Here is a 52,598-nt window from a genome sequence, read left to right on the forward strand (position 1 = left end):
GGCATGGGCATGGAGGGGCCGACGGCTGATCCCTTATAGTTTCACGGAGAGACCATGAATATCGAAGGTTTGGCAGCGATCGTTGCGGGCGGTGCATCGGGCCTCGGCGGAGCGACCGCCGAGCGGCTGGCCGCGCGCGGCGCGAAGGTCACGATCCTCGACCTCAACAGCGATGAGGGCGAGGCGCAGGCGGCAAGGCTGAACGGCCTGTTCGTTCGCGCCGACGTCACCAGCGAAGAACAGGTCGAAGCCGCGCTGGATCGGGCAGAGGCGGCGCATGGCACAGCCCGCATCCTCGTGAACTGCGCAGGGATAGCGCCGCCCGCCAAGGTCATCGGCGGCGGCGGCAAGGCCTTGCCCCTGGGGGATTTCACCAAGATCATCAGCATCAACCTGATCGGCACCTTCAACATGCTGTCCAAATTCGCCGGCCGGTTGCATCAGGCGGAACCGGTGGGCGAGGAACGCGGCGTCATCATCAACACCGCGAGCGTCGCCGCGTTCGAAGGGCAGATCGGGCAAGCCGCCTATGCGGCGTCCAAGGCCGGCATTGCGGGCATGGCGCTGCCGGTCGCGCGCGAATTCGCCCGATATGGCATCCGCGTCATGACCATTGCGCCCGGCATCTTCTGGACCCCCATGCTCGCGGGACTGCCGCAGGAGGTGCAGGTCTCGCTCGGGCAACAGGTTCCGTTCCCCAACCGCCTCGGCAAGCCGGAGGAATATGCCGCGCTGGTCGAAAGCATCGTCACCAACCCCATGCTGAACGGCGAACTCATCCGTCTGGATGGCGCCATCCGCATGGCGCCGAAATGAGCAGGGCGGCGCGGCGGGTCACGGACGGCTGGTGCGTTCGGGCTGCCCGGCGGAAGCGACCGATGCCTGCGCCACGGCGGGGATGAGATCCTGCCACCCGCCGCCCAGCGCGCGATAGGAGGCGACGGCGGCACGGGCCGCTTCCGATTGCGCCTGGGCGCGGGCATCGCGCGTGTCCAGCAGCCTCCTGTCGGCATCAAGAACTTCGATGAGGCTGACCACCCCGCCCTTATAGGCCGCGAGCGAGGCCTCTTGCGCGCGGGCAAGCGCCTTTTCGCCCCCGGCCAGCGTCCTGGCCTGCGCCTCCCGCTCGACCAGCGCGGACAGGGCATTTTCGACATCTTCGGACGCGCGCAGCACGGCGAGGCGATAGGCCGCCAGCGCCTCTGCATTGGCGCCCCTGGCAGTAGCGATTTCCGCCTCCACCCGGCCGAAATCGAACAGCCGCCAGCGCAGGCCCAATATCCCCTGGCCCTGGCTGGCGCTGCCCGAGAAGAGCGACCCGCCGGCGGTCGTCGCAGTGCCGATCAGGCCGCTGAGCGAGAATTTCGGGAAATATTCGGAGACGGCGACGCCGATGCGGGCATGGCTTGCGGCCAGCCTGCGCTCGGCGACGATGAGGTCGGGACGGCGGCGCAGCAGGTCGGCCGGTGTCCCCATGTCGGACAAAGCGGGCACTGCGGGGATCGGTGCGGGCACGGACAGGGCGGCGCGGTGGGTACCAGGCTGGGTACCGACCAGCACGTCGAGCGCGTTCATCCCGGCGTCCAGGCCGCTCCGCAGCACGGGGATGCTGGCCTGCACCTGCGCCAGAGCGCCCTCCGCCTGGCGAAGCTGGAGTTCGGCCGCGACACCCTTCTCATATTGGAGGCGGACGATGTCGACCAGGCGTTGCTGCGTGCGGCTCTGATCCTGCGCCACCGCGAGCCGGGTCTGAAGGGTTCGAATGAGGATATAGCTGTCGGCGACCTGCGCGGCGACGGAAAGGCGCGCGGCGGCGACCCCGGCCTGAGAAGCCTGATATTCGGCACGGGCAGCCTCCTGACCCCGGCGCAGTCCGCCGAACAGATCGATTTCCCAGGCAGCAGCCAGGCCGACGTCATAGAGCTCGCCGTCGCGGTCGAAACCCGGCGCTGCGCTCGCGAGACGGCCCAGCGGAGTGTCGAGCGACTGGTGCGCCGCTGCCGCCGATCCCGAGACCGAGGCGGACGGAAGCAAGGCAGCGTCGGCAGAGCGCAGGGAGCCGCGGGCCTGCGACACACGAGCGGCGGCTTGTGCGATGTCGAGGTTGCCGGCCAGCGCCTCCTGCACCAGACCGGTCAGCAGCGGATCGCCAAAGCGCGACCACCAGAAGCCCGAATCGCCGCTTTCGGGAACCGTCCGGGCGGCAATGGCTGGTGCGCCGATGAAGGCTGGGGGCGAGGCGATGTCGGGACGGCGATAGTCAGGACCGACGGCGCATCCGGCCAGCGCGGTCGCGACCAGCAGCGTGGCGGGACGAAGCGCCATGGCGGCGGCGGATATTCGGTTCCTGAGCATGGCGGCTGTCCCGATCCGGAAAGCATGTATGAGAGCTGTGAGTAACCAATATACGTTTTGGTCACTGGTTGTCAATCGTCGCGAGGATTGATATGGTGGGAGCATGAACGAGACAAGCAAAGTCGCATCCGGCCAGCGCGGCCCGGCGGAGACGGACAAGCGCCACGCCATCGTCGCCGCCGCCAAGGACCATTTCAGCCTCTATGGCTATGCCAAGACGACAGTCGCCGACCTCGCCAAGGCGATCGGTTATTCCAAAGGCTATATCTATAAATTTTTCGAATCGAAGCAGGCGATCGGCGAGGCGATCTGCACCGGCTGCCTGAGCGCCATCCTGGCAGCAGTGGACGAGGCGCTGGTCGGCGATCTGAGCGCAACGGAAAAGTTCAGGCGCCTTTTCAAGACGATAATAGAGCAGAGCAGCGCGCTCTTCTTCGATGACCGCAAATTATACGATATAGCGGCTGCGTCGACGCTGGAACGGTGGGGATCCTCGGAGCGCTATGTGGCGCGGGTCGGAGACCTGCTCCAGGCGATTATTCTTCAAGGCCGCGAATCGGGCGAGTTCGAGCGCAAGACGCCGCTGGACGAAACCTGCCGCGCCATCATGCAGGTCATGCAGCCGTTCATGAATCCCATCATGCTCGAACATAATCTGGACGTGCTTCCCGACGCGGCGAACGAGGTGACAAGCCTGGTCCTGCGAAGTCTCGCGCCTTGAGAAGATGATGATTGTGACCAGTTGACATATTGGTCACTCGATGCGATCTAGACATGATCCTCGTCGGAGAGTGTCCATGAACCGCACGTCATCTCTTCTCCCGCTTCTGATTGCAGGCATCCTGCCGCTCACCCTCGCCGCCTGCAGCAAGGCGGAGGCGGACCCGCGCACGGAACCGCAACGCGTGCGTGTCGCCACAGCGGAGGTCGCGGGCGAAATCGGCCGCAGCTTCAACGGGATCGTTTCCGCCCGCGTGCAGAGCGACCTCGGCTTCCGGGTCGGGGGCAAGATCGTGGCACGGCTGGTCGACACGGGGCAGGCCGTGCGCCGGGGTCAGCCGCTGATGCGGATCGACCGCACCGATCTGGCCCTGGCGACCATGTCCCAGGCGGGACTGGTCGCAGCGGCACAGGCTCGGGCGGTCCAGACGGCGGCCGACGAGCGCCGCTTGCGCGACCTCGTGTCAGCGGGCGCGGTTTCCGCGTCCGCCTATGACCAGGCGAAGGCAGCCGCCGACGCCGCCCGTGCGCAACTGTCGGCGGCGCAGGCGCAGGCGGGCGTCGCGCGCAACGAGGCGGGCTATTCCGTGCTGGTCGCCGACGCCGACGGAATCGTCGTGGAAACGCTGGCCGAACCGGGACAGGTCGTGACCGCCGGACAGACGGTGGTGCGGCTGGCCCGGTCGGGGGCGCGGGAGGCCGTGATCGCCCTGCCTGAAACGATCCGCCCTGCGATCGGTTCGACGGCCCGCGCGACCAGCTTCAGCGGCAACGCGACCGGTATCGCCCGCCTGCGCCAATTGTCCAACGCCGCCGACCCGCAGACCCGCACCTTCGAAGCGCGCTACGTGCTCGAAGGCGCGGCGGCGGACGCGCCGCTGGGCTCCACGGTCACGGTCGCGCTGACCCAGGCACGCGGCGCAACCGCACGGCAGATCCCGCTCGCCGCGATCCATGACGGTGGCAAAGGTCCAGGCGTCTGGGTGATCGGCGGCACGCCCCGCCAGGTTCATTGGCGGCCGGTACAAGTGGCCGCGCTGGGTGAGGAGACGGCCACCATCACCGGCGGCCTGCGGCCGGGCGAACGGTTCGTGGCCCTGGGCGCCCATCTCCTTCATGAAGGTCAAACCGTGCGCGAGCAGGCGTCCGTCGTAGCGGAGCGCGGCCGATGAGCGGCGGCTTCAACCTGTCGGCGCTTGCCGTGCGCGAACGGTCCGTGACCTTGTTCCTGATCATCGCCATGTCGGTGGCCGGCCTGTTCGCATTCCTCAATCTGGGCCGCGCCGAAGACCCCAGCTTCACGATCAAGTCGATGACGGTCGTCACCACCTGGCCGGGCGCCACGGCACGGCAGATGCAGGATCAGGTCGCCGAGCCGCTGGAAAAGCGGATGCAGGAACTGAAATGGTACGACCGTACCGAAACCTTCACCCGGCCCGGACTGGCGTTCACCACGGTCACGCTCAAGGACTCGACGCCCCCCGCCGCCGTGCCGGAAGAATTTTATCAGGCTCGCAAGAAGCTGAACGACGAGGCCGCCAATCTGCCGCGCGGCGTCCAGGGACCGTTCGTCAACGACGAATATGGCGACGTCACCTTCGCGCTCTACGCCCTGAAGGCGAAGGGCGAACCCCAACGGCTGCTGGTGCGGGAGGCGGAGCAGATAAGGCAGCGAATGCTGCACGTTCCGGGCGTCAAGAAGGTCAACATCATCGGCGAGCGGCCCGAGCGCATCTTCGTCGATTTTTCCCACGAACGCCTGGCGACTCTGGGCGTGTCGGCGCGCGACATATTCGCCGCGCTCAACGGCCAGAATGCCCTGACCCCCGCCGGTTCCATCGAGACCAGCGGTCCGCAGGTGCAGGTTCGCCTGGACGGAGCGCTCGACGACCTCGACAAGATCAGGAACACGCCCGTTGTCGCGGCGGGACGTACGCTGAAACTGGCCGACATCGCGGAGGTGCGGCGCGGCTATGAGGATCCCGCCACCTTCCTGATCCGTCACCAGGGCGAACCGGCGCTGATCCTGGGCGTGGTCATGAAGGAACGGTATAATGGCCTTCGGCTGGGCGAGGATCTGGCGAAGGAGGCTGCCGCCATTTCCGCTGAGATGCCGCTTGGCCTCTCCTTCACCAAAGTGACCGATCAGGCGGTCAACATCACCGAAGCCTATAACGAGTTCATGCTGAAATTCTTCGTCGCGCTGGTCGTGGTGATCGCCGTCAGCCTGATCTCGCTCGGCTGGCGCGTGGGCATCGTGGTCGCGCTGGCCGTACCGCTCACGCTGGCCGGTGTGTTCGTCATCATGCTGGCGACCGGGCGGGATTTCGACCGCATCACGCTGGGCGCATTGATCCTGTCGCTGGGCCTGCTGGTCGACGACGCGATCATCATCATCGAAACCATCGTCGTGAAGATGGAGGAAGGCCGCGACCGCATCTTTGCCGCCAGCTATGCCTGGGCCACACCGCCGCGCCGATGCTGGCAGGCACGCTGGTGACGGTGATCGGCCTGATGCCGGTCGGTTTCGCCAAGTCGGGCGCCGGCGAATATGCGGGCAACATCTTCTGGGTGGTGGGTTTCGCGCTGCTGACCAGCTGGGTGGTGGCGGTTGTCTTCACCCCCTATCTGGGCGTCAGGCTGCTACCCGACATCCAGCCGGTCGAAGGCGGTCATGCCGCCATCTACGACACGCCGCGCTATCGCCGGTTGCGATCGATCATAGGCTGGGCGGTGGCGCGCAAGAAGATGGTGATGCTGGGCACGGGGGCAGCCCTTGTCGTCGCGATCTTCTCCATGGGCCTAGTGAAGCAGCAATTCTTTCCGATTTCCGACCGGCCGGAAGTGTTCGTCGAGGTGCAGATGCCCGAAGGCACCGGCATAGAGGCGACCAGCGCCGCGACGGCGAAGGTCGAGGCGTGGCTGCGCAGGCAGCCCGAGGCGAAGATCGTCACCAGCTATATCGGACAGGGCGCGCCGCGCTTCTACCTTGCCATCTCGCCCGAACTGCCCGACCCCAGCTTTGCCAAGATCGTCGTGCTGACGCCGGACGAAAAGGCACGCGAGGCGCTCAAACGGCGGGTGCGGCAGGCGGCCGCCGATGGGCTGGCGCCGGAGGCGCGCATCCGCGCGACTCAGATCGTCTTCGGCCCTTATTCCCCCTTTCCCGTCGCCTTCCGCGTCATGGGGCCGGAACAAGCCAAGGTGCGCGCCATCGCAGAGCAGGTGCGGGCGGCGATGCTGAAGAACGGCGGCATGCGGCAGGTCAACACCGACTGGGGCGAACGGGTGCCGGCGGTCCATTTCGTGCTGGACCAGGACCGGCTGCGGGCAATCGGCCTGTCGTCGCAGGACGCCTCGCAACAATTGCAGTTCCTGTTGACCGGGGTGCCGGTGACGCAGGTGCGTGAGGATATACGGTCGGTCGAGGTGGTCGCGCGCAGCGCTGGGACGGACCGCTTCGATCCCGCGAAACTCAGCAACTTCACCCTGACCGGCGCGTCCGGGCAGCGCGTGCCGCTCGACCAGATCGGCCGGGCGGAAGTGACGATGGAAGATCCGATCCTGCGCCGCCGCGACCGCTACACGACCATCACGGTGCGGGGCGACATCGGCGAAGGGCTTCAGCCGCCCGACGTCGCCCTTGCGGTCATCAAGGAGATTGACTCCATCGTGAAGGCGCTGCCCCCCGGCTACAAGATCGAGACGGCGGCCGCCCTTGAGGAAGCGGGCAAGGCCAATGTCGCGCTGGCGGCGGTCTTTCCCATCATGATCGTGCTGATGATGGTGGTCATCATCTTTCAGGTCCGCTCCCTTTCGGCCATGGCCATGGTGCTGCTGACGGCGCCGCTGGCGCTGGTGGGCGTCGTCCCGACGCTGATCCTCTTCCACCAGCCCTTCGGGTTCAACGCGATATTGGGCCTTATCGGGCTGGCGGGGATCATCATGCGCAACACGCTGATCCTGGTCGGGCAGATCCACCAGAACGAGAAGGACGGGCTGGCACCCTATCATGCCGTGGTGGAGGCGACGGTACAGCGGTCCCGGCCGGTCATATTGACCGCGCTGGCAGCAGTGCTGGCCTTCATCCCCCTGACCTTCTCGGTCTTCTGGGGATCGCTCGCCTTCACCCTGATCGGCGGGACGATCGGTGGGACGGCTCTGACCCTGATCTTCCTGCCGGCCCTCTATGCGATCTGGTTCAGGATCAGACCCGACGACCGCGCGCCGACCGCGCCCCATCCCCAAAGCCGCGTCCCCACCGGCACGGCCGTCGCATGAACGGACGGACATGGCGCGGGGAAGCGCACTCTTCGCCGGAGTATCGAGCGGTATCGGCGTCCTTTATGCCGACGGCTCCCCTGGCGCGGCCACACCAACCCGCTCTTACCAGTTGATCGATATGCGCCCGTACAAATACCGCCCGTTGAAGCCGAAGGGCGAATAATAGGGGAAAGCCACCACCCCACTGCTGTTGTTCGCCGCGAGCAACGCATCGGGATAGATGTCGAACAGATTGTTCGCGCCGATCGCGATACCGACGGCTTTCACAGGGCGATAGCGTGCTTCCAGGTCGATGATCGTCTTCCTGCCGCTATGGCTATCCCCTGCCGCAGTCGAACCGGGCTGGGTCACATCCCCATAATAGGTCGCGCGCGCGGTGGCGCCGAACTGTTCCAGCGTCCAATCGATCGAGCCCACGACCTTGGTACGCGGCGTGCCCTTTTCTATGCTGACGATGCGCTGGCGTGAGAACAGCACCGGCGTTGGATCAAGCGCAACCGCCGTAGACACCGGCACGCTGTCGACCTTGATATCGTTGAAATTGGCTGCCGCCGTCAGATCGAGCTGACCGATAGCGCTGTTCAGGCGATAATGGGCAACCGCATCGACACCCTTTGTCGTGGTACGCACGCCATTGACGAAGAAACGGGCGGCCGACACGCCATAGGGCGCAAGCAACGCCCTAACTTGAGGGCTGAAGCTGGACTGGATATTTTCCGACAGACCCAGTCCGTTGCGGACCCGGATCCAGTAACCATCGACCGTCAGATCGAACCCGCCACTCCGTATCACCGTGCCCGCCGACAGGTTGGTCGACTTTTCAGGCTTTAGCGGCAGGCCGCCCAATGCCGTGCCGATATCGCTGACGGACGGGAAGGTACCGGTTTCGACAATGTTGGGCGCGACGAAGACCGATGCAGTGGAGGTGAAATATTGCTGCTGGAGCGACGGCGCACGGAATCCGGTCGATGCCGTGCCACGCAGCGCGATCCACGGCGCGAGGTCGAAACGCGCCGACACCTTGCCGGTCGCGACATTGCCGAAGTCGGAATAATGTTCGCCACGGCCGGCCAGGCCCAGCGTCAGTGCGTCGGCCGGATGCGCCTCCAGGTCGATATAGGCCGCGACATTCTCACGATGCACGTTGACGACGTTCGATGGCTGGAACCCGCCAAAACCCTGCGCGCCGCTACCCAGCGCCGAATTGCTGCCGAGCGGGCCGCGATCATAGGAGGCGGGTTCCCCGGCCAGGATCTTATAGCTTTCCCGGCGGAATTCCCAACCCCATGCGATGTTGAGGTCGCCGCTGCCCAGCGGCACCTTGCGGTTCATATCGATACCGCCCAACGCCTGGTCGTAGATCAGCGCGCCATCATAGAAGGAGGTCGGGGAATTCGCGCCATAGGTGGAATTGAGCGAATTTTCAGTACGGAAATCGAGGCGATTGCGGCCATAGGACAGCTTGATCGTCGCATTCCAGTCACCAATTCCGCCCCGGGCGCCGGTAGTAACGGTCAGGTCCTTGGACCGGACATTGATCAGTGGCAGGAAACCATCCGGATAGAGCGATGCAATATTGTTGACGTTGCTGGGCACGCGCGGGAAGGCAGCGCTGGTACTGTCGCGATATTGATAGCCACCGAACGCATAGAGTTCCCAGCCCTCGCCAAGCGGATGAGCGGCATTGAAATAGAAGGTGCCCTGCCCGACATCGGGATCACCGAAGCGGGAGCGGACCACGGCGGGCGTGGCGCGGGGATCAACGTCGCCACGGCTGGTGGGATTGCGGTTCAGATACTCACCGCTGATCGTCAGGAAACCTTCCGCGCCCAAAGCGAAGCCCTGCCAGCCGGACACGGTAACCGTCTCCCCATCCGAAGCATGGCGAGATGAACGGGCTGCGTCGATATCCGTATCATATTGACCGTAGGATAGCGTGGCGCCGCCGCCGCTCCGTGCTTCGCGCAGGCGCAGATTGACAACCCCGGCGATCGCGTCGGAACCATATTGTGCCGATGCACCGTCACGCAGCACCTCGATCCGCTCCAGCGCGACGCCCGGAATGGTGTTGAGGTCGACTGCCGCTGCGCCTCGACCCACCGAGCCATTGGTGTTGAGCAGAGCAGAGGGATGCGCGCGCACTCCGTTGATCAGCACCAGCGTCTGGTCGGGCGACATGCCGCGCAGCGTCGCGGGACGAATGGAGTCGGTTCCATCCACCGCCGCATTGCGCGGAAAATCGATGGACGGAGCGATCGCCGCCAGCGCCGCACCCAGTTCGGTCGTACCCTGCTGGCGCAGATTTTCCCCGGAAAGGACATCCACCGGAGCCACCGAATCAAGCCTGGTGCGTCCCTGTACGCGGGTGCCGGTGACGATGATGTCAGCGCCATCTTCCGAAGCCGGTGCCGCCTGTGCCGCGGCCTGGACAGGTAAGGCTGCCGCGATCAGGCCGCTGGTGAGAAGTGCGTGGCGGAGGGACATATTTTTCTCTCTTTTAAACTGACGGGTTCGGCGCCTCCTAAAATCTATCTATTCGATAGACAACGCGTCCTGTTGCTTTTTCAAACACCCTGTTGCCGTGAGGCAACGCTGTTGTTTGGACCGGCAAGCCGATCCGGAGAAGGTCGAGTGGCGTTATGCCGAACGTTCCATCGCACGCTTGTAGGCGTCGCGACCCGTCGTGCGGGCGAGATAGTCTTGCTCGACGTCGCCCAGGGTGATGCCGCAGTTCCTCAGGCCCAGGTTGAGGGCAAAGGTCACCGAGATGTCGGCGGCGGTGAAGGCGTCGCCCGCGAGGTAGGGCGAAGAGGCAAGCCGTTGGCTGACCAGCTTCAGCCGCTTACGGACCGCCTGCAGACACCAGCCCGCCCCCCAATTCTCCCGATCGGACTCGGGTGCAAGGAAGCGGCTGACGACGACGGGCATCATCAGGGTGGCCAGACCGGCTTCGCCCAGGTGCAGAAACTGCTGGTAGGCGGCGAAGTTGGAATCGTGCGGCGCGGGCGCCAGCGGCGTCGGGCCATAGCGGGCTATCAGATACTCCATGATCGCGATCGATTCGACCATGACGACGTCGCCATCCTGGATCGCCGGAATATAGTCGGCGGGGTTGATCGCCAGGAACTCCGGATCCCGCTCGGCCGCCAGCATGTCCACCTGTCGAACATGGTAGGGAAGGCCCATCTCCTCCAGCACCCAGGCAACCCGGATCGATCGCGAGGTCTGTCCGCCCCATAGGGTAATCATGCGCTGGCCCCTCCCTGATGCAGTGAACCCTATAGCATTAGCGTCCAAGTACATGAGAAGCTTGACTTCTGCGATGTCCATTTTGGGAAAGTGGCTTGAACATCCTGGCAGCCTCCCCTCCATGTGGATCCGTTCCGGACGTTCATGCTGTTATCGGCTCGCCCCAAGCCGCACAGCGCGCCATCACGCTCAACGGGATGTAGCTATGCAAGATGCCTCCCTTCATCCCTCGCCCGCCGCCTGCCTGATTACCGCCGCCGTTTATGCCGGGTTGATGAGGTAGCGTGTTCCTGGGCCGCCGCGAAGCGCGCCGCCGCAGTGATCGATCCATCCCGCTTGATGGCCTTCATGCAGATGGTCGTGGAAAATCTCTTGACGCCGGGGAGCCGGCTGAGGTCGCGGCGCAGCAGGCTGTCGAGCCTCGAGACATCCGACGATATCACCTGCAGCAGATAATCGGCCTCGCCTGCCACCGCGTGGCAATCGACAACGGCCGGATGCGCCACTATCGCCTGTTCGAAGGCCTCATAATATTCGAAATCGACGGAAACCTGCAGGAAAGCACGTTGGCCAAGGCCGAGCGCCAAGGGATCGACCGCCGTGCGATATCCCTCGATCACACCGGCATTTTCCATCGCCTGAACCCTGTTCCAGCAGGGCGTCTTGGACAGTCCGACACGTTCGGCGAGCTGGTTGAAGGGCTGCCGCGCGTCCCCCTCAATGGCTTCAAGGATCGCGATATCCCCGCTGTCGAGACCAGCGTACATGATGAAATCCCCGGAAAGAATATGGGACCAGTAATGGTCTAAATAAGAGGACATCATCCTAATTCTGGATTATAATCCGGTCAATAAGGACCGACATTCCGCAGCAGCCAGGCTAGACTGGGCATTCCATCCATCAAAGGCCCGCTGCATGCTCCTTCCGATCGAGCACAAGTCCCGATTTCATGTGCCGCCTGGCGGTCCCTATCTGCTGGCGCACAGCGCGGGCTGTCTGCCCACCCAGGCCGCGGCGACGCTGGAACAGGAGTTGCTGGATCCCTGGCGACAGGCGGGGGGCAATGCATGGGGCAGCTGGCTGCGATCCATTGACGGATTCCGCGACCTGCTGTCCCAGTTGTTCGGAGGAAGGCCGAGCGAATGGACCCCTCAATCCAGCGTGTCGGGCGGGATTTTCCGCTACCTGTCCGGCCTTCCGGCGCATGAGGGCAAAAGCGTCATTCTTGCCTCGCAGGAGGCGTTCCCATCCGTTCTTTATGCCCTGCAAGGACTGGAGAGGATCGGCCTGCGGCTTGAACTTGTGGAGGGCGATCCGTCGCAGCTTGCATCGTGGAGCCGGGCCGGAGACGCGGATGTGGCGGCGGTCGTCCTGATGCATGTGCATTCGAACAGCGGGCGCCTCAGTCCGATCGAAGCCATTACCGAAATCGCGCACGCCGCCGGGGCGGCTGTGGTCGTCGATATCGCCCAATCTGGGGGAGTCGTGCCGATCGAGGTCGGCCGATGGAATGCGGATGCAGTGGCCGGGACGTCGTTGAAATGGCTCTGCGGCGGTCCGGGCGGCTGCTTCCTCTGGACCAATCCGAAGACCGTGGGACATATCGAGCCGATGGAGCGCGGATGGTTTTCCCACGCCGATCCGTTCGAAATGGATCCGCGAAATTTCCGCTTCGCGCCCGACGCACGCCGCTTCTGGGGTGGCACGCCGGCAATCGCGCCTTACGTCACCGCAATCGCTGGAATGCGTACCATCCAATCGATCGGTATCGATGCGATCGCGCGCCATAACAACGCCTTGAAGCTTCGGCTGCTGGATGCGGTCCCCGGTCTTGCCGCACGGGGGATCGAGAATGGCAGCCAGGGCGGTACGCTGTGCCTCGACCTGGGAACGGGGAGCGAGGCCGCTCTGACGAAGGCCGGTGCGGCGTTGGACCGCCGGGGCAGCGTGTTGCGGCTGTCCCTGGCAGCCTGGAACGATGCGGACGATGTCGATCTGCTGGCCGACGCATTGCGCACCATCATCCCGGACTGAGCATTTCCCAGCAGGCAGGACATCTTTCCATGACCCCCAATACGGCAGCGTTCGATCACTGGATCCGAACATCCTTCGTCGAAATGAATACGGCGTTGGAGGAACTATATATCGCATCGGGCAACGGGCTCGAAGTGGACGGAGTGGGCGACTCCATCAAATATGCCATCCGCGACGAGGGCGCGGCCCTGATCCAGGCCTTGCTGGCCGAAGGCAAGACGAACGACGGTTCGGCCGAGGCCTTTGCGCTGCTGGGCAATGTCGGCATGTATCTGGGATCGATGCGGCGTCACGAGTTGACCAACCCCGATCATGAAGACCGTTCGCCTTTCGAGGAAGCATCAGCCCTGGCGATCCACATCGGCACGTCGATCGGCATGGCACCCCGCTTCGCCACCGCCCATCTGGCCACGCATAACCTGGCCGTCGACGGCGTGCGCAAGAGCTTTACGTCGCTGCCCGACGAATTTCTGTTCATTGACGAGAATACGCGGGCCATATTGAGCTTCCAAAGCGCCGCCGACGCTCTGGTGCGCATATCCGATCTGGGCGTGAGCAGCCCGGTGGCCGATATCCTCTTCGGGCAAGCAGCGGCGGCGCTCCGGATGGTCGCGGTCATCAATGCGCGGCTCTTCCTGAAACTCAACGTGGACCGCTTCTTCTGCAACGTCCGGCCCTATTACAAACCCTATCGCGTCGGGCGGACCATATGGCGGGGCGCCAATGCGGGTGATTTCGCCGGGATCAACGAGATCGACCTCTTGCTCGGCCTGTGCCGGGCGAACGATCCCTATTATGCGCAACTGCTGATCGACAAGCTGCCTTTCATGATGCCGGGCGAACAACAGCGGCTGCGTGCCTGCATGAATAGGCGCAGCCTGCTCGATCAGCTGCTCGATGCCGCGGATCACCAAAGCGACGCACCCTGGTTCAGGGCCAATGCCGCCGCCCTTCTGGAGCTTTGCGATCTTTTCGCTGTCACGGCCCGGCAGCATCATGATCAACTGGTCAACAAGTTCATTCAACTGCCGGCCGGGGCGATCCAGCCCGGCAAGCTGACCGGCATCACGGCGAGCGGACCGCCGCTGGAGGTGATGATCCGGTCGCTGGAAACGCTCCGCAACCTGCGGTGCGCCGTGGCATCAGGCGCGGCCGCATCACGTCATGCCGATCTTGCCCGGTTGGCAGAAGCCTTGAGCACGGTGGACGACACCGGGATGACCACCCGGGAGATGAGCGGTCCGGGGAGCGGCCATGACATCGGGGCGATCTGAGCCATGAAAACCCGGCTCGGATCGCCCATGCTCGTTCAGGCGGCCGCCTGCAGTCCGGACTGATCGTCCAGCGCCGCGCCCCGAATGGCGGCCGGGCGGCTCCGGCAACGCTCGACATAGGAATCGATGGCATCATCCGCCGGGAAGGCGCGACGGCCAAAGGCAAGCGCGCTGCCGATCAACAGGTCGGCCCCCGTGAACTGACTGCCCATCACATAGGGGCCATGTGCCAGTGCCGCCCGCAGCCTGGCGACCACGGCGTCATGACCACGCTGTTTCTGAGGCGAAGCGGACAGTTCGCCCGACAGGCCCGCGAACAGCGCGGGTTCCAGTTCGGTGGCATACCAGGCAACCCAGGTCAGATAATCGCCCCGGCGGGGGTCGCCGGGCGCGGGCGCCAGCCCCGCCTGCGGGAAGGTATCGAGCAAATGGAGGACGATCGCGACCGATTCCGCCAGCAGTACCCCGTCATGCAAGATCGCGGGCACCCGTTTGTCCGGATGCGGATTGGCGGCGTCGCCCTGGCCCTCGCCGGTCATCGGACGGAAAATGGAGACGGGACGGATTTCATAGGGAAGGCTCAATTCCTCGAGCAGCCAAATGATGCGGGACGAACGCGATTGCGGCGCATGGAACAGGGTGATCATTTTTCATCTCCTCGGTGGACGTTCACCCTCGCGACGGATGTCACGGAGCGATTTCCCTTGTAGGACAGTCCTGCTGACAGCATCCTGTCAGCAGGAGACGGGCTATGCGTCGAGCCGACAGGCTGTTTCAGATCATCCAGATATTGCGGCGCTCTTCCGGCCCGGTGACGGCGGCCGACATCGCCGGGGAACTGGAGGTGTCGCCGCGTACAGTCTATCGCGACATCGCCGACCTGATCGCGCAGCGCGTCCCGGTACAGGGCGAGGCGGGTTTCGGTTACATTCTGGACGACGCTTTCGACATGCCGCCGCTGATGCTGACCCCGGACGAAATCGAGGCTGCCGTGCTGGGTGCGCAATGGGTCGCGGGTCGCGGAGATCCGGCGCTGGCGAATGCCGCCCGCGACCTGATCGCCAAGATCACGAGCGTCGTGCCCGCGCGGCTCCGGCCGATCATTGCCAATCCCGCCATCGGAACAAGGCCGATCAAGGCGCCGGCACCCGATCGCATAGATCTGGCGCATACTCGCGAGTGGATCAGGGAGGGTCGCAAGATAAGGATCGACTATCTCGATGAACATGGGGAACGGACTGTCCGGACAGTCTGGCCGGTCATCCTGGGTTTCATCGACGATAAGCGAATGCTCGCCGCCTGGTGCGAGCTGCGCCGGGACTTCCGGCACTTTCGCACCGACCGTATTGCCGCCGCCGTCTTTCTCGATGAACATTATGACGCCCGCCCCGCTACACTACGCCAAGGCTGGAAGCGCGACATGGAGAAAAGACGCAAGGCTTTCGACCGGAGTTGATCCAGCAACCCGGCAGGACATTAAATGCGCACCTTTTCTTGCCGCCGATGGCCTGCCGGGCGCTCTCCGATAACGACCTTCGTCCGTCAGGCCGCTCCGTTCGCCGGTGCAGGAAGGCTTTATGGAGCGGATTGCACGCCAGTGCTTCGTTCCATCCCCGCGAAGGGATGTCCCGTCATATCTTCCGAAATTTCCCACAACCGTGCGGCCACCCGCTCGTCGCGGGCCTGCGGCGGGATGAGCGAAGGGGCCGGGTAGCCGCGCGTTTCGCCCCACGCGTGGGGGCCGTAATAGCCGCCCCCCTTCGCTTCAGGTGCAGTTGCCGCGAACAATGTGGGAAGGGCACCTTGCGCGGCGGGTTGGAAAAGAAACCACAGCAGCGACCGGGTCATGCCGATGACGCTGCGCCGGCCCGGCGCATTGAAGAGCAGCTCGGTGCGCGAAATGCCAGGATGCGCCGCGATGCTTGCCACGCCCCAGCCGCTCGCCACGCTCAGTCGTTCCAGCTCAAAGGCGAACATCAGGCAGGCAAGCTTGGACTGGCAGTAGACCGGCATCGGATCATACCTGCCCTTTGCATGGATATCATCAAAGTGGATCTGGCCTTGCCGTGCAGCAATGCTCGAGAGCGTGACGACCCTTGCCTCCTCGCCGTTCATCAGCAGCGGCAACAACCGGCCGGTAAGCGCATGATGACCCAGATAGTTGGTGCCGAGTTGCAGCTCGAATCCGTCCGTGGTCGCCTGCCACGTCGGCGGGCGCATGATTCCGGCATTGTTGACCAGGATATCGAGGCTGTTTCGCTGGTCCGCAAGCCGCGCGGCGAAATCGGCGACGGACGCAAGGCTGGCGAGATCGAGCCGTTCGAACTTGATCTTCGCCGTCGGTGACGCCGCGATAATCCTGTCGACCGCTTCGGCGCCGCTGGCGGGGTTGCGGCCGGCGACAATCACTTCGGCGCCGGCGCGTGCGAGCGCAAGCGCCGTCTCGAAGCCCAGCCCGCCCGTGCCGGTGACGACGGCACGGCGTCCTTGCTGCGTTGGAATATCGTCGGAAGTCCAGCGGGTCATGCGACGTGCCTCTTCATCAAAGTGGTTGTTCGAGGAGGAGATAGATTGCACGGGCCATCGCCGCATGCCCGAACCCGGGAAAAACCTGCCTTATGCTCCGAATAAGGACGACACCTGAACAAGCGGATGGACGGTGACGGCTCGCGCACCATGCTTGAAGGACGTCCTAAACGATGCCGACCTCGGTCAGCAGGGCTCTACGCTCCTGGGCATCCCGCTTGGGCGCGATGCCAAAGGCCCGGCTATATTCGCGACTGAACTGCGAAGCGCTTTCGTAGCCCACCCGATAGGCAGCCTCGGTCACATTTGCGGCATCGGCGATCATCAACCGCCGAGCCTCGAGCAGCCGTAGCTGTTTTTGGAACTGGATCGGCGTCATCAGGGTAAGTGCCTTGAAATGCTGATGGAAGGACGAGGGGCTCATTCTCGCGATCTCCGCCAATTGCTCGATTCGCAATGTCTTCGCGAAGTTTTCCCGCATGAGCCGGATGGCCCGGGCGATCCGCTCGAGATGGGTCTCGGGCATCACCAGCTTGCAAATTTCTCCGCCATGCGGGCCGGTGAGCAGCCAATAGCCGATCTCCCGCATGAGGGACGGAAAGAGAATGGGGATGGCTTCTGGGGTCTGCACCATGCGGAAGAGGCGGATCAGACAGTCGGCAAGATGATCGTTGATCCTGGTGACGAACAGGCTCGGCCCTTCATGGCTTCCGGGCGTCGGCGCGACGAGGAGTTGCTCCCGGACGCTGCGCAGCAGATCGATGTCCAGTTCGATGACCATGCCGAGAAATGGCTCTTTGGGGTTCGCACCGACAATGCGTCCCGTTGCCGGAATCTCCATGTTGACGATCAGGCATTCCATCGCGCCATATTCGAGCGACTGGCCGCCGAATTCGATCTGCTTGAGACCTTCCAACACGATGCACAGCGATGGCTTGTAAATCTGCGGATTGGCCGAAACATGGCGCATCGAGCGGATCATATCGACGCCGCTCATCGGCAGGGGGAACAGGCCCTCGCCGCCACCAAGCGCATCGACATGGGCGAGCGCGCTGTCCAGCAGCGCGGCCGGTACAGAGTTTTCCGGCGTCGGAGGCGGCAATGGCTGAACACGCATGGGTGCGGCTGGCCCCTCATCATTTGTAGGAAAAGGCAAAATTCTTGCGGTTTCGGGCATTCTGCTCATCGCACACTCCTTCTAGCTTGATGGCGCCAACCAGCCAGGGAGCCCGCACAACATGCCAGTCTTCACCAGGCATGCAATAGACAAATTCATGAGGCTGCAGAATCATGTCTTGTCATACACCTCCCCATCTTCAATGACGTGGCGCAAAACTTGATCTGCTGCTCTATTGTTTCTGGTCAGCATATTTTGCCAAATCCAACCGAATTCTTTTCCCTTATCCTCGCAGAGCCAACCCGGATAGATCTCGGGCTCAGCGATACGTAGGGTCAGGACCCAGATCGGCCTGATAACGGGCACGGCTTTTACCGGCTGCCAGACGCGCTGTCGCCGCCGTCGTTGAAGGGACGCTCTCGAAGAGCATTTGGGCTTCCGGAGGTGGATCCGTCCGCCAGCGGGCGATGCAAATTTTCCTCTTGAAACCCGTTTTTTCCCTTCCTAACTTTTTCGGTGCCGGACGCTGGAACCGGGTCCGGTGGGACATATGGGAGCGTCGGCTCTCCCCGGCGCGTCTCATGCCCAAATTGCTCAATCGGAGGATTTGGAAATGAGAACCAACTTCGACTTCACGCCCTACAGGCGCTCCACGGTCGGCTTCGATCGCCTCTTCAACCTGCTCGAGGCAGGCGCGCGCGAGGACGACGGCTATCCGCCGTTCGACATTCTCAAGGACGGCGAGGACAGCTACCGCATCACGCTGGCGGTCGCCGGCTTCCGCCCCGAGGACATCGAGGTGGTGGCGCAGCAGAACCTGCTCACCGTCACCGGCAAGCGCGCCGATGATAACGGCAGGGGCGATTATCTGCATCGCGGCATCGCCGCCCGCGCGTTCGAGCGGCGCTTCCAGCTCGCCGATTTCATCGAAGCGGGCGACGCCAGCTTCGAGAACGGCCTGCTGAGCATTGCGCTCAAGCGGGTCCTGCCCGAAGCGATGAAGCCGCGCAGGATCGAAATCGGCGGCGCTCCGACCGCGCAGAATCGGATCGGCGCGGCGAAGGACAAGGTCAGCGAGGCTGCTTGATCCCCTGCCGCACCGGCCTGCCGGCGCCGCCCCCAAAGCCACCCGCTGGCGGCGTCCGGCAGGTTCTGCCCCTTTTCTTAGAGCGATTTCCCGTCAGATGGCATCATCTGACGATTAAGAAATCGCGGCAAATCAAAAGAATAGAGCGGTCGATCTGATTCCATCAGATCGAAAACCGCTCTAGGAGAAAGGAGATTGTCATGGCTTTTCGTGATCTCATTCCCTGGAGCCGGCAGGAAAACCGGCTTCCCGTCCCGGTCAGCGCCGAGCGCGACCGCGACGACAACAGCCATCCGCTGCTCTCGCTGCACCGCGAGGTGAACCGGCTGTTCGACGATGTCTTCCGCGGTTTCGGCGTGCCCTCGCTTGGCGGCTTTGATCGCGGTCTTTCCTGGCCGAACCTCGAGCTTGCCGAGACCGACAAGGACATCCGGGTCACGGCCGAGCTTCCGGGCCTCGACGAGAAGGACGTCGAGATCACCGTCGAGGAAGGCGTGCTGACGCTGCGCGGCGAGAAGAAGTCCGAGGTCGAGGACAAGGATCGCGGCTATAGCGAGCGCAGCTACGGGCGCTTCGAGCGGCGCGTCGGTCTGCCCAAGGGCGTCGATCGTGACAAGGCGGACGCCCGCTTCAGGAACGGTGTGCTCACCGTCACCCTGCCGAAGACGGCGGCGGCGAATGAAAATATCCGCCGCATCCCGGTCAATGGCAAGGCGGCATGACAGGCAGGCCCGGGACCTTGGTCCCGGGCCCAGCCCCACACCCCGCGGAAGCTTGCGCGACGTGGAGGCGAACGCCGACAGTGGTCGAGAAACTCGAACAATACCGGAAAATCGGGCGCGAGATTCTAGGGCGTAAACTCATCCATGGCGTCTCGAACGCGCCATGGATGAGTTTACGCCCTAGTCCCGTCAGACGAACAGCCGCAGGAACGACGGCGCATCAGGACAGTGATGGATTTTCGCCGTAGTGGGGCCGCATTCCTGCAGCTGCGCGACGAAACCTCGCTCGGTCATTGCGGCGACTGAGTGGGGTCCGGACCTTTGTCGAGGTCATGCATGGCCTCAAATATCTCGTCGATCGAGACCGCACGCCTGGAGCCGGGTGGCTTTCTCATCGCGGGCTTGCCCCGCACCGCGGATCGATCGGACGCCCAGGATGCGAGGATGGCGCGTTTCACCTCCGGCTCCAGGCTCGGATGGCGCGCAACGTCGAAGGGATGAAGAAAACGGGAAAATGGCTGCGACATGTCCTGCCTCCTTTCCTGATCGTCGCTCCTTTCTCGTTCGCGGACGAAAGCCCGCGCGCTCGAATTTTGGTGCGGCAATGAGTCGTGTCAAGAGGGAGGGCGGCCGGTAACCCGATGAACTGGAGATGGATTGCTGCTCTCTGTTGACGTGAGGACAGTGGCAGCTCCCGCCAGCGCCTCATCTGTGACGTCGAGGAAAATGTGAGGAGCCGCAGGGGCCACCTCCGCACCGGCCGGAGGGATCGGCCGCGAATGTTTTGAAGGCCTTCTGCGATGCGCTAATTCAGGAGCCGGTTTTCACGCAGCCTGGAGACCGCCAGGTCGACAAATGCACGGACCTTGGCCGGGGCGTGTCGGCCTTGCGGATGGAGGACATGGATCGGAAGCGGCGGCTCCTCGAAATCGCTCAGCACGATCTGGAGGTCGCCCGCGACGAGCGCAGGTCCGATCTGATAATGTACGACCCTGGTCAGTCCCCAGCCTGCTGTCGCCGTGGCGATTGCCGCCTCGTTGGTATTGCATTGAAGCGTGGCATCTATCGTCACGCGCTGGTCTCCAGCGAAGCGCCATTCAGGCGATGCCCAAGCGCTTGTCGACGCCGCAATCCTGTGGCCTTTCAGGTCCGCGGGCGTGGAGGGGACGCCATATTTCTCGAAATAGGCCGGCGAACCGCAGATCACCCGGCGCACCGAACCCACCTTGATCGCGGTGAAGCCGGAGTCCGGCAGGTGCCCGATGCGGATCGCGACATCGACCCCTTCCTCCACGATGTTGACCGGGCGGTCGACGAAGAACGTCCTGCCGCTCATCGTGGGGTAGGTATCGAGATACTCGGTCATGACCGGAAGCACATACATCTGGCCGAACATCGCCGATGCCGTGACAACGAGCGTGCCTGTTGGGGTTGCGTAGGAGCCACCGGCAGCCGCCTCGGCTTCGGCGATCTCGCCGAGGATACGGCGGCAGTCCTCGACGTAGCGGGCACCGGCCTCCGTCATCTTCACCGACCGGGTCGTCCGGACGAACAGGCGCGCGCCAACAAGATCCTCAAGCGATGCCACGGCACGAGTCACTGCCGGCGCGCTCATATGCATGAGACGCGCCGTTTCCGCGAAACTTTCGGTTTCAGCGACCTTGGCGAAGATCCGCATCGCTTGCCATCGATCCATCCGTAATTCCTTTTCGCGCCGTTCCTCGGATAATCTGCATCGACACAGCCGCGTCGCCGGCCAGTCCTTGTCGCAAGATGTCACCGTAATGATCGGGTGCATGACTGTTCAACTTGATCCTGTCGAGAAGCCGCGCAAGGGCGCTCGTTGGTCGCGGCATAGGGACCGGTGCCGGTTGGGACAGGAGCTATCCATGGCGGTTCGCCCCTGCACTGGAAGCATGAGCGCCTGCGACACGCTCGATTTCACGGCAAACCTCTTCGTCGATTCCCGCCTCGATCGCGCGCGCCCGCACGTTGCGATAATCGCCTCGCCCGACAGCAAGGGCCAGTTCCAGCGCTCGGGTGCCGCGCACGTCGAAGCTCCGTCCCGCGCGTGCGGCGTCGATCTCCGCGCCGCACATGCCCATCTTTACTGCCGCGGCATCCTGCTGGCGGATCAGGGCGGGAGCGGCCCGATCCCCTGCAAGGGCCATCTCGATCGACAGGTGCGTTCGCGCATCGAGTCTGGAGATTTGCATGGTCACGATCCTCGGAGGGACGCCGGGTGGCACGCCCTGTACCGGTCAGAAGCCGAAGTCGCTGAGACCGGGGTGATCGTCGGGACGACGCCCCAGCGGCCAGCGAAACTTGCGATCCTCCTCCCGGATCGGATGCTCGTTGATGCTGGCGTGGCGGTGTGCCATCAGCCCGTCCTCGGCAAATTCCCAATTCTCGTTGCCATAGGCGCGAAACCACTGGCCGCTGTCATCGCGATATTCATAGGCATAGCGGACGGCGATGCGGTTGCCGGTAAAGGCCCACAGCTCCTTGATGAGCCTGTATTCCAGCTCCTTGTTCCACTTGCGGGTGAGAAACGCCTGCGCCTCCTCGCGGTTGGTCGCGAACTCCGCGCGGTTACGCCAGCGCGTATCGAGGGTGTAGGCGAGCGCCACCTTTGCCGGATCGCGGCTGTTCCAGCCATCTTCGGCCAGGCGCACCTTCTCGAGGGCGGTCTCGCGGGTGAACGGGGGGAGTGGGGGACGGGTCATGCGTATCTCCTGTCGATCATGTTTTGTGGAAAATGGCCATCGTCAGCGCCAGACCGGCGAGCGGATTGGACGCAACCAGGCTGGTCGAGACGAGCCGGCAGATGTTCGGCACGGCGCCGAGCTGCTTCTGCATGGCTTCAAGGATGGCACGCGACGCCTGGGAGCATCTTCGATCATGGCGGGGGTAGGGACCACAGACATGCTACTCGACTCCGGGAAGGCAGGATGCCTTCGATGAGGGGAAGATGGCGGGTTACGGGACGGGACTGAATGTCGAAAGGCCGAAAGGGATTATTTCACCTGATGGATGCAATTTCATCTCGGCAACCGCTCACAGCTCCAGTTGAATCCGGTCCTCGTCGGCTGACTGCTGCTCGGCGGGCACCGCACTGCAAATCAACACTTCATCATCCGTCAGGCTGACACCAGGCTGTCGGATGTGCGTGACAGCGCCGCGCAACAACTTGGTCTTGCAGGTTCCGCACGTGCCTTCCCGGCAACTGAACTCCGGCGACAGACCCCGCGCCTCGGCAAGGTCCAGCAGCGTTCCTGATGCCGGGGTCCAGCGTGCCTCCTTGGCGGAAGCCATGAAAGCGACCGGCACGGGCTTCGTCGAAGCAGGCCGTACCGGCGCTTGAACCGGAGCCGAGACGTCAGGCACGCGGATGAGCGACGACGGGCCGAAAGCCTCGGCGTGGATGCGCGCGTCCGCGACATTCATGCTGCGCAAGCCATCATAGAGCGCCTGGGTGAAGGCCGGTGGGTCGCAGAGGTAGAAATCATAATCGTTGAACGGCAGAAAGCGGGTGAGCAAAGCCATATCGATCCGGCCGACCGCCTCGTAATCAGCGCCCTCCTCGGCATCCGTTGGGTCGCTTAGCACCCGCACGACCTTCACGGCGCTGAAGGAGGTCTCGACCAGCGTGGCGAGCTCAGGACCGAATGGCCGCTCGGCCTTCGCCCGGGCAGAATGGAACAGATAGGCCGGACGAACCCGCTGTTTGCGAACGCCCTCGTAGACGACATGGCGCAGCATCGCGAGCATCGGCGTGATGCCGACGCCTCCCGCCAGCAGCACGGCGGGCCGCGTCTCGCGTGCATCGATGGTGAAGTCACCGGCGGGCGCGCGCGCCTCGATCACATCGCCGACCCGGACGGTCTCGTGAAGGTGACGCGAGACCGCACCCTCGCGCTTGACGCTGATGCGATAGATGCCGTCGGACGGCGCGGCCGAAAGCGTGTAATGGCGGATGAGGGGCTTTTCCTCGCCGGGAAGCGACACCCGGATCGGGAGATGCTGCCCCGCCTGGTGGGGCAGCAGACCGGCGCCATCATCGGGCAGGAGATGAAAGGAGCGGATGGAGCTGCTCTCGTCGACGATCTTCGTTACCTTGAGTGGGCGCCACCGCGTCGACAGCTCGGCCGCGTGGAGGCGGTTGGCGGCTTCGTCCCAATCACCGGTCATGAGCGAACTCGGCGACCAGGGCTCCTGTTGCATATCCCAGCGCAAGGCGAGCGCTCCCCGTCGGCGAATGATCGTCCGCGCCCTGAACGTCCAAAGCCGCTCCGCGCCCTGAAAGGCGGCAATCTCGGGACTGTCGAAGATCACTTCGGCCGTGCCGGTCATCTGGAGCAGGTCGCCCGTCGCGTAATCGACGAAAAGCAACCCTGCCCTGCCATTGAGCAGGATGTTGCCGAGAGTGTTGAAGAACAGATTGCCGTCGAAATCGGGAATGGTGAGCGTGCCATCTTCGGCGACGCGAACGAATCCGGCCTTGCCGCCACGATGCGAGACGTCGACCTGCCGGCGATCGTCGCGATCGGCATAGGAGGCGACGAAAAAGCTGTCGGCAGCGGCGATCATCGCACATGCCGAGGGCTCCAGCGCCGTCAGGGTCTCGACGTCGCCGGCACAGGACGTGGCGGGATCGCGCGCATAGCTGAAATCGCGAAGCTGGATGTAGCGCGGACAGTTGCCGAAACTCTGGTCGACGTCGATCCGGAAGCCATGCTCGGCCTCGCCCACCAAGCCGTTCATGCGGTTTCGCCGGCGCGTGTGCATCTCGATGCCGAGCAATCCGATGGGCTTGCCCTGCTGCAGCCCTGGGGCGGCTGGATCGGTCGGGTCCGCGCGGGCGTCGATCTCGAGCGTGGTGGCGTCGGGAGAGGTGATGAACCCGGAGCGTCCCTCGAGGAACGTCGCCCATGGGGCGCCCGCATCGTCGACACTGCCCAGGACGATGAACGGGAGCTGCGCGTAGAACTCGCGGTGCTGATCGGGCATGTAGTCCCGGATCACCCGTTGGCCGACCGACGCCATGCGCTCGGCCACGCCGAGCTTCTCTTGAATGAAGCGCTCGCCCTCATGCCATACCGGGAGCTTTGTCAGCTTGGCCGTCATCATTCTCGTGCCTCTGCTAGGGTCTGGCGGACGCACCATGGGGTGCGCCCGCTCTCGGCGGCATGATCATGCGGCGAGGCCGACCGGAGTCCGAGCGAAGGGCACGAAGCCCGAAAGGGCTTCGACCCGACGCAGGAAGGCGTTGACGTTCGGGTAGGGCGAGAGGTCGACATTGCCCTCCGGCGCACGTGCGACGTAGCTGTAGATCGCGACATCGGCGATCGTCGGCTGCTGGCCGACCAGCCAGTCGGCATCCTCCAGACGGGCTTCGAGACGGCCGAGCAGCGTGTGGGCGCGGCCGATTACCTCGTCGGCGTTGAACCTGGCACCAAAGACGGTGATGAGCCTGGCCGCGGCCGGACCATAGGCAACCTCACCGGCAGCGACGGACAGCCAGCGCTGCACCGCTGCGGCGCCGCGCGGATCTTCCGGCAGCCAGTCGGTGCGGCCCGCCTTTTTGGCGAGATAGACGAGGATGGCGTTGGAGTCCGCGACGACCGCGCCGTCATCTTCCAGCACCGGCACCTGGCCGAACGGATTGAGCGCGAGAAACTCGGGACGCTTGTGCGCGCCGGCCTTGAGGTCGACTTCTACCAGTTCGTGGGGAACATTGAGCAGCGAAGCGAGCAGCACGGCGCGATGCGAGTGGCCCGAGAGCGGATGATGATAAAGCTTCATGGCATGATCCTGCTGGATGGTCGGGTCCATTCCCGATCCGCAGCGCCATTATCCTTCGATACCAGGCCGGCGAGAACAGGCCGTCTCGGCACTTCATTATTCCGTTCAATGCAATAATCTTCGAGGCGTCGGCATAGCGCAAGCCGGGATGCTTCCGCTGGCGGAACGGGCGCGATGGGTGTTCATAGCGACTGCCGGTTGAGCCTGAGCGCGTTGGTGACGACGCTGACGGAGGACAGCGCCATCGCGGCAGCGGCGATCATGGGGGAGAGCAGGATACCGAACAGGGGATAGAGCAGGCCGGCGGCGACTGGTATCCCCGCCGCGTTGTAGATGAAGGCGAAGACCAGGTTCTGGCGGATGTTGGACATGGTCGCCTGCGAAAGGCGCCGTGCGCGGACGATGCCGTTGAGGTCCCCTTTGAGCAGGGTGACGCCCGCGCTTTCGATGGCCACATCGGTGCCCGAACCCATGGCAATGCCCACATCGGCGGCAGCCAGGGCCGGCGCGTCGTTGACGCCGTCGCCGGCCATCGCCACGATGCGACCCTCCTTCTTGAACTTCGCGACGACAGCGCTCTTCTGGTCGGGCAGGACTTCGGCCTCCACCTCTTCGATCCCCAGTTTCGCGGCGACTGCCTCGGCCGTCGTTCGATTGTCGCCGGTCAGCATCACGACGCGGATGCCTTCCTCGCGGAGCGCCGCAAGCGCCTGCGGCGTCGTCTCCTTGACGGGATCGGCGATCGCGAAGGCGCCCGCCGCTTTGCCATCGACACCGATGAAGATCGCCGTAGCCCCCGTGCGGCGAAGTTCGTCAGCCTGCCTGCCCAGTTCGGACGTATCGACACCCTGTTCCTTGAGGAACGTCGCGTTGCCGAGCAGGATCCGCTTGCCTTCCACCGTACCAAGCGCGCCACGTCCTGTAGGCGAATCGAAACCGGCGACCTCGGGCAGGCCGACCTGCCGCGCCTTGGCGGCCTCGACAATAGCGAGCGCGAGCGGATGTTCCGATGCGCGCTCGACCGCCGCCGCAAGCCGCAGGACTTGCACTTCATCGAAGCCGCTTGCGGGCACGATCCCGGTCACGGCAGGATGCCCTTCGGTGAGGGTACCGGTCTTGTCGACGACCAGCGTGTCGACCTTCTCCATATGCTCCAGCGCTTCGGCGTTCTTGATCAGCACGCCGAGCCCCGCGCCGCGCCCGACGCCGACCATGATCGACATCGGCGTCGCGAGGCCCAGGGCGCAGGGGCAGGCGATGATGAGCACCGCGACGGCCGCGACCAGGCCATAGGCAAAGCGCGGTTCAGGACCCCAGATACTCCAGCCGACGAAGGCGAGAATGGCGATGCCGATCACGACCGGCACGAACCAGCCTGAGACCTGATCGGCCATGCGCTGGATCGGGGCGCGTGATCGCTGGGCCTCGGCCACCATCTGAACGATGCGCGCCAGCATCGTATCGCGCCCGACCCTCTCGGCGACAATCACGAGAGCGCCGGTCTGGTTGAGCGTGCCGCCGATCACCTTGTCGCCCACGGCCTTGGCGACCGGCATCGATTCCCCCGTCACCATCGACTCCTCGAGCGAGGAACGGCCGTCGGCGACAACGGCATCGACCGGGACCTTCTCGCCGGGGCGGACGCGCAATCGGTCTCCGACGGCGACCAGATCCATGCTGATCTCCTCGTCGGTTCCGTCGCGGCTGATCCGGCGCGCGGTCCTGGGCGCGAGATCGAGAAGCGCCCTGATCGCGCCGGATGTGCGCTCGCGCGCACGGAGCTCGAGCACCTGCCCCAGCAGGACCAGCACCGTGATCACCGCCGCCGCCTCGAAATAGATCGCGACGCCGCCGTCGGCTCCCCGGAAGGCGGGCGGGAAGACGGCGGGCGCAAGCGCCGCGACCATGCTGTAGGCCCAGGCGACCCCAGTGCCCATCGCGATCAGCGTGAACATATTGAGGTTGCGGCTCCTGAGCGAGGCCCAGCCGCGCTGGAAGAACGGCCAGCCCGCCCACAGCACCACGGGCGTCGCCAGCACGAGCTGGATCCAGGTCGAAACCCTCATCGGCACGAGATGGTGGAGCGCAGGGAAGACATGCCCGCCCATCTCCAGCAGGAACACAGGCAAAGCGAGCACGAGGCCGATCCGGAACCGCCGCGCCATGTCGCGCAGTTCAGGACTTGGTCCGGTCCCGGCGGTGACCGTTGCAGGCTCCAGTGCCATCCCGCAGATCGGGCAGGCGCCCGGATGGTCCTGACGGACCTCGGGATGCATCGGGCAGGTCCAGATCGTCCCCGGCGAAACATCAGCCTGCAGCGCAGGGGGACCGGGATAGCGTCCCGGGTCCGAGACGAACTTGGACCGGCAGCCTTCGCTGCAGAAATGGTAGGTCATTCCGGCATGATCCGCATGATGCGGCGTCTTGACCGGATCAACCGACATTCCGCAGACCGGATCCATGGCCTGAATCCCGTCGGAAACATCCGTTTTATCATGACCATGGTGATGTTGATGCGCCATCGAACAGCTCCTGTGGGCTGAACTTGTGCACCCTGACGCAATGTCAAGGTCAAGGGCGCAATTTCCTTATTCGAGCTGCTTCGACCCCGACGGTCGGGAAATGGAGTGCCAGCCGGCCTCCAGTCCCCAAAGCCCATAAGCCGGTGCGTCATGGTGGGTCATGATGGCATCTCCCTGTTCGACCGCGATGGCGAACTGGCGCGTTCATCCCGCTTCGGCGAACCACCGCTGCCGTGATGAACGTGGCTCCGGTGCATGAAGAGATGCATCGCCGGACAGGCGAGAAAGATCAGATAAGGCAGCATGCCCAACAGATGCGCGCGGTATTCCGTGAAGAGATAGAATGCGCCCAGGAGCATGAACCCGAGCAGCACGATGTTTGCTCGACGATAAATGGTGTGATTTGATCGACCATGCATTGTCCATAGCTCCAGGCGTGACTTTGCTTTTTCCAGTCTTCAGATGAATGCAGCTTTTGACGGCACACAAGTCATTTTAGGAGTAGAGAGCTTTTGTACTACCGTGGCCGCAGATTTCATCAGGAGGGCCGTGGCAGCTATACGCAATTGTCCTGATCATCTCAGCGAGAGAATGAAGGCCTGCTTCCGGCGAACCGATCTGGAGCCGGGGACTGCTGCTTTGTCGCCGAGGCCGGCTTTGACGTTGGAGCGTGCGTATATTAGCCGTCTGCAAACATGCATGTTCTTCTAACAGGTTCATCCGGCTGGCTAGGTCGTTTTCTGGCCCCGCGCCTTCGTGCCGCCGGTCATCGCGTGACCGGGTTGGACATCGCAGAGGGGCCGGACACCGATCACATCGGCTCGATCGCTGATCCGGGTGTCGTGCGGACGGTTTTTGATCATGGTGTCGATGCCGTCATTCATGCAGCGGCACTCCACAAACCCGATATCGCCCGTTATCCCGAACGGGCTTTCATCGATGTCAATGTCACGGGTACGCTGAACCTGTTGGCAGCGGCCGCCGCCGCCGGCCATGATCGCTTCGTCTTCACATCCACGACCTCATTGATGATCAACCAGGCCATTCGCGATGAAGGCGGCGATGCAGCAGTCTGGCTGGACGAGAACTTCGGACCGCTTGCGCCGCGCAACATCTATGGGGTGACCAAGCTGGCGGCCGAAGGCCTGTGCCGCCTCTATGCCAGCGAACATGGCCTGCCTTGCGTGGTGCTGCGCACGGCACGATTTTTCCCCGAAGATGACGATACGCACACCCATCCTTCGGGCGAAAATCTGAAGGCCAACGAATTTCTCAATCGGCGGCTGACGGCCCAAGATGCAGCAGCCGCCCATCTGGCCGCGCTCGACCGCGCGCCCGACATCGGGTTTGACACGTTCATCATCTCTGCCCCCACACCATTCGCGCGCGAGGATGTGCACAATCTGAAAAGCAATGCGATGGACGTCATCCTGGGAAAGTTCCCGGACGCCGCCGATCTCTACGCCGCGCGCGGATGGAGCCTGCCGACCAGCATCGGGCGTGTTTACGATGCCGGCCATGCCGAGCGGCAGCTTGGTTTTCGTTGCTCGACCAGCTTTTCCGATATCCTTGCGGCGTTGCGCGAAGGTTCTGAAATGCCATTCACCCATGACCCCGGCTACATATCGCCCAAGGAATGAGGCAAGCACCTCAACCAATGGCTATTCGTGGAATGTGCGGTCCAGAGAAGCGACCATAGCAAAGCTGCCCTTCGGCGGGACGCATGACTGGGTGGCTCCTTCCAACGGCCATTCTGTCGGCGGTCTGTGGCCTCTCCTAGTCTCGGAAGCGCAACTCATCTGCCAGAAGCGCGACGAGCTCAGCGGCAGGCAAGGTGCGTGACAGCGGCGCGCCCTGTCCGGCCCATTGCGCTGCATATCCGGTCTCACCGGCTGCCTTCGCCGCTGCGATCAACGCCTTGCCAGCATCGTAGGTCATGGGATAGCCGGGATGAGGCAGGCCGACACTTTCGCCCCATCGGGTGAAGCGGTTCGGCAGGCCACGTGCCGGCCGCCCGGAAATGGCGGAGGTCATGACCGTGTTCAACGAGGCGGGACCGGCCAGCGCCTCGCGGTAGGCGGCATCGGCACTGCTTTCTGGACAGGCGACGAAAGCGGTGCCCAACTGGGCCGCAACGGCTCCAAGATCGAGCGCTGCCCGGATACCGTGTCCATCCATGATCCCGCCCGCGGCGATGACCGGCAGGCCGCTGCGGTGCGCCAGCAATCGGGTTAGTGTCAGGGTTCCAAGACGAGCATCGGGAGCATCGGGATCGAACATTCCGCGATGCCCACCCGCTTCCCAGCCCTGGGCGACGACCGCGTCGATTCCTGCCGCCTTTGCGGCCTGCGCCTCGCCAAGGCTGGTAGCAGTGGCCAGCAGCGCGCATCCAGCGTTCTTGAGCGCGGCGATCCGCCCGGCATCGGGTAAACCGAAATGGAAGCTGACAACAGCCGGCGCGGCTTCCACCAGCAGCGCCAGCATTTCATCATCCTCGAGGAAGCTCTTGTAGATCGGGCCAAGTGCCCTTGGAGGTTGCGCGCCATATTCGTGGAACAGCGGCGCCATCGCTGCGAGCCACGCGGCCTCGCGGGCGGCATCTTGCGCCGTTGGTTGATGGACGAAGACATTGACGTTGAACGGGCGGTCGCTGAGGGCGCGCACGCCGGCAATCATTTCCCGCGCGCCGGCTGCATCGGTGGCAGCAACGCTGATCGAGCCGAGCGCGCCGGCATTACTCACGGCGGCGGCCAGTTCGGGCGTGGAAACACCCGCCATCGGCGCCTGCACGATGGGTAGCGGTATCCCGAGGCTTTCCAGCAGTGACATCCCTCCATCATAGCAGCGCGACCGAAAAATGCGATGGAAGGGACAAGCTGGCCAAATCGGGTCCAGGCGCCTTCACATGAACCAGTGGTTGGCGAAAATGGGCCTGATGCCGATCTGCCGGCCGCAGCGAACAAGCGATCCGCACCCGCGGCACCAGGTCTGTCCCAACCTGTTCGACACGATCAGTGTCAACGCGGCTTGCGGGGCAGCGCTGGCGACTCGGCGATCCGCCGCTCTATGGGCTGACGCTGCGCGGCAAGATCGGAGGCGGATCGAAAACCCTGATGCGCGGCAGTTCGCTCAAGAAGCGCCGCGCCTCGACGAGGCAGGTCTGGGCGACACAGCCTTGCGACAGGCCGGAGGCGCCGCGATCGAGCGTCAGGACATTGGGATTGCCGTGGCGTTCCACATCCGGGCCGGGATCGAACCAGGCGCCGGTCGCCAAACGGGTAACGCCCTGCATGATCGCATCGCTGAGGATCGCGCCCGCCAGGCAGCGGCCACGATCGTTGAACAGCTCGACCAGATCGCCATCGGCAATCCCGCGCGCAGCAGCGTCGGCGGGGTTGAGATAGACCGGCTCGCGCCCCGCCACCTTGCCCGCGCGACTGTAGGGGCTGGCATCCAGTTGGCTATGCAATCGCCGCTGGGGCTGGTCGGAGAGGAGATGCAGCGGATAGGCCGCAGCCTTGGCGTGGCCCAGCCATTCATAAGGCTCCAGCCAGACCGGATGGCCGGGGCAATCGGGCAGGGCAAAACCGGCGATCCGCTCTGAGAATATCTCGATCTTGCCCGATGGCGTGGGCAGGGGGTGCGCGATCGGATCGCGACGGAAGTCGGCGTGCATGACATGGGGAGCGTCATGGACCGACAGGTCGATCAGGCCATCTTCCCAGAAATGGTCGAAGTCGGGCAGGTTGATGCCGGTCGCGGCGATCTTCCGGGCACTTTCGTCGTAGATGCGACGGAGCCAGCCGCGCGTGTCCAGCCCCTCGGTAAAGGCCTGCTCCACGCCGAGGCGCCGGCCGAGCGCGGCGAAGATGGCGTGGTCGTCCCGCGCCTGCCCCTGGGGCGGCACGGCCTGGCGCATGGCGACGAACAGCCCTTCACGGGTCGCGAATCCGATATCGTCGCGCTCCAGAGATAGGGTCGCGGGCAGGACGATGTCGGCCTGCCGCGCTATCGGCGTCCAATATTGTTCCTGTACGATGATCGTGTCGGGCCGCGCCCAGGCCCGGCGTAGGCGATGGAGATCCTGATGGTGGTGAAAGGGATTGCCACCCGCCCAATGGACGAGGCGAATGTCGGGATATGCATGGACCCCGCCATTATAGGTGAAGCGCTCGCCCGGATGCAGCAGCATGTCCGCGATGCGCGCGCACGGGATGAAGGCGGCGACGCCGTTGCGCCCCTGCGGGAAAACCGGGCCGGGCAGGCGCGGATGCGCGCTGCCCATGACGTTCATCGCGCCATAGCCAAGGCCGTAGCCGCCGCCGGGCAGGCCGATCTGCCCGACCATCGCGGCCAAGGTCACCAGCGCCCAGAAAGGCTGTTCGCCATGGGCAGCGCGCTGCAACGCCCAGGCGCAGTTCAGCATCGTGCGGTGGCGCAACAGATCGTGACCGAGGGCGGCGATGCGGGCGGCGGGAACGCCGGTGATCGCGGCGGCCCATTCGGGCGTCTTGGCGATGCCGTCCGCCTTCCCGAGCAGATAGGCCTGGAAAATCTCGAAGCCGACCGTGTGGCCATCCAGGAACGTCCGGTCGAACAGCGGATCGTGCAGCACCGTCCAGGCGAGCGCCAGCATCATGGCCGTGTCGGTATTGGGGCGGATGGCGATCCATTCATGCGCGTCATCGTCGCCCAGATTGTCGCCGACAGGGCCGATATTGATGATCCGGGCGCCGGCTTCCCGCAACCGCCGCAATCCGCCGCGCACGCGATGGCGGCCCGCGCCGCTGGACGATACGCGCGTATTCTTGAGCGGAACGCCGCCGAAGCTGACGAACAGGGTGCAATGCGCCTCCAGCACGTCCCAGCTCGTGTGGGACGCATTGCTCTCGTCCATGTTGGTCGCGATGTGCGGCATCAGCACGCGCCCCGCGCCCAGACTGTAGCTGTCGACACTCCGCACATAGCCGCCCAGCATGTTGTAGAAGCGGTGGAGCTGGCTCTGCGCATGATGGAAGCGGCCGGCACTGGACCAGCCATAGGAGCCGCCGAAGATCGCCTCATTGCCATGGTCGCGGCGAACGCGCGCTATTTCGGCGGCGGTGATGTCCAGCGCCTCGTCCCAGGGGAGCTCGACGAACGGCTCTTCGGCCCGTCCTTCCCGCTTTCGCCCCTCCAGCCAGCCCTTCCGGATCGCCGGGCGGGCAATGCGCAGCCGGGTCACGCCGCCGTCGAGCTGGTCGAGACCGATCGGATTGGGATCGGGGTCGGAGCGCAGGGGCGACAGGCGTGGAGCACCGGCCGGGTCGGCCTCCACCTCATAGACGCCCCAATGTGTCGCCGAATAGCGGCTCATGAGAAGCTGGTATCGAACAGGGGCCGCACGTCCAGCTTGCGATCGATCACCCCGGCGCGGAAATAGCGGTCGGCGGTCTCCTGCTGCTGGGCAATCAGCACGTCATCGACCTTGGCCGGCGAACGGTCCGCCCGGCGCTGCATGATGCGCAATATGTCGAGCGCCAGGCCCGTATCCTTGTGCATCAGTTCGACATAGGCATCGGGATTATGCGCCGACCATTCCCAGCCGGCATAAAGCCGGTCATGATAGTCCTGAAGCAAGGCCCGCTTGTCGGCGATCGCGCCTTCGCGTCCGAACATCAGGCTGTAGCCGGGCACCAGATGCTGTTTGCCGGGCAGGATGCGCGCGCCCTCCTGCTCGGCCATGGCGGCGTTGGGATCCCAGATCGCCCAGGCATCCACCGCACCGCTCTGCAAGGCGGCGCGTCCGTCCGAAGGCGAGAGGAAGGCGAAGCTGACCGCATCATAGGGCTGATGATAGGCCTCCAGCACGGCCAGGACATGATTGTGGCTGATCGATCCGCGCGGAGTGGCGACCTTGTGCCCGGCAAGGTCGGCAAGCGAGCGAACAGGGGAATCCCGCCGCACCAGCACCACGGGCCCCATGCCGCGCGTCGCCTGGGCGCCGATCGCCTTGATCCTCGCATCGGTGCCGGCGGCGAAGATAAAGGCGGAATCGCCGCCAATGCCGCTGTCGATAGCCCCGGCATTCAGCGCCTCCAACAAGGGCGCCGCGTTGGGAAATTGCGACCAGATGATCTCATAGGGCACATCGTCCAGCCGCTTCGCGCCCTGCAACACGACGCGCGAGCCGCCGCGTTGGTCGCCAACGAACAATTTGCCTGCGCCGCCCGCGCCGTTGCCGGCACAAGCGGTCAGGATCGAGCCGGCCAGAAGGCCAAGAGCGTTACGGCGCGATAGAATTAAGGACATGTCCTCGGTGGCCTCCAAAGAGGCATATGCCTAACAGTCAACCCGCTTCCTGAGGCATGAAGATCGCAAATATGTAGGATTGTCCCGCTCAAGCTCATGGCTTCCAACCCGCAACGCAGAAGCGTCGGGTCGGGAACGGGGCAACAGCCGTTGGCACGAAGCGCGCCTTTTGACCTGGCGATGTCACGCCGGATCGCAGCGTGACCTGCGCTCTCCGACACATGGCCGTGCGCATGGATAAGCAATTCTCAACTATCGATCGCTCCGGCGGTCGCTAAAAGGACATATGGCAGCATTATAGCGAAAGGATGCCTGCGCTGGCGAAGAGAGAAGACATGGCCGACGCCGTCACGGCAGCACTGACGTTGACCGTGATCGGCGAGCGGCTCGACGGGCTGGGCTATGCACCGGCTACAGGCGGCAATTATTCGATCCTGCTTGAGGACGGCAGCATAGCCATAACGGCTTCCGGTTCTCACAAGGGACGGTTGAAGCCGGACGACATCATGCGCGTGTCTGCGGCGGGGGATCCTCTCGATGAAAGGAAACCGTCAGCGGAAACGCTGCTGCATTGCCTGGTCTATGAGATCGATCCCGGCGCCAGAACGGTGCTCCATACGCATAGCATCAGCGGCACGGTACTGAGCCGCGCGCTGGTCGGCCGGCACACCATCGTGCTGGAAGGCTTCGAGTTGCTGAAAATCTTTCCCGGCATCGACACGCATGATACGCGCATCGGCATCCCTTTGGTCGACAACAGCCAGAACATGCGATTTCTTGCCGATCGACTCAGATCATTGCTGACCGCACAGCTCCCGCGGATTCCCGCCTTCTATATCCGTGGGCATGGACTTTATGCCTGGGGTCCGACGCCCGAGGCGGCGGAACATCTGGTCGAGGCGTGCGAGTTCCTGTTAAGCTGTGCATGGGAAGAATATAAGCTGTCGGGATCAAGGGCATGACGATGCTTTCGCGATATGCCGATACTGCTCCTCACCGTCACCTGGGCGATACCAGCGATCTGGAGGCGATCCAGGGAATGCTCGCGGCCGCCGGCGTCCGCCTGGAACGCTGGGCGGCCGAAGCGCCGCTGGATCACGACGCTACCGATGCGGACGTGCTCGCCGCTTACGCCTCCGCCATCGCCCGGCTGCAGGCCATTGGCGGCTATCGTTCCAGCGACGTCATTCGCCTGACCCCCGATCACCCCGACCGCGCCACCTTGCGGACCAAGTTCCTCGCAGAGCATGTGCATGACGATGATGAAGTGCGCTTCTTCGTCGAGGGGGCCGGATTATTCTATATCCGTCACGACGGCGTGGTTCATGCGCTCGAATGCACGGCGGGCGATCTCATCCTTCTGCCCGCCGGCACGGTGCACTGGTTTGACACGGGCGAGCGCCCTTGCTTCACTGCGATCCGCCTGTTCACGACCCCCGACGGATGGGTCGCGCGTTTCACCGGTGATCCGATCGCGCAGGCTATTCCACTTTACGAGCAGGCACCGTGACGCCGCGCGCCATCGTCACCGACATCGAAGGGACGACCTCCAGCATCTCTTTCGTGCACGACATCCTGTTCCCTTATTCGCGTAGCCGGCTGGCCGATCATGTGCGCGCGCATGCGGACAGGCTCACCGCGTTGCTCGATGCGGTCCGGATCGAGGCTGGCGAGCGGGAAATGAGCGTCGACGCCTGCATCGCGCAACTTGTCGCCTGGCACGACGCGGATCGCAAGATCGGGCCGCTCAAGACGTTGCAGGGCATCATCTGGGCCGAAGGTTTTGCCGCCGGAGAATTGCAGGGCCATGCCTATGCCGATGCGGTGGCGGGCCTGCGGCGGTGGCATGCGCGCGGCATTCCGCTCTATGTCTATTCCTCCGGTTCGGTCGCGGCGCAAAAGCTGCTGTTCGGGCATAGCAGCTGGGGCGATCTGACTCCGCTCTTTTCCGGCTATTTCGACACGGCGATCGGCGGCAAGAAGGAGATGGCGTCCTATCTTGCCATCGCGGATGCGCTCGCTCTGGCTCCATCCGATCTGCTCTTTCTTTCCGATGTCGAGGCAGAGCTTGCCGCCGCACGGGAAGCGGGCCTGTCGACGATTCTGCTGGTCCGCGACGGCCCGCTGCCGGACGGCCCGTTCCCCGCAGCCGCTAGCTTCGACGCCATACTCCCGGAGGTTTTGTCCGCATGAGTTATTTCGCATTGTCCGAGGCGACGGCCGCGGCCCATCTGGCCACGGTGCCCGTCATACACAGGATTTTGGGCGGAACGTCGGCGGACTGGACTGTGCGCGAGGTCGGAGACGGCAACCTCAACCTCGTATTTCTGGTGACGGGTCCGGATGGTGGGGTCGCCGCCAAACAGGCGCTGCCCTATGTCCGCATGATCGGCGAAAGCTGGCCTTTGCCGCTGTCCCGCGCCTATTATGAGCGTCTTGCCCTGGCGGACCAGGGCCGTCTGGCCTCTGCACGCGTTCCGGCGCTGCTGCACCATGACGACGACATGGCGCTCACGGTGATGGCGTTGCTGACGCCGCATCGCGCCTTGCGCGGTGCCCTGATCGAAGGGCTGCGTTATCCTCTTCTGGCGGACCATCTGGCGGAGTTTCTTGCCAATACGCTGTTCTACACATCCGATCTGGCCGTGCCGGCCGCGCAGAAGAAGAAACGGATCGCGGCATATCTCGGCAACACCGCCATGTGCCGGATCACCGAGGATCTCATCTTCGACGAACCCTATTTCGATGCGCCGATGAATTGGCATACGGCAGGGCTGGAAGATGTGGTCGCAGCCTTCAAGGCCGACACGCCGCTGCGCCTGGCGGTGCAGGATTTGAAGGCCCGCTTCCTCGCCGCGCCGGAAGCCCTGCTGCATGGAGACCTGCATACCGGATCGATCATGGTCACCGATCAGGACACCAAGGTCATCGATCCCGAATTCGCCTTCTACGGTCCGATCGGTTTTGATGTCGGCATGATCCTCGCCAATTTCTGGCTGGCGGCTTTTGCCGAACCGGGGCAGCGGCCCGGCGTCCCATCCGATGGCTGGCTGCTCCTCCAGGCAGCGCGATTATGGAATGGCTTTGCGGACCGCTTCGGGTCGCATTGGCGTAATCTTGATCCGCTGGCCGAAGGGGGTGCCTTGCACGCCATCGGCCGCCATGCCCCGGCCCTTCGAGAAACCGCCATCGCGGCGCGCATCGACATGATCTGGCGCGACGCGCTGGGCTTTGCCGGTTGCGAGATTATTCGACGGATCCTGGGCCTTGCCCACGTCGCCGATCTGGAAAGCATTGCGGATGTCGAACAGCGGGAGGCTTGCGAACGGCGCGCCTTGTCGTTCGCGCGCGCGCTTTTGCTGATGCCCGATCATTTCCCGGAAATCGCTGCCGTACATCGGGCCATTGCGCCCGCGCTCCTTCCAGCATGAGGGCGATGTGCGGATAGGCGGCGAGAATACACGTTCCATCTGGGTTCAACCAGATGGATGGAGTGTCGGTATCTTCGATCAGCGCCGCCTGCCCTGGTCCATCGAACGACTGACGCTCATGGATGCGGAAGACGCGGTCAATGCCATTGCAGACATGGCCACCCGGGGTGCCCCGCTCATCGGCGCGGTCGCGGCCTATGGTCTCGCCCTCGCCCTGCGATCGGATCCGGGCGACGCGATGCTGGAACACGCCTATCGGCGGATCGTGGGCGCGCGTCCCACTGCGGTCAATCTGCGCTGGGCGCTCGATCGGGTGCTTGACTGGGTTGCGCCGATGTCACCGGAAATACGCGCAATCGAAGCCTATGCCGAAGCGGCACGCATCTGCGACGAAGATGTCGCCATGAACCGGGCGATCGGCGAGGCTGGCCTGCCCCTTATCCAGCAAATTGCAGCGCGCAGGAAGGGCCGTCCCGTCAACATCCTGACCCATTGCAATGCCGGCTGGTTGGCAACGGTCGACTGGGGCACAGCCACCGCCCCCATTTATCTCGCACATGATGCAGGCATCGCAATCCATGTCTGGGTCGATGAAACGCGGCCCCGCAATCAGGGCGCGCTGACCGCTCTCGAACTCGCGGAACATGGCGTACCGCATAGCTACATCGTGGACAATGCCGGCGGTTTGCTGATGCAGCGGGGCGAGGTTGACATGGTCATCGTCGGCACGGATCGCGTCACCGCCAACGGCGATGTCGTCAACAAGATCGGCACCTATCTCAAGGCGCTTGCCGCGCGGGCACACGACATCCCGTTCCTCGTCGCTCTTCCGGCCAGTACCTATGATCCAGCCACACCTTGCGGCAGCGACGTGGAGATTGAAGAACGTGGTTCAGAGGAGGTAGCCATTGTCTCGGGCGAGGATGCCGGCCGGGTCAGGTCGATCCGGCTGACCGCATCCGGCACCCGCAATCCCGCATTCGATATCACGCCCGCTGCGCTCGTCACCGCCTACATTACCAACAAGGGCGTCATCGACAGCATGGATGCGCTGACACGAACGCTTCACCCGAAGTGAAATCGGTTCGCCAACCGGATGCTTTTGCTTCGGACATGGGCTGGGTTGCAGCGGAGGCTGGAGCGATTTCCTGTCAGATGGCATCATCTGACGGTTAAGAAATCGCGACAAATCAAAAGAATAGAGCAATCGATCTGATTCCATCAGATCGAAAACCGCCCTAGGGGCCGCTTTCTCACTCGTCATAAGTGACTGAGAAAGTCCAATTCGTCACGCCGCTCGGGCATCCCTATGAATGGGCACAAGGGGCGCGGATGCGAGCCGCATAGCGGACGCTTGGGACGACAGGACGATTGCGATGCGCCTTGAAAATTTCGTCACGATCGACTTCGAGGCGAGTTGCCTGCCCCGGCACGGCCGCTCCTTCCCGATCGAAGTCGCCACCGCCGGTCCGGAAGGCGTGACAAGCTGGCTGGTCAAGCCTGTTGCTGGACATGACGGCTGGTCATGGACGCATGAAGCCGCCGCTCTGCACGGCATCGATCAGGATCGGCTGGCGCGAGAGGGACTGCCGGCGCATCGGGTCTTTGCCGAGATCAACGCCGTGATAGCGGGCCGGCAATTGATAGCGGACAGCCGGATTGACCAATATTGGTGGAGTCTTTTGGCGGGTGCGGCCGGAGAGGATGTGGGCGCGCCTATCCTCTATGTCGGCACGATCCTCGATAAGATCGATCTGCCATCCGAGGATATTTTCGCCGCCCAGCATCATGCGGATGCCCTCCATCCCACGCGCCATCGCGCCGCCGATGATGCCCTCTGGCTGTGGACATTGCTCTGCCGCCTGAAGGACATGGCCGTGGCCGACGCCGCCCTCCCCGCGCCACCACGCCAAGTGCCGCCATCCATCGCGGCCTGACCGCATCGCAAAGGAGCATGACATGTCCCTGAAACTTGCCGACACCGTTCCCGATTTCACCCAGGATTCCACGCAGGGGCCCTTGGCCTTCTATCCATGGGCCGGGGACGATTGGGTCGTCCTGTTTTCCCACCCCAGGGACTATACGCCCGTCTGCACTACGGAACTGGGTACGGTCGCGCGACTGAAGCCGGAGTTCGACCGGCGCGGCGTCAAGATATTGGGATTGTCGGTGGATCCGGTCGACAGCCATGAGGGATGGGCGAAGGACATAGAGGAGACGCAGGGAACCGCGCTCAACTTTCCCCTGATCGCCGATCATGACCGCAGCGTGTCGACCTTGCTCGACCTCATCCATCCCAACGCGTCGGACACGACGACCGTGCGCACGGTGCTGGTGATCGATCCGGCCAAGAAGCTACGTCTTACCTTGACCTACCCCGCCTCTACAGGCCGGAACTTCGCGGAGATCCTGCGGGTGATAGACAGCCTGCAGCTGACCGACGCGCACAAGGTCGCGACGCCCGCCGACTGGAAGCAGGGCGAGGACGTCATCATCGTGCCCTCCCTGACCGACGAGGCCGCGCAGCAGCTGTTCCCCCAAGGCTGGACAGCGCACAAACCCTATCTCCGCACCGTCGCGCAGCCTGGCCGGAAGGAAGATGTTCCCGCATGATCGATCTCTATTACTGGACAACGCCCAACGGTCACAAGGTAACGCTGTTTCTGGAGGAAGCTGGCCTGCCCTACCGGATCCTGCCCGTCAATATCGGCAAAGGAGAGCAATTTGCGCCGGATTTCCTGAAGATCGCGCCCAACAACCGCATTCCCGCGATCGTGGATACGGCGCCAGCTGGCGGCGGCGCTCCGGTGTCTCTGTTCGAATCCGGCGCGATCCTCCTTTACCTTGCCGAAAAGACGGGACGGTTCCTGCCGGCCGATCTTCATGGCCGGGCGGACGTGCTGCAATGGCTGTTCTGGCAGATGGGCGGGCTCGGTCCGATGGCCGGCCAGAACCACCATTTTCGTTATGCCGCGCCAGAACCCCTGCCTTATGCGATCGAGCGCTATACCGGCGAGACCAACCGGCTGTACGGCGTCCTGGACAAGCGGCTGGCCGGCCGCCCGTTTCTGGCGGGCGACGCCTATTCGATCGCGGACATCGCCAGCTATCCGTGGATTGTGCCGCACGAGCGGCAAGGACAGTCGCTGGACGAGTTTCCCCACCTGCGACGCTGGTTTGAGGAGATCGCCGCGCGACCGGCGACCATCCGCGCCTATGCCCTGGCCACTCAGGTCAATCCCGATGCCGCCGCGCCCCAGACCGATGAAGCGCGCCGCGTCCTCCATGGCCAGACGGCCGCGACCGTGGGCGCCCGATGACAGCGCGGCGCATGCTTCATCTGGGCGCGTTCATGCGCCCCATATCGATCCATACCGGCGCCTGGCGCTATCCGGGCGCCTGGCCCGACGCCAATTTCAATCTGGCGCAGATAAAGCGGCTGATCCGGACGCTGGAGGCTGCAAAGTTCGATGCCTTTTTTCATGGCCGACCATCTCGCCATGCTCAACATGCCGAGCGATGCGCTCAAACCCAGTCATACCGTCACATCATTCGAGCCGTTCACGCTGCTGTCGGCGCTGGCATCGACCACCTATGATGCGCCCTTCCATGTCGCCCGGCGCTTCGTCTCGCTCGATCATCTGAGCGAAGGACGCGCCGGATGGAATGTGGTGACGACCGGCAACCCGGAAACATCCCATAATTTCGGCAGCGAGGAGCATCTGGCCCATGCGGCCCGCTATGCGCGGGCACGGGAGTTTTACGACGACGCTGCGCGATCACTTCGGCCTGCCGCGTCCGGAAAACCGCTTCTTCCAGCCGAACCCTTCTCACGCCGCAGCCGGTTAGGCACGGGATATTGTTATTTCGCTGCATAAGCCTTGACCAGATCGGTCAGGAAATCGCGGCCGGTATAGACCGCTTTTACGAGCGCGCGTTCGTTGAGACCATGCGTGCCATTTCCATCCGGATCGCCATAGAGGCCGGGGGGGCCGTATGACGGGATACCGACCGCCTCAAGGAAAATGCCGTCAGTGGCACCCGTCGACATCACCGGCACCAGCGGAACGTCCGGATAATATCTGGCGACCAGCGCCGCTGCGGGCGCGACGATCTCTTTCGTCAGCGGCGGCGATTTCGCCAGCGGGCCACGATCATCGGTCTGCGTCACGGTCATGCGCGGGTCGGCGATGGCCTTTTCCAACGCCACCCTCACCTCTTCCGCGCTGACGCCCGGAAAAATACGGCAGTTGATGTTCGCGCCCGCCCTTTGGGGCAGCGCATTATTGGCATGACCGCCATCGATCAGCGTCGCCACGCAGGTCGTGCGCAAAGTCGAGTGATAGCTCTTGTCGCGGTTGAGGACGGCCTCCGCCGCCTTGTTGCCCGGATCGGCCACGATCGCGCGCATCGCCCTGCCGACGTCATCATCGCGCGCGGCGCCGAGCTTGCTGAAAAAGGCGCGCGTCGTGTCGTTGAGCATCAGGGGAAATTCGAAATCGCGTATCCTGGCCAGCGCGTCGGCCAACTCATAAATGGCATTGTCGCGCACCGGAGCGGAACTGTGGCCACCGACATTGGTCGCCTCGACCCGGTAGTTGACCGCTGCCTTTTCCCCGACATGGATGCGCATTTCCTTGACCGTGCCTTGTCCGTCGGTGCGCCCGCCACCGCCTTCGTTGAGGGCGAAGGCCGCGTCGATCAGATCACGCCTGTTTTCCGCCAGCCATTTCGCGCCGTTGAAAGCCCAGCTCGTCTCCTCGCCGCAAGTCAGCGCCAGCTTGAGCGTGCGCCGGGGTCGATATCCTTCGGTCTTGAACCGGATCAGCATATCGACCCAGATCGCGTCCATCGCCTTCATGTCCGCCGTGCCGCGGCCATAGAAATAGCCATTCTCCTCGATCAATTTGTAGGGATCGCGCGTCCAGTCCTCCCGCTTCGCCGCGACAACATCCAGATGTCCCAGCAGCAGGATCGGCTTCAGCGTCCGGGATGTACCCGGCAGGATCGCGACCAGTCCTCCCTCCTTGGGATGGTCCGCCACCGCGAAGCGGGTGATGTCCCTGTCGCCGAAGCCGGCCGCGCGCAGCCGGGCGTCCACCTTGTCGGCCAGGGCCGTGCAGCTGCCGGTGGTGATGCTCGTGTCGGTCTCCACCATCTCCTGATAGAGTCCACGGAACGCCGCCTGATCGGGGCGTAGCGGCACATCGGCGGCTTGTGCCGCAACGGGAATGCAGACCAACGTCGCCCAGCCCAGTATCCATCGGCGTACCATCATCTTTTGCTCCCCATAGGATCCTGCCACACTGATGTCGCACCAGCCTCCTGGTCAAGGCCCTTCCCTTCCCGATCGGCCCTTCGGCGTCCTTGATACACGCCTGCCATGTTCCTATGGAGTTGTTCGTCCCGCAATGGCGGCGCTATGGACCGGCGCTTGTCCGCATGACATCCCATAGATCGGAACAGGCCACCATGATCCGCGATATTCTGAAGATGGGCGATCCACGGCTGCTGCGCCAAGCGCGGCCGGTGGAAGACGTCCGCGATCCCGCCTTGCGATCCATCATCGCCGACATGTACGAAACCATGAAGGCCGCGAACGGCGTCGGCTTGGCGGCACCGCAGATCGGGATCGATCTTCGCCTCATGATCTTCGGCTTCAACGCGAACCCACGCTATCCCGACGAGAAGCCGGTACCCTCGACGACGCTCATCAACCCGTGGATGGAGCTACTGACGGACGAGACCGAAGACGGATGGGAAGGATGCCTTTCGGTTCCCGGCATGCGCGGCCTGGTGCCGCGTGCCACGCGCATCCGTTATGGCGGCACGCAGGAGGATGGATCAGCGCTCGAACGGGAAGCAAGCGGATTCCATGCGCGGGTGTTCCAACATGAATATGATCATCTGGACGGCATCCTCTATCCCCGCCGTATCGTCGACCTGACCCGGTTCGGCTTCATCGATGCCCTGTTTCCGGACAGCCCCCTGGCCGCACTGGAAGAGGATTGACGGCGGCGGCACCCGGTTGCGGCCCGTCCGGAAGAGGCACGATGTCGATTTCATAAGCGATTTCCCAATTCTCAACGGAAATCCGGCCGTCTTCGTCATAATATCGCCGAACGATAGCCGCTTCGGAGCAGGATCATGATGGCCACCAACGCAATGGATGCGGTCTACGGCGACTATCCGCGCATGCGGGAACGGGCGCTGATCTCCGACGAGCGGCTTTACGCCGATCTCTGACCATCCTCATCGCGGGCGGTCCCGTGCCGTCCGGAACTTCCAAGGATCATGACAACATGGCGCACACCGTTTCGGAAAGCCTGACCGACCAGTTCCGCGAACTCCATGCCGAGCGGCTCCGCACCTGGGACCCGGAAAAGCTCGCCAAGAATATCGACCGGCGCGCGCGGCTGGTCGCCGACTTCGATCCGTCGAAGGTGGTAAAGGCCGGCGATCGGGTCGAACCGTTCGAGCTGACGGATGCCGACGGCGCGTCGCTCAGCCTCGATCAATTGCTGGCGGACGGGCCGGCGGTGCTGATCTTCTTCCGCTTCGCCGGCTGCCCGGCCTGCAACCTTGCCCTACCCTATTATGAGCGCCAGCTCTGGCCCCAACTCACCGGCACCGGCGCCTCGCTTGTCGCGATCAGCCCGCATCTTCCCGAACAAGGGTTGAAGGATATCCGGGACCGGCACGGCCTCAGCTACACGGTCGCAAGTGATCGCGGCAACGCGCTCGGCCGCCGTTTCGGCATCACCTTCGACCGGGATCTGGTCCCGGACGGACAACCGACGCCCGGCTGGATCGGGGCGCTGACCGGGACCGGTACGGCGGAATTCCCCCAGCCGGCCGTTATCATCATCGACCAGGATCGCACCGTCCGCTTCGCAGACGTCAGCCCCGACTGGCTGGTGCGGACGGAAGCTCCCGCAATCCTGGAGGCACTGGACCGCATCGAACGCAAGGTCCTGAGCTGATTCCATCGCAGCGCGCCCCGACAGGCGAGCAGGATTCTCCGCGACCGCTTCCCTTTCATCGGCAAGACCCTGAATCTGTTCGACGTCTATTCCGGTGCAATCGCCGTCGTGCCGACCCATAAGGATCCGGGCAATATGGCCTGTTCGCGGCCTTCGGCCCGACCGGCGGCTTCCATATGCCCGTTTGGGCATCAACTTCTGACCGGTACCATGAGAGGAACGGGATATGGACTTGGATCTGAAGGGCAGGCGAGCGATCGTCACCGGCGGCAGCCGGGGCATCGGCAAGGCGATCGTGCGGGCGCTGGCGCGTGAGGGGGTACGCGTCGTCCTCGCCTCGCGCGACCGGGTGGCCGGACAGGCAACCGCCGAGGAAGTGGCGCGCGAGACGGGCGGCGAGGTCCACGCCCTGTCCGCTGATACCCGCAGCGATGCGCAGGTCGATGCGCTGGTCGCCGGCGCGGCCGATCTGCTCGGCGGGCTCGACATCGTGGTGAACAATGCCGCGCGACCCGGCGCCGCGCCGGCCATTCCGGGCGTCGCGGGGGTGGAGTCGACTTATCTGCTCGAGGAGCTGGACACCAAGCTGGTCGGCTATCTGCGCGTGGCCCGCGCCGCCGCGCCGCATCTGGTCGCCAATGGCTGGGGCCGGATCATCAACATCAGCGGGCTTGCCGCGCGCAGCAGCTTCACGATCCCCGGCTCCGCCCGCAACGTGGCGGTAGCGGCGCTGACAAAGAACCTTGCCGATGAACTGGGACCCCAAGGCGTCAATGTGACGGTGGTCCATCCGGGCGCGACGCGCACTGAAAGGACGGCCGATATCGTCGCCCGCAAGGCGGCTGCCGATGGATTGTCGGAAGTGGAGGCCGAACGCGCCCTGTTCGGCCATTCGCTCGTCGGCCGGATTATCGAGGCGGAGGAGGTGGCCGATGTCGTCGCCTTCCTGGCGTCCCCGCGCAGCGTGGCGATCAACGGCGACGCGATCGCCGCCGGCGGGGGCACACGGGGTTCCATCCACTATTGACCGCGGCTCGTTGCCTCGGCGTCGTCCAGGGCCAGTCCATGGCCTCTATGGATCGCCGCTGCCTCTCAGCATATTCGCGCCGCCGCGGATTACCCGGCCGACGGCAGGGTGAAACCGGTACAGCCGCCCTGCCCGTTCGTGATGGTCGCATGGAGCCCGCACAGGCCATCGCCGCCGCGCACCGAGGCATAGGCGGAGGACAGTGTCGACAGGCCCGAAACGGCCGCCTCCAGCCCTTCGGCGCTGTTACAAAAATGGGCGCAGCCGGCGCAGCCTCCACCGGAGGCAGGCACGAGAGGGCGCAGCGCTCCGAACAGCCTCATTGCCCCAGCGTCGCCCAGTGGACGCCGAACACATGAACCGACAGCAGGTAGCCAAGCACGACATTGACCGCGACGCCCAGGGTGAAGACCGCGAAGGGCATGCGGCCGGCCGCGGCCAAGGCGCGGAAGCGAGTGCTCAGGCCGATGCTGAGGAAGCAGAAGATGAACGCCCAACTGCGCAAATCCTTGATCGGCGCGATCAGGCCTGGCGTCGCGACCTTGTTATAATCGGCGAGGCTATAGTGAGCGGTCGTCACGGTCACGAGGGCCGACGCGATGAAGAAGCCCAGCACGAATTTGGGAAAACGCCGCCAGATTTCGCGGACGTCCGCCGCGCTGCCGCCGGGCTGCGCCTCCCAGCGCGTCGTCGCGACGATCGCCAGCGCGACCGCCCATATACCGATCCACACGTCGCGCCCGATGACCTTGATGAGCGTGAAGGCCTGTAGCGCCTGATCGGCCGTGCCGGCGATGCCGTCAACCTTGCCGGCGAGGCCGCCATAGGCCTGCGCCGCCGCGATACCCGCCGCATCGGCGAATTCGGACGTCCCGATCCAGGCACCAGCAATACCGGTCGGCAGGCCCAGCAGCCGCGCCGCGAGCGGCAGGGCGAAGATCATCGCGATCGCCCATAGGATCACGGTCGTGATGGTGACGGCGACATGTTCCTTCTTCGCGCCCACAGCGCCGGCAATGGCGATGGCAGCCGACACGCCGCAGACCGCACCGCCCACGCCCAAGGTCGCCGCGAAGCGCCGGTCAAGCCCGAAGCGCACTGCCGCCCAGTAGATGACGGAAAAGGTGACGATCGACACGATAGACGCCTGCAATATGGCAACGGGGCCCGCGAGCGCGATCAGCGAAAAGGGAACCGTGGCGCCGAGCAGAACGATGCCGGTCTTGACGAAAAATTCGCCTCGGAATCCCGTTGCCAGCACCGCCGGCACCCCGCCCAGATTGGCGATGACCAGCCCCAGCAGCAGCGCGATCAGCGGCGGCTCCAGATTGTAGCGTGCCGCGCTTTCCCACTGGCCAAGAACGAAGATCGCGCAGGCAGCGACATAGAGTAGCGTGAAGGCCGGAACGAATTGGCGAAGGCGCAATCCCATGACCGAAATCGCAACGGAAAAGGCGGTAAGCCAGAACAGGAACAGAGCGATATATCGCCACCCGTTCATGCCGAAATCGCCGGCGACTTCGGACAGGCTCTTCCATTTGGGCGGCACCACCGCCAACCAGCGTAGGGAGCCGCCGTTCCAGAACAGGAGCGTGCCGACTATGACGATCGACAGGCCGATCCAGATCGCCCACCAATCCTCCTTGCGCCAAAATTCGCTGCCGCCTGAAGGCGGCGCGGCGCTCCGCGCGGGATCGGTCGTCATCACAAGCCCCCTGTCCTATGTCCGACGCTCAGAAGTCCGCTAGACCGCGCCCAAAGACAAGCGCAAATCCGCCGGGCATCTATGAGAAATGCCCCCCCTTTTCAGGAAAGGACGACGGCGCTGCGGCGATTGGTGGTGGTTCCAAGGTCCGGCCGGTGGGCGTGGCATCATGAGTGACTCCCTGGCCCGCAAAAGGGCAGCGTGCCAGGGTGAGGTGATGTCAGAGATCGGCCGACAGGCGCACATACCAGAAACCGCCTAGCACCCCGAGCGGCGATGCGTCGGGATAGATGAAGCCGCTGGCCGGGCCGCCGGACGTGGGATAGATCAGACGGGTCTCGCGGTCGGGATAGTTGTCAAAGATGTTTTCGGCCCCTGCCGCGATGCGGAACTTGTCCGCCACCTTCACGCCGACCTCCAGATCGAAGGAGAGTTCGGCGCCGAAGCGCTTGTCGCCGCCATTGCCGGTGGTACTGGTTCCGGTCTGGTTGCTGGTGAACTTCCCGAAATAGTTGGCGCGCGCGGTCAGATCGAAAGCGCCGATCTCGGCCGTCTGGGTGAAGACGGCGCGCCAGCGGGGAAGCAGCGTCTCGATGTCCCGCTTGCGCACGTCGTCGATCAGTGGCCCGCTGCCGACCGTGCGGCGATAGAGCAGCTTCGTGCGGTTGTAGTTGACCGCGAGTTGCGACGACAATCTGGCCCAGCCCGGATTGGCGCGGTAGCTCGCCACGACGTCCGCGCCCTGCGTCCGCGTGCCGAAGCCGTTGGTGAAATATTGCACCGCGCCCAGCGATGCCGCATCGACCACGCCCAAGGCGGTCAGTTGCGTCCGGTCCGCATCCGTAACGTTGAACCGGCTGGTAAGGCCGATCCGGTTCGTCACCTTGATGTTGTAATAATCCCAGGTGACGGTGAAGGCCGGGCTGGGCGTCAGCACCACGCCGCCGCTGAAGTTCACCGATTCCTCCGGCGTCAATGCGGTCGCGCCATAATATTTTGCGGCGGGATCTTCAGGCGACAGCGTCGCGACCTGCACCGGATTGGACCCGACGAACGTCGTCTGCAGGTTGCGCAGATAGAGCTGCCCCGGCGTCGGCGCGCGGAAGCCGGTGCTGGCCGCGCCGCGCAGGGCGATGGCATCGCTCAGCGCATAGCGCGCAGTGGCCTTGACATTGGTCGTGCCGCCGAAGTCCGCATAATGCTCGTAGCGCACCGCGCCGCCCAGCGTGAACCGCGACGTCACATCGACTTCCAGATCGAGATAGGCCGCATAGCTCGCCCGCGACCGGTCGACGATCGAGGTCGGGCCATATCCGGGGAAGCCGTTCGAACCGACCGGATGGGTGACCAGAAAGGTCGTGCCGTCGGTCCTGCGGACCGTCTGGATCGCATAGACGCCCTGTTCATAGGAGGCCTTATCCCCCGCACCGATCAGGAAGCTTTCGCGTCGCCATTCGAGGCCGCCCGCGATATTGAGCGGGCTGGCGAGGCCGATCTCCACCGGATAGGTGAGGTCCAGATTGGCGTTGAGTTCGCGCTGCTCCAGCGAGCCGGCATAAAAGCTGGTGGGCGTATCCGGCCCGAGCGACGGGTTGATCGTGTCGGAGATATAATATTTGATCCGGTTCTGACCGTAGCTCAGGCTCGCGTCATATTTCAACCCGAACCCGGTTTCCCCGCGATAGCCGCCGACCGCCGACAGGTCGGTATTGGTGCTGCGGAAGCGCGGCGTGAAGCCATTGGGAAACAGGCTCGCATTGTCCCATGTCCGGCCATTCGCATTCCATGTGCCGTCGGCATTGCGATCCAGATAGACGATGGCGATGGACTTGCCGAGCGTCGTGGGTCCGGCCGGGCCGGTGACGGGCACCGCCACCGGACGGCGATAGTTGAAGTCGATCACCTGATTGGAATGGCCGTAATTGCCGAAGAAATAGAGCGTGTCCTTGTCGCCCAGCGGCAGTTCGGAATTGACGAAGAAACGATAGGCTTCCGTGTCCGGGCTGCCGAATTTCGTTACCGGCTGCTTCACGTCATAGCCCAGCGATTTCAGCACCACGGCGTCGGGACGCTGCACGGCGCGGTTGGTGTCGTTGGCGTTCACATATTCGGCTGTCAGGTTGATAAAGCCGCCCTGTTCGCCCAGCTTCAGCCCCAGATTGCCGGATAGCTGGATGTCGCGCCCGTCCCCCTTATAATATTCGCCGTAGCGCGTGGTGAGACGCAGACCCTCCGCATTGCGTTTGAGCCCGAAGTTGAGCACCCCGGCGATCGCGTCCGACCCATATTGCGCGGCGGCACCGTCGCGCAGCACTTCGACGCGCTCGATTGCGGCGGCCGGAATCTGCGAAAGATCAGCGCTCTGCGACCCGGCGGCGAGCGATCCGCCGCTGACCTGCACCAGCGCCGAACGGTGAACGCGCTTGCCGTTGATCAGCACCAGCGTCTCGTCCGGCGGCAGTCCGCGCAGCGTCGGCGGGCGAACGAAGGCAGACCCGTCGAACAGCGCGTTGCGCTGGAGATTGAAGGAGGGCACGAGATTCTTGATCGCCTGCTTGATATCACTGGTGGACTGGCTGGCGAGATCGGCGGCGGAAAAGACATCGACCGGCACCGCCGATTCCGCGACCGTTCGATCCGTGCGACGGGTGCCGGTGATGATGATGGTGTCGCGCCCCTGTTCGTCTCCGATAGCGGCAGCGGCCGATTGCGACGGCTCCTGCGCGTCCGCGGCCTGAGCGAGCACCGCCGCCGCCAGGGCCGTTCCGGCCCTGACCCACAATTTCAACGATGTCATGTCTATTCCCCCTGTCAGCTTTGGTCCTGCGACCGATCCGTCAGCATCTCTTTACGGGATGGACGCGATACGGCCGACGCTCTTTCTACTAAAATGATAGAGAAAGCTGACAAACGAGTATTCTCAATAGGTTCGCCATTGCAGAACAACATAGAAGCGCGACGATATCGGTGACCTGGGCTCAGGCCTTGTGCTTCGGGCAAGTCATTGAGCAGAGCCGTTGCGCCGATATCATAAACGACTGCCATCAACGCTTGCGCACGAACTCCGCGCGCAGCACAAGGCCCTTGATGCCAGGATATTTGCAGTCGATTTCCTGAGTGTCGCCAGTCAGGCGTATGGCGGGGATCACCGTGCCGCGCTTGAGCGTCTGGCCCGCCCCCTTCACATCAAGGTCCTTGATCAGCGTCACGGAGTCGCCATCGGCGAGCAGATTGCCAACCGCATCACGTACCTCGATCGCGTTCTCCCTGGCGTGTTTGGCGGCAAGTTCCGACGCGGGCAGCCACTCGCCGCTCACCTCGTCGTAAACATAGTCTTCGGTATCTTGCGACATGGTCGTTCTCCATCCTGCCCGCACCAAGCGGGCCGTGTTTATTCAAGCGGGCATCGTGCTCGACGACCTGCGGATCGCCGCCGCCAGGTTCGTCACCCGTTCCGCACCTGCAAAGCGCGGTCGGGCGCGAGCCAGGGCCTGCCATACCGGACGCGGCATGTCCGAAAGGATGACGCGGGTGCCTGCGTGGCGCGCATGATCGACGAAAGTTTCCAGCACGTTGATGCCGGAGGAGTCGATGTAGGGCACCCGGTCGAGACGAAGAATGATGGCATGGGGCTTGTTGCCGATGCGCGTCAGGGCGTCGAGCATTTCGTCAGCAACACCAAAGAACATCGGACCGGCGATCCGGAAAACCTCTACCCCCGCCGGCAGTGCGGTACGCTGGGCTGGGTCCTCCAAACTCTCGTCTTCGTCGAGGATGCCGGTCGCGTCGCCCATCCGCGCCATGAACAGCAGCGAGGCGAGCGTGACGCCGACGCCGATCGCCACCGTCAGGTCAACCAGCACGGTCAGCGTGAAGGTGAGGAGCAGCAGCGCCCGCTCGCCCTTGTCCATACGCGGCAGTTCGGCAAAGCGCTCGGCCTCGCTCATGCCCCAGGCGACGATCAGCAGGATCGCCGCCAATGCCGGCATCGGCACATAGGCCACCAGCTTCCCCGCCACCAACAGGATCGCCAGCAGAAAAGCGGCGTGCAACATGCCGGCGACCGGCGTCCTTGCGCCGGCACGGATGTTGGTGGCCGTACGCGCGATCGCGCCAGTGGCGGGAAGGCCCCCGAAGACGGCCGAAGCAAGATTGGCGATGCCCTGCCCCACCAGTTCCTGCCCGGGCCGATGTTTGTAACCCGTCATGCCGTCTGCCACCACGGCGGAGAGCAGTGCCTCGATACCGGCGAGGAAAGCGATCGTGAATGCCGAGGGCAGCACCGCCCGGAACGTTGCGAAGGAAAGCATCGGCAGATGCGGTTCCGGCATGCTGGTCGGCATGTTCGGAAAACGATCGCCTACAGTCTCGACCGGCAGATGAGTCAACGCCACGACCATCCCGGCAGCGACGATGGCGATCAGATAGCCCGGCAGGCGCGGGTTGATGCGCCGCAGCGCGATGATCAACCCCAATGTACCCAGGCCGACGCCGAGACTGGCCCAGTTGATCGTGTCCAGCGCACCGAGATAGGCTGCCCATTTTCCGATGAACTCGGCCGGAAAATGGCTGGCGCGCAGCCCCAGAAAATCACCGACCTCGCTGGACGCGATGATGACGGCGATCCCGGCGGTGAAGCCCGTCACCACCGGCAGCGGCACGAAGCGCATCAGCCGGCCAAGCCCGGCATAGCCCGCCGCAACCAGAATGATGCCCGCCAACAGCGTCGCGGCCACCAGCCCGGCATAGCCGTGCGCGGCGATCACACCGGCGATCACCACCACGAAGGCCCCGGTTGGACCGCCGACCTGCACGCGGCTCCCACCCAGCGCAGAGATCAGGAAGCCGGCGATGATTGCCGTCACCAGCCCCTTGTCGGGCGAAGCACCCGAGGCAATGGCGAGCGCCATCGACAGCGGCAGCGCGACAATGGCGACGGTCAACCCTGCCAATGCATCGGCGCGCAGGCGTTGAACATCATAGCCGTCGCGCCAGGTGGTAAGCAGCTTGGGGGTGAAGGCAAGCGGCAGCGCCACGGTCAGGGCTGTTCCCGCCGGGATGTCGGCCGCCGGTCATAGGGAAGCGAAGCGTTGCCCACGAAGGATTGGCCAGCCTGCGTCTCGCGCAGCCGCACCCCCCGCCCGGTCCCCGTGGACGGCGCATGTTCGCCGAGGATCTCGATCCCCGCGCCTTCCAGCGCCCTGATCAACTTCATCAGCTTGTCGACGGTACCGCGCACCTCGCCGTTGGAAGCCTCCATCCGCTGGATCGTCGGCAGCGAGACCCCCGCCATCTCTGCCAGTTGGCGCTGGTCAATGCCAAGCAAAGCCCTGGCTGCGCGGATTTGACTGGCAATAAGCATCCATGATTCCTGATGTTTCAAATATCAGAAATGATGCACAAACCAAAGTGGCTATGTCAATGCCAATGGCGACTCTTAGGGCGAAGACCCCGATCAAGCGGGCA

At 64.0% G+C, this 52,598-nt stretch carries 48 protein-coding genes; 23 read left to right on the forward strand and 25 right to left on the reverse strand.

Going from position 1 to position 52,598, the window contains the following annotated elements; all coding sequences use genetic code 11:
- Positions 1-54 precede the first annotated feature (54 nt).
- Positions 55-816 (forward strand): SDR family NAD(P)-dependent oxidoreductase, encoded by a 762-nt coding sequence (locus MJ601_RS18315; protein ID WP_242129090.1) that lies wholly within the window; start codon positions 55-57, stop codon positions 814-816.
- A gap of 18 nt (positions 817-834) precedes the next feature.
- Here MJ601_RS18315 and MJ601_RS18320 read toward each other — a convergent pair whose 3' ends face one another.
- Complete coding sequence (locus tag MJ601_RS18320) at positions 835-2,355, reverse strand: efflux transporter outer membrane subunit (protein WP_242129092.1); 1,521 nt, start codon at positions 2,353-2,355, stop codon at positions 835-837.
- A 103-nt stretch (positions 2,356-2,458) separates the two neighbouring features.
- Here MJ601_RS18320 and MJ601_RS18325 point away from each other — a divergent pair, with 103 nt between their 5' ends.
- The 4 genes from MJ601_RS18325 (at position 2,459) to MJ601_RS21975 (ending at position 7,356) form a co-directional block, all read left to right on the forward strand.
- The gene (locus MJ601_RS18325; RefSeq protein ID WP_242129094.1) at positions 2,459-3,076 is read left to right on the forward strand and encodes a TetR/AcrR family transcriptional regulator; all 618 of its coding nucleotides are present in this window, start codon (positions 2,459-2,461) and stop codon (positions 3,074-3,076) included.
- Between the two features lie 76 nt (positions 3,077-3,152).
- A complete protein-coding gene (locus tag MJ601_RS18330) occupies positions 3,153-4,247 on the forward strand; it encodes an efflux RND transporter periplasmic adaptor subunit (RefSeq protein ID WP_242129095.1) in 1,095 nt (364 codons plus the stop codon).
- A complete protein-coding gene (locus MJ601_RS21970; RefSeq protein ID WP_281061364.1) occupies positions 4,244-5,575 on the forward strand; it encodes an efflux RND transporter permease subunit in 1,332 nt (443 codons plus the stop codon). The genes MJ601_RS18330 and MJ601_RS21970 overlap by 4 nt, the downstream gene beginning before the upstream one ends.
- A complete protein-coding gene (locus MJ601_RS21975; protein WP_281061365.1) occupies positions 5,554-7,356 on the forward strand; it encodes an efflux RND transporter permease subunit in 1,803 nt (600 codons plus the stop codon). Before MJ601_RS21970 ends, MJ601_RS21975 begins: the two co-directional genes overlap by 22 nt.
- A gap of 105 nt (positions 7,357-7,461) precedes the next feature.
- Here the strand turns inward: MJ601_RS21975 and MJ601_RS18340 are convergent, their stop codons facing one another.
- The 3 genes from MJ601_RS18340 to MJ601_RS18350 form a co-directional block, all read right to left on the reverse strand.
- On the reverse strand, positions 7,462-9,843 hold the full coding sequence (locus MJ601_RS18340; RefSeq protein ID WP_242129097.1) for a TonB-dependent receptor plug domain-containing protein: 2,382 nt from the start codon (positions 9,841-9,843) through the stop codon (positions 7,462-7,464).
- Between the two features lie 153 nt (positions 9,844-9,996).
- Positions 9,997-10,608: a glutathione S-transferase family protein gene (locus MJ601_RS18345; protein ID WP_242129099.1), complete on the reverse strand. Its 612-nt coding sequence runs from the start codon at positions 10,606-10,608 to the stop codon at positions 9,997-9,999.
- A gap of 248 nt (positions 10,609-10,856) precedes the next feature.
- The gene (locus MJ601_RS18350; protein WP_242129101.1) at positions 10,857-11,375 is read right to left on the reverse strand and encodes an Lrp/AsnC family transcriptional regulator; all 519 of its coding nucleotides are present in this window, start codon (positions 11,373-11,375) and stop codon (positions 10,857-10,859) included.
- A gap of 148 nt (positions 11,376-11,523) precedes the next feature.
- Here MJ601_RS18350 and MJ601_RS18355 point away from each other — a divergent pair, with 148 nt between their 5' ends.
- Positions 11,524-12,642, forward strand: a complete 1,119-nt coding sequence (locus MJ601_RS18355; RefSeq protein WP_242129103.1) for an aminotransferase class V-fold PLP-dependent enzyme — start codon at positions 11,524-11,526, stop codon at positions 12,640-12,642.
- Positions 12,643-12,671: 29 nt separating this feature from the next.
- Positions 12,672-13,916: a PrnB family protein gene (locus MJ601_RS18360; RefSeq protein WP_242129105.1), complete on the forward strand. Its 1,245-nt coding sequence runs from the start codon at positions 12,672-12,674 to the stop codon at positions 13,914-13,916.
- A 35-nt stretch (positions 13,917-13,951) separates the two neighbouring features.
- Here MJ601_RS18360 and MJ601_RS18365 read toward each other — a convergent pair whose 3' ends face one another.
- Positions 13,952-14,563, reverse strand: coding sequence for a glutathione S-transferase family protein (locus tag MJ601_RS18365; protein WP_242129107.1), 612 nt, complete (start codon positions 14,561-14,563; stop codon positions 13,952-13,954).
- Positions 14,564-14,667: 104 nt separating this feature from the next.
- Between MJ601_RS18365 and MJ601_RS18370 the strand changes: the two genes are divergently transcribed.
- Positions 14,668-15,372: a helix-turn-helix transcriptional regulator gene (locus tag MJ601_RS18370; protein WP_242129109.1), complete on the forward strand. Its 705-nt coding sequence runs from the start codon at positions 14,668-14,670 to the stop codon at positions 15,370-15,372.
- Positions 15,373-15,491: 119 nt separating this feature from the next.
- Here the strand turns inward: MJ601_RS18370 and MJ601_RS18375 are convergent, their stop codons facing one another.
- Together MJ601_RS18375 and MJ601_RS18380 are read right to left on the reverse strand one after the other, a co-directional pair.
- The gene (locus MJ601_RS18375) at positions 15,492-16,442 is read right to left on the reverse strand and encodes an SDR family oxidoreductase (protein ID WP_242129111.1); all 951 of its coding nucleotides are present in this window, start codon (positions 16,440-16,442) and stop codon (positions 15,492-15,494) included.
- A gap of 166 nt (positions 16,443-16,608) precedes the next feature.
- Positions 16,609-17,619 carry an AraC family transcriptional regulator gene (locus MJ601_RS18380; RefSeq protein WP_242129113.1) on the reverse strand — a complete coding sequence of 337 codons (1,011 nt, stop codon included), beginning with the start codon at positions 17,617-17,619 and terminating at the stop codon, positions 16,609-16,611.
- A 553-nt stretch (positions 17,620-18,172) separates the two neighbouring features.
- Here MJ601_RS18380 and MJ601_RS18385 point away from each other — a divergent pair.
- On the forward strand, positions 18,173-18,646 hold the full coding sequence (locus tag MJ601_RS18385; protein WP_242129115.1) for an Hsp20 family protein: 474 nt from the start codon (positions 18,173-18,175) through the stop codon (positions 18,644-18,646).
- Between the two features lie 200 nt (positions 18,647-18,846).
- The gene (locus tag MJ601_RS18390) at positions 18,847-19,368 is read left to right on the forward strand and encodes an Hsp20/alpha crystallin family protein (RefSeq protein WP_242129116.1); all 522 of its coding nucleotides are present in this window, start codon (positions 18,847-18,849) and stop codon (positions 19,366-19,368) included.
- Between the two features lie 290 nt (positions 19,369-19,658).
- Here MJ601_RS18390 and MJ601_RS18395 read toward each other — a convergent pair whose 3' ends face one another.
- The 8 genes from MJ601_RS18395 to MJ601_RS18430 form a co-directional block, all read right to left on the reverse strand.
- Positions 19,659-19,895, reverse strand: a complete 237-nt coding sequence (locus MJ601_RS18395; RefSeq protein ID WP_242129118.1) for a hypothetical protein — start codon at positions 19,893-19,895, stop codon at positions 19,659-19,661.
- 278 nt (positions 19,896-20,173) lie between these two features.
- Complete coding sequence (locus tag MJ601_RS18400) at positions 20,174-21,166, reverse strand: LysR family transcriptional regulator (protein ID WP_348635603.1); 993 nt, start codon at positions 21,164-21,166, stop codon at positions 20,174-20,176.
- 85 nt (positions 21,167-21,251) lie between these two features.
- Complete coding sequence (locus tag MJ601_RS18405; protein WP_242129121.1) at positions 21,252-21,584, reverse strand: hypothetical protein; 333 nt, start codon at positions 21,582-21,584, stop codon at positions 21,252-21,254.
- A 45-nt stretch (positions 21,585-21,629) separates the two neighbouring features.
- On the reverse strand, positions 21,630-22,094 hold the full coding sequence (locus MJ601_RS18410; protein WP_242129123.1) for a nuclear transport factor 2 family protein: 465 nt from the start codon (positions 22,092-22,094) through the stop codon (positions 21,630-21,632).
- Between the two features lie 331 nt (positions 22,095-22,425).
- A complete protein-coding gene (locus MJ601_RS18415; protein ID WP_242129125.1) occupies positions 22,426-24,498 on the reverse strand; it encodes a 2Fe-2S iron-sulfur cluster-binding protein in 2,073 nt (690 codons plus the stop codon).
- 63 nt (positions 24,499-24,561) lie between these two features.
- Positions 24,562-25,173, reverse strand: a complete 612-nt coding sequence (locus MJ601_RS18420) for a glutathione S-transferase family protein (RefSeq protein ID WP_242129127.1) — start codon at positions 25,171-25,173, stop codon at positions 24,562-24,564.
- 182 nt (positions 25,174-25,355) lie between these two features.
- A complete protein-coding gene (locus MJ601_RS18425; RefSeq protein ID WP_491572931.1) occupies positions 25,356-27,635 on the reverse strand; it encodes a heavy metal translocating P-type ATPase in 2,280 nt (759 codons plus the stop codon).
- A 218-nt stretch (positions 27,636-27,853) separates the two neighbouring features.
- Complete coding sequence (locus MJ601_RS18430; RefSeq protein ID WP_242129131.1) at positions 27,854-28,069, reverse strand: DUF2933 domain-containing protein; 216 nt, start codon at positions 28,067-28,069, stop codon at positions 27,854-27,856.
- A gap of 321 nt (positions 28,070-28,390) precedes the next feature.
- On the opposite strand from MJ601_RS18430, the gene MJ601_RS18435 reads away from it, so the two are divergent.
- A complete protein-coding gene (locus tag MJ601_RS18435; RefSeq protein WP_242129133.1) occupies positions 28,391-29,335 on the forward strand; it encodes an NAD-dependent epimerase/dehydratase family protein in 945 nt (314 codons plus the stop codon).
- 136 nt (positions 29,336-29,471) lie between these two features.
- On the opposite strand, the gene MJ601_RS18440 is transcribed toward MJ601_RS18435, so the two are convergent.
- From MJ601_RS18440 to MJ601_RS18450, 3 genes are all read right to left on the reverse strand, one after another.
- Positions 29,472-30,524 (reverse strand): NAD(P)H-dependent flavin oxidoreductase, encoded by a 1,053-nt coding sequence (locus MJ601_RS18440; protein ID WP_242129135.1) that lies wholly within the window; start codon positions 30,522-30,524, stop codon positions 29,472-29,474.
- A 235-nt stretch (positions 30,525-30,759) separates the two neighbouring features.
- Positions 30,760-33,051, reverse strand: a complete 2,292-nt coding sequence (locus tag MJ601_RS18445) for a molybdopterin-dependent oxidoreductase (protein ID WP_242129137.1) — start codon at positions 33,049-33,051, stop codon at positions 30,760-30,762.
- Entirely contained in the window at positions 33,048-33,986 is a 939-nt protein-coding gene (locus tag MJ601_RS18450; protein WP_242129139.1) for an ABC transporter substrate-binding protein, read from the reverse strand. Before MJ601_RS18450 ends, MJ601_RS18445 begins: the two co-directional genes overlap by 4 nt.
- Positions 33,987-34,321: 335 nt before the next feature.
- Here MJ601_RS18450 and mtnB point away from each other — a divergent pair, with 335 nt between their 5' ends.
- The 9 genes from mtnB (at position 34,322) to MJ601_RS18495 (ending at position 41,295) form a co-directional block, all read left to right on the forward strand.
- Complete coding sequence (gene mtnB / locus MJ601_RS18455) at positions 34,322-34,948, forward strand: methylthioribulose 1-phosphate dehydratase (protein ID WP_242129141.1); 627 nt, start codon at positions 34,322-34,324, stop codon at positions 34,946-34,948.
- A complete protein-coding gene (locus MJ601_RS18460) occupies positions 34,945-35,496 on the forward strand; it encodes a 1,2-dihydroxy-3-keto-5-methylthiopentene dioxygenase (RefSeq protein WP_242129143.1) in 552 nt (183 codons plus the stop codon). The genes mtnB and MJ601_RS18460 overlap by 4 nt, the downstream gene beginning before the upstream one ends.
- Entirely contained in the window at positions 35,493-36,179 is a 687-nt protein-coding gene (gene mtnC, locus MJ601_RS18465) for an acireductone synthase (RefSeq protein WP_242129145.1), read from the forward strand. The genes MJ601_RS18460 and mtnC overlap by 4 nt, the downstream gene beginning before the upstream one ends.
- Positions 36,176-37,417, forward strand: a complete 1,242-nt coding sequence (gene mtnK / locus MJ601_RS18470) for an S-methyl-5-thioribose kinase (RefSeq protein ID WP_242129147.1) — start codon at positions 36,176-36,178, stop codon at positions 37,415-37,417. The genes mtnC and mtnK overlap by 4 nt, the downstream gene beginning before the upstream one ends.
- A gap of 7 nt (positions 37,418-37,424) precedes the next feature.
- Positions 37,425-38,495 (forward strand): S-methyl-5-thioribose-1-phosphate isomerase, encoded by a 1,071-nt coding sequence (gene mtnA / locus MJ601_RS18475; protein ID WP_242129148.1) that lies wholly within the window; start codon positions 37,425-37,427, stop codon positions 38,493-38,495.
- 298 nt (positions 38,496-38,793) lie between these two features.
- A complete protein-coding gene (locus MJ601_RS18480) occupies positions 38,794-39,354 on the forward strand; it encodes a 3'-5' exonuclease family protein (RefSeq protein ID WP_242129150.1) in 561 nt (186 codons plus the stop codon).
- A gap of 22 nt (positions 39,355-39,376) precedes the next feature.
- Positions 39,377-40,030 (forward strand): peroxiredoxin, encoded by a 654-nt coding sequence (locus MJ601_RS18485; protein ID WP_242129152.1) that lies wholly within the window; start codon positions 39,377-39,379, stop codon positions 40,028-40,030.
- Positions 40,027-40,737, forward strand: a complete 711-nt coding sequence (locus MJ601_RS18490; RefSeq protein WP_242129154.1) for a glutathione binding-like protein — start codon at positions 40,027-40,029, stop codon at positions 40,735-40,737. The genes MJ601_RS18485 and MJ601_RS18490 overlap by 4 nt, the downstream gene beginning before the upstream one ends.
- A 150-nt stretch (positions 40,738-40,887) precedes the next feature.
- Complete coding sequence (locus tag MJ601_RS18495; RefSeq protein ID WP_242129156.1) at positions 40,888-41,295, forward strand: LLM class flavin-dependent oxidoreductase; 408 nt, start codon at positions 40,888-40,890, stop codon at positions 41,293-41,295.
- Here the strand turns inward: MJ601_RS18495 and MJ601_RS18500 are convergent.
- The gene (locus tag MJ601_RS18500; protein WP_242129158.1) at positions 41,280-42,695 is read right to left on the reverse strand and encodes a M20/M25/M40 family metallo-hydrolase; all 1,416 of its coding nucleotides are present in this window, start codon (positions 42,693-42,695) and stop codon (positions 41,280-41,282) included. The two genes, MJ601_RS18495 and MJ601_RS18500, sit on opposite strands and share 16 nt — an antisense overlap.
- Before the next feature lie 194 nt (positions 42,696-42,889).
- On the opposite strand from MJ601_RS18500, the gene def reads away from it, so the two are divergent.
- The 3 genes from def (at position 42,890) to MJ601_RS18515 (ending at position 45,427) form a co-directional block, all read left to right on the forward strand.
- Positions 42,890-43,429, forward strand: a complete 540-nt coding sequence (def, locus tag MJ601_RS18505) for a peptide deformylase (RefSeq protein WP_242129160.1) — start codon at positions 42,890-42,892, stop codon at positions 43,427-43,429.
- 290 nt (positions 43,430-43,719) lie between these two features.
- On the forward strand, positions 43,720-44,400 hold the full coding sequence (locus tag MJ601_RS18510) for a peroxiredoxin-like family protein (RefSeq protein ID WP_242129161.1): 681 nt from the start codon (positions 43,720-43,722) through the stop codon (positions 44,398-44,400).
- 226 nt (positions 44,401-44,626) lie between these two features.
- Entirely contained in the window at positions 44,627-45,427 is an 801-nt protein-coding gene (locus tag MJ601_RS18515; RefSeq protein ID WP_242129163.1) for an SDR family NAD(P)-dependent oxidoreductase, read from the forward strand.
- Between the two features lie 89 nt (positions 45,428-45,516).
- On the opposite strand, the gene MJ601_RS18520 is transcribed toward MJ601_RS18515, so the two are convergent.
- From MJ601_RS18520 to MJ601_RS18545, 6 genes are all read right to left on the reverse strand, one after another.
- A complete protein-coding gene (locus MJ601_RS18520) occupies positions 45,517-45,750 on the reverse strand; it encodes a hypothetical protein (protein ID WP_242129165.1) in 234 nt (77 codons plus the stop codon).
- Positions 45,747-47,132 (reverse strand): YeiH family protein, encoded by a 1,386-nt coding sequence (locus MJ601_RS18525; RefSeq protein ID WP_242129167.1) that lies wholly within the window; start codon positions 47,130-47,132, stop codon positions 45,747-45,749. The genes MJ601_RS18520 and MJ601_RS18525 overlap by 4 nt, the downstream gene beginning before the upstream one ends.
- A 220-nt stretch (positions 47,133-47,352) precedes the next feature.
- Positions 47,353-49,929 carry a TonB-dependent receptor plug domain-containing protein gene (locus tag MJ601_RS18530; protein WP_242129169.1) on the reverse strand — a complete coding sequence of 859 codons (2,577 nt, stop codon included), beginning with the start codon at positions 49,927-49,929 and terminating at the stop codon, positions 47,353-47,355.
- A gap of 247 nt (positions 49,930-50,176) precedes the next feature.
- Positions 50,177-50,485, reverse strand: a complete 309-nt coding sequence (locus tag MJ601_RS18535) for an alkylphosphonate utilization protein (protein WP_242129171.1) — start codon at positions 50,483-50,485, stop codon at positions 50,177-50,179.
- A 42-nt stretch (positions 50,486-50,527) separates the two neighbouring features.
- Entirely contained in the window at positions 50,528-52,168 is a 1,641-nt protein-coding gene (locus MJ601_RS18540) for a SulP family inorganic anion transporter (RefSeq protein ID WP_242129173.1), read from the reverse strand.
- Positions 52,169-52,170: 2 nt separating this feature from the next.
- The gene (locus tag MJ601_RS18545; protein WP_242129175.1) at positions 52,171-52,494 is read right to left on the reverse strand and encodes a helix-turn-helix domain-containing protein; all 324 of its coding nucleotides are present in this window, start codon (positions 52,492-52,494) and stop codon (positions 52,171-52,173) included.
- Positions 52,495-52,598: the final 104 nt, after the last annotated feature.

Origin of the sequence: Sphingobium trunci, assembly GCF_022664535.1 — a bacterium.
In the GTDB taxonomy this organism is placed as follows: Bacteria; Pseudomonadota; Alphaproteobacteria; order Sphingomonadales; family Sphingomonadaceae; genus Sphingobium.

What these genes read in the sequence shown, in the direction of transcription:
- MJ601_RS18315 (WP_242129090.1), top strand. Translation starts at nt 55, where the DNA reads ATGAATATCGAAGGTTTGGCAGCGATCGTTGCGGGCGGTGCATCGGGC.
- MJ601_RS18320 (WP_242129092.1), bottom strand. Translation starts at nt 2,355, where the DNA reads ATGCTCAGGAACCGAATATCCGCCGCCGCCATGGCGCTTCGTCCCGCC.
- MJ601_RS18325 (WP_242129094.1), top strand. Translation starts at nt 2,459, where the DNA reads ATGAACGAGACAAGCAAAGTCGCATCCGGCCAGCGCGGCCCGGCGGAG.
- MJ601_RS18330 (WP_242129095.1), top strand. Translation starts at nt 3,153, where the DNA reads ATGAACCGCACGTCATCTCTTCTCCCGCTTCTGATTGCAGGCATCCTG.
- MJ601_RS21970 (WP_281061364.1), top strand. Translation starts at nt 4,244, where the DNA reads ATGAGCGGCGGCTTCAACCTGTCGGCGCTTGCCGTGCGCGAACGGTCC.
- MJ601_RS21975 (WP_281061365.1), top strand. Translation starts at nt 5,554, where the DNA reads ATGCTGGCAGGCACGCTGGTGACGGTGATCGGCCTGATGCCGGTCGGT.
- MJ601_RS18340 (WP_242129097.1), bottom strand. Translation starts at nt 9,843, where the DNA reads ATGTCCCTCCGCCACGCACTTCTCACCAGCGGCCTGATCGCGGCAGCC.
- MJ601_RS18345 (WP_242129099.1), bottom strand. Translation starts at nt 10,608, where the DNA reads ATGATTACCCTATGGGGCGGACAGACCTCGCGATCGATCCGGGTTGCC.
- MJ601_RS18350 (WP_242129101.1), bottom strand. Translation starts at nt 11,375, where the DNA reads ATGTACGCTGGTCTCGACAGCGGGGATATCGCGATCCTTGAAGCCATT.
- MJ601_RS18355 (WP_242129103.1), top strand. Translation starts at nt 11,524, where the DNA reads ATGCTCCTTCCGATCGAGCACAAGTCCCGATTTCATGTGCCGCCTGGC.
- MJ601_RS18360 (WP_242129105.1), top strand. Translation starts at nt 12,672, where the DNA reads ATGACCCCCAATACGGCAGCGTTCGATCACTGGATCCGAACATCCTTC.
- MJ601_RS18365 (WP_242129107.1), bottom strand. Translation starts at nt 14,563, where the DNA reads ATGATCACCCTGTTCCATGCGCCGCAATCGCGTTCGTCCCGCATCATT.
- MJ601_RS18370 (WP_242129109.1), top strand. Translation starts at nt 14,668, where the DNA reads ATGCGTCGAGCCGACAGGCTGTTTCAGATCATCCAGATATTGCGGCGC.
- MJ601_RS18375 (WP_242129111.1), bottom strand. Translation starts at nt 16,442, where the DNA reads ATGACCCGCTGGACTTCCGACGATATTCCAACGCAGCAAGGACGCCGT.
- MJ601_RS18380 (WP_242129113.1), bottom strand. Translation starts at nt 17,619, where the DNA reads ATGCCCGAAACCGCAAGAATTTTGCCTTTTCCTACAAATGATGAGGGG.
- MJ601_RS18385 (WP_242129115.1), top strand. Translation starts at nt 18,173, where the DNA reads ATGAGAACCAACTTCGACTTCACGCCCTACAGGCGCTCCACGGTCGGC.
- MJ601_RS18390 (WP_242129116.1), top strand. Translation starts at nt 18,847, where the DNA reads ATGGCTTTTCGTGATCTCATTCCCTGGAGCCGGCAGGAAAACCGGCTT.
- MJ601_RS18395 (WP_242129118.1), bottom strand. Translation starts at nt 19,895, where the DNA reads ATGTCGCAGCCATTTTCCCGTTTTCTTCATCCCTTCGACGTTGCGCGC.
- MJ601_RS18400 (WP_348635603.1), bottom strand. Translation starts at nt 21,166, where the DNA reads ATGCACCCGATCATTACGGTGACATCTTGCGACAAGGACTGGCCGGCG.
- MJ601_RS18405 (WP_242129121.1), bottom strand. Translation starts at nt 21,584, where the DNA reads ATGCAAATCTCCAGACTCGATGCGCGAACGCACCTGTCGATCGAGATG.
- MJ601_RS18410 (WP_242129123.1), bottom strand. Translation starts at nt 22,094, where the DNA reads ATGACCCGTCCCCCACTCCCCCCGTTCACCCGCGAGACCGCCCTCGAG.
- MJ601_RS18415 (WP_242129125.1), bottom strand. Translation starts at nt 24,498, where the DNA reads ATGATGACGGCCAAGCTGACAAAGCTCCCGGTATGGCATGAGGGCGAG.
- MJ601_RS18420 (WP_242129127.1), bottom strand. Translation starts at nt 25,173, where the DNA reads ATGAAGCTTTATCATCATCCGCTCTCGGGCCACTCGCATCGCGCCGTG.
- MJ601_RS18425 (WP_491572931.1), bottom strand. Translation starts at nt 27,635, where the DNA reads ATGGATCCGGTCTGCGGAATGTCGGTTGATCCGGTCAAGACGCCGCAT.
- MJ601_RS18435 (WP_242129133.1), top strand. Translation starts at nt 28,391, where the DNA reads ATGCATGTTCTTCTAACAGGTTCATCCGGCTGGCTAGGTCGTTTTCTG.
- MJ601_RS18440 (WP_242129135.1), bottom strand. Translation starts at nt 30,524, where the DNA reads ATGTCACTGCTGGAAAGCCTCGGGATACCGCTACCCATCGTGCAGGCG.
- MJ601_RS18445 (WP_242129137.1), bottom strand. Translation starts at nt 33,051, where the DNA reads ATGAGCCGCTATTCGGCGACACATTGGGGCGTCTATGAGGTGGAGGCC.
- MJ601_RS18450 (WP_242129139.1), bottom strand. Translation starts at nt 33,986, where the DNA reads ATGTCCTTAATTCTATCGCGCCGTAACGCTCTTGGCCTTCTGGCCGGC.
- mtnB (WP_242129141.1), top strand. Translation starts at nt 34,322, where the DNA reads ATGGCCGACGCCGTCACGGCAGCACTGACGTTGACCGTGATCGGCGAG.
- MJ601_RS18460 (WP_242129143.1), top strand. Translation starts at nt 34,945, where the DNA reads ATGACGATGCTTTCGCGATATGCCGATACTGCTCCTCACCGTCACCTG.
- mtnK (WP_242129147.1), top strand. Translation starts at nt 36,176, where the DNA reads ATGAGTTATTTCGCATTGTCCGAGGCGACGGCCGCGGCCCATCTGGCC.
- MJ601_RS18480 (WP_242129150.1), top strand. Translation starts at nt 38,794, where the DNA reads ATGCGCCTTGAAAATTTCGTCACGATCGACTTCGAGGCGAGTTGCCTG.
- MJ601_RS18485 (WP_242129152.1), top strand. Translation starts at nt 39,377, where the DNA reads ATGTCCCTGAAACTTGCCGACACCGTTCCCGATTTCACCCAGGATTCC.
- MJ601_RS18490 (WP_242129154.1), top strand. Translation starts at nt 40,027, where the DNA reads ATGATCGATCTCTATTACTGGACAACGCCCAACGGTCACAAGGTAACG.
- MJ601_RS18495 (WP_242129156.1), top strand. Translation starts at nt 40,888, where the DNA reads ATGCCTTTTTTCATGGCCGACCATCTCGCCATGCTCAACATGCCGAGC.
- MJ601_RS18500 (WP_242129158.1), bottom strand. Translation starts at nt 42,695, where the DNA reads ATGATGGTACGCCGATGGATACTGGGCTGGGCGACGTTGGTCTGCATT.
- def (WP_242129160.1), top strand. Translation starts at nt 42,890, where the DNA reads ATGATCCGCGATATTCTGAAGATGGGCGATCCACGGCTGCTGCGCCAA.
- MJ601_RS18510 (WP_242129161.1), top strand. Translation starts at nt 43,720, where the DNA reads ATGGCGCACACCGTTTCGGAAAGCCTGACCGACCAGTTCCGCGAACTC.
- MJ601_RS18515 (WP_242129163.1), top strand. Translation starts at nt 44,627, where the DNA reads ATGGACTTGGATCTGAAGGGCAGGCGAGCGATCGTCACCGGCGGCAGC.
- MJ601_RS18520 (WP_242129165.1), bottom strand. Translation starts at nt 45,750, where the DNA reads ATGAGGCTGTTCGGAGCGCTGCGCCCTCTCGTGCCTGCCTCCGGTGGA.
- MJ601_RS18525 (WP_242129167.1), bottom strand. Translation starts at nt 47,132, where the DNA reads ATGACGACCGATCCCGCGCGGAGCGCCGCGCCGCCTTCAGGCGGCAGC.
- MJ601_RS18530 (WP_242129169.1), bottom strand. Translation starts at nt 49,929, where the DNA reads ATGACATCGTTGAAATTGTGGGTCAGGGCCGGAACGGCCCTGGCGGCG.
- MJ601_RS18535 (WP_242129171.1), bottom strand. Translation starts at nt 50,485, where the DNA reads ATGTCGCAAGATACCGAAGACTATGTTTACGACGAGGTGAGCGGCGAG.
- MJ601_RS18545 (WP_242129175.1), bottom strand. Translation starts at nt 52,494, where the DNA reads ATGCTTATTGCCAGTCAAATCCGCGCAGCCAGGGCTTTGCTTGGCATT.